Source organism: Salinivibrio sp. PR5, assembly GCF_001996085.1.
GTDB classification, from domain to species: Bacteria; Pseudomonadota; Gammaproteobacteria; order Enterobacterales; family Vibrionaceae; genus Salinivibrio; species Salinivibrio proteolyticus.
In genome coordinates, this window is record NZ_MUFK01000015.1 from 1 (window position 1) to 57,671 (window position 57,671).

General features: G+C 50.2%; 52 protein-coding genes, 1 tRNA gene and 1 pseudogene (1 of these 54 running past the window's edge). 18 read left to right on the top strand and 36 right to left on the bottom strand.

Annotated elements, in window-relative coordinates; genetic code table 11:
- Nucleotides 1-249: 249 nt before the first annotated feature.
- Nucleotides 250-708: a hypothetical protein gene (locus BZG82_RS07510; RefSeq protein ID WP_077765524.1), complete on the bottom strand. Its 459-nt coding sequence runs from the start codon at nucleotides 706-708 to the stop codon at nucleotides 250-252.
- Between the two features lie 76 nt (nucleotides 709-784).
- Nucleotides 785-1,204: a hypothetical protein gene (locus tag BZG82_RS07515; protein WP_077765525.1), complete on the bottom strand. Its 420-nt coding sequence runs from the start codon at nucleotides 1,202-1,204 to the stop codon at nucleotides 785-787.
- Between the two features lie 331 nt (nucleotides 1,205-1,535).
- Here BZG82_RS07515 and BZG82_RS07520 point away from each other — a divergent pair, with 331 nt between their 5' ends.
- Nucleotides 1,536-1,814 carry a site-specific integrase gene (locus BZG82_RS07520; RefSeq protein ID WP_077765526.1) on the top strand — a complete coding sequence of 93 codons (279 nt, stop codon included), beginning with the start codon at nucleotides 1,536-1,538 and terminating at the stop codon, nucleotides 1,812-1,814.
- A gap of 239 nt (nucleotides 1,815-2,053) precedes the next feature.
- Here the strand turns inward: BZG82_RS07520 and BZG82_RS07525 are convergent.
- The 6 genes from BZG82_RS07525 to BZG82_RS07550 form a co-directional block, all read right to left on the bottom strand.
- A tRNA-Ser gene (locus tag BZG82_RS07525) sits at nucleotides 2,054-2,144 on the bottom strand.
- Between the two features lie 139 nt (nucleotides 2,145-2,283).
- A complete protein-coding gene (gene fabV / locus BZG82_RS07530; RefSeq protein WP_077765527.1) occupies nucleotides 2,284-3,486 on the bottom strand; it encodes an enoyl-ACP reductase FabV in 1,203 nt (400 codons plus the stop codon).
- A gap of 167 nt (nucleotides 3,487-3,653) precedes the next feature.
- Complete coding sequence (locus BZG82_RS07535; RefSeq protein ID WP_077480426.1) at nucleotides 3,654-3,878, bottom strand: hypothetical protein; 225 nt, start codon at nucleotides 3,876-3,878, stop codon at nucleotides 3,654-3,656.
- Nucleotides 3,879-4,094: 216 nt separating this feature from the next.
- Nucleotides 4,095-6,395 carry an acyl-CoA dehydrogenase gene (locus BZG82_RS07540; RefSeq protein ID WP_077480427.1) on the bottom strand — a complete coding sequence of 767 codons (2,301 nt, stop codon included), beginning with the start codon at nucleotides 6,393-6,395 and terminating at the stop codon, nucleotides 4,095-4,097.
- 192 nt (nucleotides 6,396-6,587) lie between these two features.
- Nucleotides 6,588-7,259, bottom strand: coding sequence for a TetR/AcrR family transcriptional regulator (locus tag BZG82_RS07545; RefSeq protein ID WP_077480428.1), 672 nt, complete (start codon nucleotides 7,257-7,259; stop codon nucleotides 6,588-6,590).
- Nucleotides 7,260-8,159: 900 nt separating this feature from the next.
- Nucleotides 8,160-8,999, bottom strand: a complete 840-nt coding sequence (locus BZG82_RS07550; RefSeq protein ID WP_158075984.1) for an SDR family oxidoreductase — start codon at nucleotides 8,997-8,999, stop codon at nucleotides 8,160-8,162.
- 322 nt (nucleotides 9,000-9,321) lie between these two features.
- Between BZG82_RS07550 and BZG82_RS07555 the strand changes: the two genes are divergently transcribed.
- Nucleotides 9,322-10,176 (top strand): MurR/RpiR family transcriptional regulator, encoded by an 855-nt coding sequence (locus tag BZG82_RS07555; RefSeq protein WP_069588909.1) that lies wholly within the window; start codon nucleotides 9,322-9,324, stop codon nucleotides 10,174-10,176.
- Between the two features lie 178 nt (nucleotides 10,177-10,354).
- Nucleotides 10,355-11,800, top strand: coding sequence for a pyruvate kinase (gene pyk, locus BZG82_RS07560; protein WP_077480431.1), 1,446 nt, complete (start codon nucleotides 10,355-10,357; stop codon nucleotides 11,798-11,800).
- Between the two features lie 56 nt (nucleotides 11,801-11,856).
- Here pyk and BZG82_RS07565 read toward each other — a convergent pair whose 3' ends face one another.
- Nucleotides 11,857-12,471: a GNAT family N-acetyltransferase gene (locus tag BZG82_RS07565; RefSeq protein ID WP_069588905.1), complete on the bottom strand. Its 615-nt coding sequence runs from the start codon at nucleotides 12,469-12,471 to the stop codon at nucleotides 11,857-11,859.
- A 34-nt stretch (nucleotides 12,472-12,505) separates the two neighbouring features.
- Between BZG82_RS07565 and BZG82_RS07570 the strand changes: the two genes are divergently transcribed.
- Nucleotides 12,506-12,976 carry a methylated-DNA--[protein]-cysteine S-methyltransferase gene (locus BZG82_RS07570; RefSeq protein WP_241837353.1) on the top strand — a complete coding sequence of 157 codons (471 nt, stop codon included), beginning with the start codon at nucleotides 12,506-12,508 and terminating at the stop codon, nucleotides 12,974-12,976.
- Nucleotides 12,977-12,991: 15 nt separating this feature from the next.
- Here BZG82_RS07570 and tyrR read toward each other — a convergent pair whose 3' ends face one another.
- The 6 genes from tyrR to pspA form a co-directional block, all read right to left on the bottom strand.
- The gene (tyrR, locus tag BZG82_RS07575; RefSeq protein ID WP_077455161.1) at nucleotides 12,992-14,533 is read right to left on the bottom strand and encodes a transcriptional regulator TyrR; all 1,542 of its coding nucleotides are present in this window, start codon (nucleotides 14,531-14,533) and stop codon (nucleotides 12,992-12,994) included.
- A gap of 340 nt (nucleotides 14,534-14,873) precedes the next feature.
- The gene (locus BZG82_RS07580) at nucleotides 14,874-15,896 is read right to left on the bottom strand and encodes a YcjF family protein (protein ID WP_077765530.1); all 1,023 of its coding nucleotides are present in this window, start codon (nucleotides 15,894-15,896) and stop codon (nucleotides 14,874-14,876) included.
- An 11-nt stretch (nucleotides 15,897-15,907) separates the two neighbouring features.
- Nucleotides 15,908-17,299 (bottom strand): YcjX family protein, encoded by a 1,392-nt coding sequence (locus BZG82_RS07585; RefSeq protein ID WP_077661700.1) that lies wholly within the window; start codon nucleotides 17,297-17,299, stop codon nucleotides 15,908-15,910.
- A 95-nt stretch (nucleotides 17,300-17,394) separates the two neighbouring features.
- Nucleotides 17,395-17,787, bottom strand: coding sequence for an envelope stress response membrane protein PspC (pspC, locus tag BZG82_RS07590; RefSeq protein WP_077480436.1), 393 nt, complete (start codon nucleotides 17,785-17,787; stop codon nucleotides 17,395-17,397).
- On the bottom strand, nucleotides 17,784-18,014 hold the full coding sequence (pspB, locus tag BZG82_RS07595) for an envelope stress response membrane protein PspB (protein WP_069588893.1): 231 nt from the start codon (nucleotides 18,012-18,014) through the stop codon (nucleotides 17,784-17,786). Before pspB ends, pspC begins: the two co-directional genes overlap by 4 nt.
- Nucleotides 18,015-18,034: 20 nt before the next feature.
- A complete protein-coding gene (gene pspA, locus BZG82_RS07600) occupies nucleotides 18,035-18,700 on the bottom strand; it encodes a phage shock protein PspA (protein WP_069588891.1) in 666 nt (221 codons plus the stop codon).
- A gap of 214 nt (nucleotides 18,701-18,914) precedes the next feature.
- Between pspA and pspF the strand changes: the two genes are divergently transcribed.
- From pspF to BZG82_RS07630, 6 genes and pseudogenes are all read left to right on the top strand, one after another.
- Nucleotides 18,915-19,928 (top strand): phage shock protein operon transcriptional activator, encoded by a 1,014-nt coding sequence (gene pspF / locus BZG82_RS07605; RefSeq protein ID WP_077480437.1) that lies wholly within the window; start codon nucleotides 18,915-18,917, stop codon nucleotides 19,926-19,928.
- Nucleotides 19,929-20,051: 123 nt separating this feature from the next.
- A complete protein-coding gene (gene sapA, locus BZG82_RS07610) occupies nucleotides 20,052-21,671 on the top strand; it encodes an ABC transporter substrate-binding protein SapA (protein ID WP_077480438.1) in 1,620 nt (539 codons plus the stop codon).
- On the top strand, nucleotides 21,671-22,633 hold the full coding sequence (locus BZG82_RS07615) for an ABC transporter permease (RefSeq protein ID WP_077480439.1): 963 nt from the start codon (nucleotides 21,671-21,673) through the stop codon (nucleotides 22,631-22,633). Before sapA ends, BZG82_RS07615 begins: the two co-directional genes overlap by 1 nt.
- On the top strand, nucleotides 22,620-23,507 hold the full coding sequence (gene sapC, locus BZG82_RS07620; RefSeq protein WP_069588887.1) for a putrescine export ABC transporter permease SapC: 888 nt from the start codon (nucleotides 22,620-22,622) through the stop codon (nucleotides 23,505-23,507). The genes BZG82_RS07615 and sapC overlap by 14 nt, the downstream gene beginning before the upstream one ends.
- Nucleotides 23,507-24,514, top strand: a complete 1,008-nt coding sequence (locus tag BZG82_RS07625; protein WP_069588884.1) for a peptide ABC transporter ATP-binding protein — start codon at nucleotides 23,507-23,509, stop codon at nucleotides 24,512-24,514. The genes sapC and BZG82_RS07625 overlap by 1 nt, the downstream gene beginning before the upstream one ends.
- Nucleotides 24,515-24,611: 97 nt before the next feature.
- Nucleotides 24,612-25,313 (top strand): annotated as a pseudogene (locus tag BZG82_RS07630) (peptide ABC transporter ATP-binding protein); the annotation flags it as partial.
- Between the two features lie 74 nt (nucleotides 25,314-25,387).
- On the opposite strand, the gene pyrF reads toward BZG82_RS07630, so the two are convergent.
- The 9 genes from pyrF to gyrA all read right to left on the bottom strand — a co-directional run bounded on the left by pyrF (nucleotide 25,388) and on the right by gyrA (nucleotide 36,280).
- Nucleotides 25,388-26,083: an orotidine-5'-phosphate decarboxylase gene (pyrF, locus tag BZG82_RS07635; RefSeq protein WP_069588880.1), complete on the bottom strand. Its 696-nt coding sequence runs from the start codon at nucleotides 26,081-26,083 to the stop codon at nucleotides 25,388-25,390.
- A gap of 116 nt (nucleotides 26,084-26,199) precedes the next feature.
- Nucleotides 26,200-27,369: a lipopolysaccharide assembly protein LapB gene (lapB, locus tag BZG82_RS07640; protein WP_077765531.1), complete on the bottom strand. Its 1,170-nt coding sequence runs from the start codon at nucleotides 27,367-27,369 to the stop codon at nucleotides 26,200-26,202.
- A gap of 3 nt (nucleotides 27,370-27,372) precedes the next feature.
- The gene (locus tag BZG82_RS07645) at nucleotides 27,373-27,660 is read right to left on the bottom strand and encodes a LapA family protein (protein WP_069588877.1); all 288 of its coding nucleotides are present in this window, start codon (nucleotides 27,658-27,660) and stop codon (nucleotides 27,373-27,375) included.
- A 288-nt stretch (nucleotides 27,661-27,948) separates the two neighbouring features.
- A complete protein-coding gene (gene ihfB, locus BZG82_RS07650) occupies nucleotides 27,949-28,233 on the bottom strand; it encodes an integration host factor subunit beta (RefSeq protein WP_069588875.1) in 285 nt (94 codons plus the stop codon).
- A gap of 72 nt (nucleotides 28,234-28,305) precedes the next feature.
- Nucleotides 28,306-29,976, bottom strand: a complete 1,671-nt coding sequence (gene rpsA / locus BZG82_RS07655) for a 30S ribosomal protein S1 (protein ID WP_069588938.1) — start codon at nucleotides 29,974-29,976, stop codon at nucleotides 28,306-28,308.
- Nucleotides 29,977-30,078: 102 nt separating this feature from the next.
- Entirely contained in the window at nucleotides 30,079-30,762 is a 684-nt protein-coding gene (gene cmk / locus BZG82_RS07660) for a (d)CMP kinase (RefSeq protein WP_069588873.1), read from the bottom strand.
- 158 nt (nucleotides 30,763-30,920) lie between these two features.
- The gene (gene aroA, locus BZG82_RS07665; protein ID WP_077480728.1) at nucleotides 30,921-32,204 is read right to left on the bottom strand and encodes a 3-phosphoshikimate 1-carboxyvinyltransferase; all 1,284 of its coding nucleotides are present in this window, start codon (nucleotides 32,202-32,204) and stop codon (nucleotides 30,921-30,923) included.
- A gap of 141 nt (nucleotides 32,205-32,345) precedes the next feature.
- Nucleotides 32,346-33,428, bottom strand: a complete 1,083-nt coding sequence (serC, locus tag BZG82_RS07670) for a 3-phosphoserine/phosphohydroxythreonine transaminase (RefSeq protein WP_077641077.1) — start codon at nucleotides 33,426-33,428, stop codon at nucleotides 32,346-32,348.
- A gap of 182 nt (nucleotides 33,429-33,610) precedes the next feature.
- Nucleotides 33,611-36,280 (bottom strand): DNA topoisomerase (ATP-hydrolyzing) subunit A, encoded by a 2,670-nt coding sequence (gene gyrA, locus BZG82_RS07675; RefSeq protein ID WP_077661708.1) that lies wholly within the window; start codon nucleotides 36,278-36,280, stop codon nucleotides 33,611-33,613.
- A gap of 687 nt (nucleotides 36,281-36,967) precedes the next feature.
- Between gyrA and ubiG the strand changes: the two genes are divergently transcribed.
- From ubiG to yfaE, 5 genes are all read left to right on the top strand, one after another.
- On the top strand, nucleotides 36,968-37,681 hold the full coding sequence (gene ubiG / locus BZG82_RS07680; RefSeq protein WP_069588865.1) for a bifunctional 2-polyprenyl-6-hydroxyphenol methylase/3-demethylubiquinol 3-O-methyltransferase UbiG: 714 nt from the start codon (nucleotides 36,968-36,970) through the stop codon (nucleotides 37,679-37,681).
- Nucleotides 37,682-37,697: 16 nt separating this feature from the next.
- Nucleotides 37,698-38,357, top strand: coding sequence for a phosphoglycolate phosphatase (gene gph, locus BZG82_RS07685; protein ID WP_077641079.1), 660 nt, complete (start codon nucleotides 37,698-37,700; stop codon nucleotides 38,355-38,357).
- A gap of 397 nt (nucleotides 38,358-38,754) precedes the next feature.
- Nucleotides 38,755-41,040 carry a class 1a ribonucleoside-diphosphate reductase subunit alpha gene (gene nrdA, locus BZG82_RS07690; protein WP_069588856.1) on the top strand — a complete coding sequence of 762 codons (2,286 nt, stop codon included), beginning with the start codon at nucleotides 38,755-38,757 and terminating at the stop codon, nucleotides 41,038-41,040.
- 50 nt (nucleotides 41,041-41,090) lie between these two features.
- Entirely contained in the window at nucleotides 41,091-42,224 is a 1,134-nt protein-coding gene (gene nrdB / locus BZG82_RS07695; RefSeq protein WP_077765532.1) for a class Ia ribonucleoside-diphosphate reductase subunit beta, read from the top strand.
- Entirely contained in the window at nucleotides 42,221-42,508 is a 288-nt protein-coding gene (yfaE, locus tag BZG82_RS07700; RefSeq protein WP_077480740.1) for a class I ribonucleotide reductase maintenance protein YfaE, read from the top strand. Before nrdB ends, yfaE begins: the two co-directional genes overlap by 4 nt.
- Before the next feature lie 50 nt (nucleotides 42,509-42,558).
- Here the strand turns inward: yfaE and BZG82_RS07705 are convergent, their stop codons facing one another.
- Entirely contained in the window at nucleotides 42,559-43,812 is a 1,254-nt protein-coding gene (locus BZG82_RS07705) for a CinA family nicotinamide mononucleotide deamidase-related protein (RefSeq protein WP_241837354.1), read from the bottom strand.
- A 225-nt stretch (nucleotides 43,813-44,037) separates the two neighbouring features.
- Here BZG82_RS07705 and tyrP point away from each other — a divergent pair, with 225 nt between their 5' ends.
- Complete coding sequence (gene tyrP / locus BZG82_RS07710) at nucleotides 44,038-45,210, top strand: tyrosine transporter TyrP (RefSeq protein ID WP_077480742.1); 1,173 nt, start codon at nucleotides 44,038-44,040, stop codon at nucleotides 45,208-45,210.
- Nucleotides 45,211-45,296: 86 nt separating this feature from the next.
- On the opposite strand, the gene BZG82_RS07715 is transcribed toward tyrP, so the two are convergent.
- The 3 genes from BZG82_RS07715 to cysB form a co-directional block, all read right to left on the bottom strand.
- Nucleotides 45,297-46,022: a sulfite exporter TauE/SafE family protein gene (locus BZG82_RS07715; RefSeq protein ID WP_077675823.1), complete on the bottom strand. Its 726-nt coding sequence runs from the start codon at nucleotides 46,020-46,022 to the stop codon at nucleotides 45,297-45,299.
- Between the two features lie 142 nt (nucleotides 46,023-46,164).
- Nucleotides 46,165-47,364, bottom strand: a complete 1,200-nt coding sequence (locus BZG82_RS07720; RefSeq protein WP_077678149.1) for a methyltransferase — start codon at nucleotides 47,362-47,364, stop codon at nucleotides 46,165-46,167.
- Between the two features lie 88 nt (nucleotides 47,365-47,452).
- Nucleotides 47,453-48,427 carry an HTH-type transcriptional regulator CysB gene (gene cysB / locus BZG82_RS07725; RefSeq protein ID WP_069588842.1) on the bottom strand — a complete coding sequence of 325 codons (975 nt, stop codon included), beginning with the start codon at nucleotides 48,425-48,427 and terminating at the stop codon, nucleotides 47,453-47,455.
- 387 nt (nucleotides 48,428-48,814) lie between these two features.
- On the opposite strand from cysB, the gene BZG82_RS07730 reads away from it, so the two are divergent.
- Complete coding sequence (locus tag BZG82_RS07730) at nucleotides 48,815-49,573, top strand: DNA repair protein (protein WP_077765533.1); 759 nt, start codon at nucleotides 48,815-48,817, stop codon at nucleotides 49,571-49,573.
- Between the two features lie 78 nt (nucleotides 49,574-49,651).
- On the opposite strand, the gene BZG82_RS07735 is transcribed toward BZG82_RS07730, so the two are convergent.
- Genes BZG82_RS07735 through BZG82_RS07745 form a run of 3 tightly spaced genes read right to left on the bottom strand, consistent with a single transcriptional unit; the run spans nucleotide 49,652 to nucleotide 51,275 of the window.
- Complete coding sequence (locus BZG82_RS07735; protein WP_077661711.1) at nucleotides 49,652-50,137, bottom strand: low molecular weight protein-tyrosine-phosphatase; 486 nt, start codon at nucleotides 50,135-50,137, stop codon at nucleotides 49,652-49,654.
- A 58-nt stretch (nucleotides 50,138-50,195) separates the two neighbouring features.
- Complete coding sequence (locus BZG82_RS07740) at nucleotides 50,196-50,501, bottom strand: Dabb family protein (protein ID WP_077480163.1); 306 nt, start codon at nucleotides 50,499-50,501, stop codon at nucleotides 50,196-50,198.
- Between the two features lie 9 nt (nucleotides 50,502-50,510).
- The gene (locus BZG82_RS07745) at nucleotides 50,511-51,275 is read right to left on the bottom strand and encodes a dienelactone hydrolase family protein (protein ID WP_241837355.1); all 765 of its coding nucleotides are present in this window, start codon (nucleotides 51,273-51,275) and stop codon (nucleotides 50,511-50,513) included.
- 87 nt (nucleotides 51,276-51,362) lie between these two features.
- On the opposite strand from BZG82_RS07745, the gene cobO reads away from it, so the two are divergent.
- Nucleotides 51,363-51,953 (top strand): cob(I)yrinic acid a,c-diamide adenosyltransferase, encoded by a 591-nt coding sequence (gene cobO, locus BZG82_RS07750; RefSeq protein WP_077661713.1) that lies wholly within the window; start codon nucleotides 51,363-51,365, stop codon nucleotides 51,951-51,953.
- Between the two features lie 64 nt (nucleotides 51,954-52,017).
- Here cobO and BZG82_RS07755 read toward each other — a convergent pair whose 3' ends face one another.
- From BZG82_RS07755 to apbC, 5 genes are all read right to left on the bottom strand, one after another.
- Nucleotides 52,018-53,076: a metal-dependent hydrolase gene (locus tag BZG82_RS07755; RefSeq protein ID WP_077661714.1), complete on the bottom strand. Its 1,059-nt coding sequence runs from the start codon at nucleotides 53,074-53,076 to the stop codon at nucleotides 52,018-52,020.
- Between the two features lie 57 nt (nucleotides 53,077-53,133).
- Nucleotides 53,134-55,278, bottom strand: a complete 2,145-nt coding sequence (locus tag BZG82_RS07760; RefSeq protein ID WP_241837356.1) for an AsmA family protein — start codon at nucleotides 55,276-55,278, stop codon at nucleotides 53,134-53,136.
- 122 nt (nucleotides 55,279-55,400) lie between these two features.
- Complete coding sequence (dcd, locus tag BZG82_RS07765; RefSeq protein WP_069588830.1) at nucleotides 55,401-55,988, bottom strand: dCTP deaminase; 588 nt, start codon at nucleotides 55,986-55,988, stop codon at nucleotides 55,401-55,403.
- Between the two features lie 83 nt (nucleotides 55,989-56,071).
- Nucleotides 56,072-56,716, bottom strand: a complete 645-nt coding sequence (gene udk / locus BZG82_RS07770; RefSeq protein WP_069588827.1) for a uridine kinase — start codon at nucleotides 56,714-56,716, stop codon at nucleotides 56,072-56,074.
- Nucleotides 56,717-56,860: 144 nt separating this feature from the next.
- Nucleotides 56,861-57,671: the 3' portion of an iron-sulfur cluster carrier protein ApbC gene (gene apbC / locus BZG82_RS07775; RefSeq protein WP_077661716.1), read on the bottom strand. The gene runs 293 nt beyond the window's last position; only the last 811 of its 1,104 coding nucleotides appear in the window; its start codon lies off the right edge, out of view; its stop codon occupies nucleotides 56,861-56,863.

The window sequence follows — 57,671 nt, forward strand, 5'->3', positions numbered from 1 at the left end:
CAAACGTTTAGCCTTCTTTTTGAATAGCGCCTGCTTGGGTTAACCGAATAATGTCTAATGGCCCTGTCACATGATTGGCAGGCAGCGGTGAGACCGCAGTAAGAGACCTTCTATATGTGTTTGCCGTAAGCAATGACTTAATGGCGGAAATGACAGAGCGAAGTAGACGACTTTGTTGTTCGAGAGCATTGGCTGCTGGCGCAGCCAAAAAATGCTATTGCCTATTGACCGGAGAAGGGCTCATATGTGTTAAGCATCTTTTTTCCTTTGAGCCATGATTTTATCGGGGTTATTAGGAGTATTTCGGGCTTGGTAGATAGTGTCGCATGAGGCACAAATTCGCTGAACACCTTTTGAGTGAAGATGAATAAGCTTATTTTCCGATTCCCAACAATGTGAGCAATAAGGGGAGCCTGTTGCCTTTCCAGAGTCATTCAATGAATAGTAAGCATCGCCAAAACGAATGATCTTATCTTTTAGCATTAGCATGTTTTTCAGGTCTTGGATTTCCCTGTCTTTCTCTAGAACTAACTCTTGGATCTCGGCGGCCGATATTTTGGTATCAGCTAGAGCACTAATTAACTCTGCCATTTGTAGCTTAAGCTCGGCTCTTTCTATCGATACATCAATATCCTTTAAAGTCCTAGCGATCTCGGTCGCTGTTTTAATACCAGTTAATACTGTAGTTACCGAAGCCAAATCTGCCATATATCCTCCATATTTACGCCTTGATGCTTAAGCGGCAACAGAGCACAGCGTAGTTGGCGTCCCGTTGACCACCTTGTTATGCATTTCGGCGGTGCCAGATTCGCTCTGGCTTTTGCCCCAACTGCCAATCAATATAATCTTGAGGTGGGCGATCAATATCGATTACGTGCTCTGGACCGAAAGGAATTTCCGCACCAAAACATAGATACACATCTTCCTGACCCTTCTCGATGCAAAGAGGCTGAAAATCGAGGATTCCGATGTATTTCTCGCCAATTATTTCGGACACGATCAGGAATCCTCGTTCGCCCTCAACAAACACTTCGCCATCCTCATCCTCGCACTCAATTTCGAGGATTACCTTGGCAGCATCACCAACTTTGAGGCCCTTCCTCTCCTCAATAGGCGGAATCCAAAAGGTATCTGGATGCGCCCGATGAGATTCCTCTCCGTTACGCAACTGCCAGTAGTCATCTTCAAAGTTGGCAAACTGCATATTTCTCTCTTTGTGCATAACATTGTATTAGTGCGCGCGCTCGATTTTCCAAAACCGTTATACGCGCCTTTTTTCATCTAACTACTTATGATTAAACACATTTTTAACGCTTGAAGCAATCACCTTGTCTGCGAAAGTGTGCATGCCGCCTATCCCGGACAAGGCGTTCACACTATCCTCAAAGGCGAATTTTTAACTCATTGATTATATTTAACTAATATTTTGTCTTTCGGCGATAATGTGAATGTGTCTCGAAAAAGTGTGCACACTATTTGGCTTTCCTTACCGATAGGCTGTATGAATATACAGTCTTAGATGGAGGAAAAAGATCATGACCAAAAGTCCTTTTATGGCAAGCCTTCAGCATGAGATTAGGCGACGAGGCTATGCGATCAAAACCGAGAAAAATTACTTGTACTGGGTACGTCGATTTATCCTTTTCCATCATAAGCAGCATCCTACAGAGCTTAGTGACGAGGATGTAAAAACGTTTCTGTCTTATTTGGCGAATGCGCAGCAAGTGTCACCGAACACACAAAAGGTAGCTCTCAATGCATTAGCCTTTCTTTACAACCAGTTTTTAAACCAGCCGCTAGGTAAGATTGCCTAAAGCCTTAAATCGTGCGGTACAAAAGGCCCAATGGATTTGCTTTAACGTCCACGCTACCGCCCTTCGGTTGGCGGCATCCAAAAGACCATGTGCGGGAGATATTTAAGGAACGTAGACTACCAGAGCATGAGAAAGGTGTTTAGACAGAGGCGTCTAAAATGTTGGCAACGTCAGGGTTTGCATGATTGCAAAGCAGAAAACGAAAAAAGCCGCTGATTTCTCAGCGGCTTTTCGGTATGTGGCGGAGGGATAGGGATTTGAACCCTAGAAGGGCTATTAACCCTTGCCGGTTTTCAAGACCGGTGCTTTCAACCGCTCAGCCATCCCTCCGGAACGCGGCGTATAATATGGGTTTCCTGTTGGCTTGTAAAGTAAAAAACCAATATTAGCGGTGCGTTTGGTCAGCTTTCAGCCAATAAAAAAGAGGCCAGCGTTAGGCTGGCCTCTTTGGTGTGTTTTTTAAACCGTTTTAGATGTTTTCGACATCAAATTCAACCACGGGGCTGATGTCTGCCTCGTAGTCTACGCCTTCAACACCAAAACCAAACAGTTTTAGGAATTCAGCTTTGTATTCTTTGTAGTCAGTCAGCTCACTGAGGTTATCAGTGGTGATCTGTGGCCACAAGTCACGGCAGTACTGCTGAATATCGTCACGCAGTTCCCAGTCATCTAAACGCAGACGGTTTTCGCTGTCTACCTCTGGGGCGCTGTTATCGCCTTTATAGAGCCGTTGGGTGAACATGCGATGGATTTGCTCCATGCAACCTTCATGGACGCCCTCTTGACGCATTTTTTTGAATACCATGGCGATATATAGCGGCATAACTGGAATAGCCGAGCTCGCTTGAGTGACCACGCTTTTCAATACGGCGACGTTGGCACTACCGCCTTTTGCCGAGAGCGTATTGTTCAGTGCTTTTGCGGCGCGATCGAGGTCCATTTTCGCTTTACCCAGCGCACCTTCCCAGTAGATAGGCCAAGTGAGCTCGGTACCGATATAGCTGTACGCGACGGTTTTGCAGCCTTCGGCCAATACACCAGCGTCGTTCAGCGCGTTAATCCAAAGCTCCCAGTCTTCACCGCCCATAACGGTGACGGTATCTTGAATTTCTTGCTCGGTAGCCGGCTCGACACTGGCTTCGATGATTTCATCTTTGTTGGTGTCAACGGCGGTTGAGGTATAGGTCTCACCGATTGGTTTGAGTGATGAGCGCACCAGCTCGCCGCTGTCAGGTAGCTTACGCACTGGCGAGGCCAGCGAATAAACAACCATATCGATTTGACCCAAATCTTGTTTGATCAAATCAATGGTTTTTTGCTTGGCTTCATGCGAGAACGCATCGCCGTTCAGGCTTTTGGAATACAGGCCTTCTTGCTTGGCAAACTTGTCGAATGCGGCAGAGTTGTACCAGCCAGCGGTGCCAGGCTTTTTCTCGGTGCCTGGTTTTTCAAAGAACACACCAATGGTTGCCGCACCGCCACCGAAGGCAGCCGCAATGCGTGAGGACAAGCCATAACCGCTGGATGCCCCTACCACCAAGACACGCTTAGGCGCATTGGCAATCGGGCCTTGCGCTTTGGTGTAGTCAATTTGTTCTTTTACATTGGCTTCACAGCCGATCGGATGGGTGGTCGTACAGATAAATCCGCGAATTTTAGGTTTGATGATCATATTCAACGTCCCTCACAAAATTGAGGCTAAGGATAATTACTAACGTCGACCTATGCATCCCCTTTTGCGGAAAAATGACGAAAATATCCAGTGGTTGGAGGTGTTGCAGACAAGATTAGTGGACGAGATCGCGATCAGCGCCACCGAAATGGCGCAAAGACGTGCCCTTAACGACGGCGGTTAAGCGGCCAATACATAAACCAAGAGGCATAAGGATTCGGCGAGATGAATTTATCATTGTCTTGCGCGTTTTCTTTATTGCCACTTTGCTCCCACGCATTCGAGAAAATGTGTTGGCCCCAGTTAAACGCAATGTTACCGGTTAAGCCAAATTTAGGGCGTGTTGGGGTTGAGCTCGCGTCTGTATCTCGTGGTTGATGGGTTTTACTCACAGTGACTTACCTCTTTAGTTCGATACGCTTGATCGATGTTGGCGTCTTGCCATCACGACACTGCAAAGGACCATAATAAGTAAAAAAGAGCAGACTTGCACCATTTGTGTGACATTAATCACACTGGTTGGTGCGATCATGGTAAGTCGCTGTCTCATAAAAAAGCGCCTGCCGAAGCAAGCGCTTTTTGTTCTCATGGTGCGGTTTTCTTTGCAGTTACGCCGCTTTGTTTGGGTTCGGCTTTTTAATCGCACCACCTTCTAGCTGGCTAGAGGCAAACCACTCCGCTTTAAAATCATCAACTTGCACGGCATATGCACGTAGTGCATCAGCCTCAAGCAGTTTCTCTCGTGCTTGCGCGGTAATGATGTTTTGATCCACGGCCTGCTGTGAGCGATCAGCCAAGCTGGCTTTCCCGTCGATTTGTTTCGCTTTTGCGGCTTTGATCAACGCCTTGTCGGTATCGCGTGATTCCCACATAGCTACAAAGGCACGCTCCATCACGGCAACAGGATCTTCAGGCTTGTCACCCACATAGCAAATGTGTGTCCAGCGATCGCGGTCCGCACTTGGTGTCATCAGTTGCTCGGCAATTTGGTTGAGCAATTTGTCCGATGGCATTTTGTAGTGCATGCCCAACGGGAAGAGAAGTACACGTAAGCTGCGACCCACACCGTTACGTGGGAAGTTGTTAAATGCGCCATCAAAGGCTTTTGCACACTGAGCTAAACAGTATTGCAGCGCATAGTGCACCATTGGCAAATCAGCACGCGGACGTCCTTCATCTTCAAAGCGCTTCAGTACTGCAGAAGCCATATAAAGATGACTTAACACATCACCCAAACGGGCTGAGAGCATTTCACGGCGTTTCAGCTCACCGCCGAGGGCCAACATGGCAACATCGGTGGTCACGGCCAGTGCTCGGCTCATTCGTGTCAGATGACGGTAGTATTTTGCCGTTTCGCCACTCACTGGCGCGCGATTGGTCAGGGAGCCGGTTAGCGCGTTAACTAAGCCCAACACACTGTTTTTACTCGCGTGACCGATATGTTTGAACAGCAATTTATCGAACGCTTGCGCACCCGCTTCTTGGTCAGGGTTCGCCGCCGCTTCCATTTCTTTGAGTACGTATGGATGACAGCGAGTCGCCCCTTGACCAAAGATCATCAGGTTACGGGTCAAAATGTTGGCACCTTCTACCGTGATCGCGACCGGAATCCCAAAGTAGTGATGACCAATATAGTTAAGTGGCCCCAACTGGATTGCACGCCCAGCATGAATATCCATGGCATCATTTAAGATGGTGCGCGCCAGCTCTGTCATGTGGTATTTCGAGATCGCGGTGATAATCGCTGGCTTCTCACCTTTGTCGAGCGCCGTGGTGGTCAACGTGCGGGTCGATTCGAGCAAATAGGTCAATCCGCCCATCCGTCCTAATGCTTCGGCTACTCCTTCAAAGCGACCAATATGCATCCCGAACTGTTTACGCACATAGCTGTATGCACCCGTGGTTCGGCTAGCCAAATGGCCCACTGCCGTACCCAACGCCGGTAAGGAGATGCCGCGCCCTGCTGATAAGCACTCCACCAGCATCCGCCAGCCGCGGCCGACATAATCTTTGCCCCCGATCACCCAATCGATAGGGATAAAGACATCTTCGCCCTTGGTAGTACCGTTCATAAACGCCATGTTGAGCGGGTTATGGCGGTCACCAATTTCAACGCCGGGATGATCCGCAGGCACCAGCGCACAGGTGATCCCAAGCTCTTTTTTCTCGCCGAGCATGCCGTCAGGATCGTCCAGTTTAAATGCCAGACCAACCACAGTCGCCACCGGCGCGAGGGTGATGTAACGCTTGTTCCAGCTTAAGCGAATACCCAGCACTTCTTTGCCCTCGTATTCGCCCATGCACACCACGCCACGATCAGGAATGCTTCCCGCATCCGAACCTGCTTCTGGGCCTGTCAGGCCAAAACATGGCACTTCACGGCCATCCGCTAAGCGAGGCAACCAATAGTCACGCTGCTCCTGGGTACCATAGTGAGTCAGTAGTTCACCCGGCCCCAAAGAGTTTGGCACCATCACGGTTACCGCGGCACTTAAACTGCGTGTGGCAATGCGCGATACAATGGTCGAGTTGGCAAGTGCCGAGAACGCGAGACCGCCGTATTCTTTGGGGATGATCAGTGAAAAGAAGCGCTCTTTTTTGAGGTATTCCCACACTTCTTCCGGCAGGTCTTTTTGCTCTTGAACGATTTTAAAGTCGTCGAGCATCGCCAGCAGCGTTTCCAGCTGGTTATCGATAAAGGCTTGCTCGTCTGCGGTTAACGATGGCTTGCCGTACTGATGTAGGGTTTGCCAATCTGGCGAGCCGGAGAACAACTCGCCGTCCCACCATACGCTACCGGCTTCCATCGCCTCACGCTCGGTCGCTGATAGCGGCGGCAGTACCTTTTTGAAGAAAGAAAACGCTTTATCACTAATCAGTGATCGACGCATTGACGTTTGAGAGCTCATGATTCAGGTCCTTTTGTTGATCATGGTTGCACTCTTTTTGGTGTTATTGTGCGACCAGAACGGGTTTTCACTTGGCACTTAGGGTGCCGCTTACGGGTTGTTACAACAGCGCGATGCACGGCTTAAATCCCATCGCTGTTTGACTGTCCCTTGCGCTTATTTTTTCGCCATCAGCCCAAAGGTAATCGTGCGTTACTCTGCGGCAAATGCCACGATGTTATCTTGCGACGCTTGTCTTGGTTTGGCGTTCATCCCTGCAGCTAGATACGGAATAAGTCGGTCAACGATCGCTTCTGAATCTAACGTGCGTCCAAAATCGTTTTCGGCGATGTCGCGCAATGCCTCACTCGACGCCATAGTGAAAATCGCCGCGCCCAAGGTGAAATGTAAGTGCCAAAAAACCGCCTCTGACGTAAGGTCTGGATTGGCTTTGCGGACCGCTTGATTGAACAATGAGAGCACATGCTCATAGCGGGTGGTAATAAACCAACGCAGGTGGCCTTGCACATCACTATAACCACGTCCAATTAGCTGCATAAATGTCGCGGCGCCATGCGGGCGATACTTATCAAGGGCAAGCACAGGTTGTTTTACACAGGCAAATACTTGCTCCATCGTACAATGGGGCTCACTAAGCAGCGCTTGCAGTTGCTCTCCGAGTGCGGGCATAAAGGCCTCGAGATAACGGCTTAATACCGCCCGAACCAGTGATTTTTTATCCCCAAAATGGTAGTTCACCGACGCGAGATTAACGCCTGCTTTGCCGGTAATCGTTCGAAGTGAGGTTTCCTTGAACCCATGCTCGGCGAAGAGTTGCTCCGCGGCATCCAGAATTTTTGCTTTGGTTTCGCCTCGTCCTGCCATTTTCATTCACCTGTATTAAACGCTTGTTTAACTTTATAACGCAACGTCAGTTTTAACAAGATAGAAACACGCCATCATCACATGAGTAACATCACATTCCTGAATATCGAGCGCGGTAGGTTCAACGGTGTTATGAGCAAGACGCGTGGTAGGCACTGTTCCAAGCGACACTCGGCCATGTATTTGGGCGACTTACCGTGGTAAAGAGGAGCCACTCGAACCCGGCTAGAACAAGGGCACAAGTCGATAGCGTATGGTGGTTGGTAAAAAATAGGACGGTGATTTCTGCTGCTAGCCCTCGCTATGACACTGAATGTTGGGGGCAAAAGAGCAACGTCAATATACAATGAGGAGAAAAAGGCGACTTTTTGTGCAAAATTGGGAACCCTTTCGCATTGATGGCGGTCACACTCTGTGCCACTGCTTTTTCTAGAAGACTTTTCTTCTACGCCCACTCGCTCGTTGCTTGTGGGCTTTTTTATGTGCGTGCACTCAATCAGCGCCGCATCAACATGCTGACTCGCCACGCTAAGTCGGGACGAGACAAAAGAACTATTGCCATTCACCTCCTCTAATGCACGCTTTTTTGTGAGAAAAATCACAAACTAATCGCGTATTAATAAATAATTGCCACTTTTTCTCAACCTAAGGAACTTCTTCAATTTCGCCCAGTCCTAATGGGTGCATCGGTAAGAAATGCCTTATCTCCCTCAGCGATTGAGGGCGCATGATTTCTCTTTCTTTCCGACCTGCTGCTGCTTTTTCTACTCACTTTAGAGTTTGTTTGTCTCTACCTTTATTTTTTGCCCACCTTGTGTGGGCTTTTCTTTTTTTAGCGGCGCTAACCGCTTTGCATCTTTGTTCATTTATCTTGGGCTCACTTATCTTCGCTCACCGCGTTTAATCCGGGCTAACAGCACCATTGGCAATCATTTGATAGGGCGAGCCATATCGCAACTTCAGCCCCAGAGTCTTTAATGTCTGTGAGGCATCAATCCATTTTCCATCACCCGCACTGACGGTAAATTGCGGCGGCGTTAGGCCCATTTCCCGTGCGGCCCACGGATAATACGTCGCTTTGGGAGGATGAAGCTCTGCACACAAATGAAAGGTTTGTCCCCATTGTTGCTGATGAATAATCGCGGTAATGGTGCTAATTACATCCACTCGGTGCACTAAATTGACTGGCTCATTGGCACCCGCCAAGTCGCTCCGCCCTGCCAATGTTTTCGACGGATGACGGTCCCCACCAATCAATCCAGCCAGACGCAGCACCGTAGAGGTATCGCCATAATGGGCACGAAGGTGCGCTTCAATCGCATGGTGTGCCTGTCCAGATGCAGTCTGTGGTGCCGGCGTCGATTGTTCTGTCACCTGCCCTTTCAAATCACCATACACTGAGGTAGTGCTAATAAAGAGGACATGCTTAACCTCAGCGGCAAGCAATATATCGATAAATGCGGTCATAGCCCCTTGGTAGGCACCGAAGTCTGCATTCCGCCGTCCGGCAGCAATATTGATTACGACCATATCACAGCCAAGTAAGGATGCCGCGGAGGTGTAATCGGGTTTCATCACATCAAACGGCACCACGTCGCACCCAAGTGTCTCACTGAGCGCCCGTGCATCAGCCGCATCACGCTTTGTCCCTACAACTTGATGGCCCGCAGCCAGTAACTGTTTGGCCAAGGACGTGCCTAACCAACCACAGCCACAAATACCTATTTTAAAACCCGTCACAGTCACTCCTTTTGTTACGTAATTATTTTTCAATGTAATGGATAACAACGCCTTTATTTCGCCTATTCTGGTCTATTATTTATTTCACGCTGTAAATATATTCCGTGATCCTGAAAGGAAATAACCAAAAGCGTGAATGGCGACAAAGTTTTCATGCTCGAATGGTCATAATAATGTCATTAGCAGGCGCGAGAAGATAGACTAAATGCCACGAAACGGTAGTCAAAAACCGTGTTGATATACGTAGTTAACATCGAATTTGGATCGTGGATAACGTCACGATTGTTTTACATTCTGGTCACGAACTTAAGCGGTAACTCGAATGAATACTCTGGAAAAAATACAAAAAAATCTCGAAAACTTCAGCAAATCTGAAAGAAAAGTTGCTGAGGTGATTGTTGCCTCACCACAAACAGCGATCCACTCTAGTATTGCCACACTGGCTAAGATGGCGGATGTGAGTGAGCCAACCGTGAACCGCTTCTGTCGCCGACTCGACACCAAGGGTTTTCCTGATTTTAAATTGCACCTTGCGCAAAGCCTCGCGAACGGGACACCCTACGTCAATCGTAACGTAGAAGAAAACGATGGTGCTGACGCTTATACCGCTAAAATTTTTGAATCCACCATGGCCTGCTTGGATGTCGCGAAAAACAGTATCGATACCCACCAAATTAATCGCGCGGTGGATTTACTGACCCAAGCCAAGAAGATCGCCTTTTTTGGCCTTGGTGCATCGGCGTCGGTTGCGCATGACGCACAAAACAAATTTTTCCGCTTTAACATCCCCATTGTTTGCTTCAACGACATCGTAATGCAGCGTATGAGCTGTATTAACTGTAACGATGGGGATGTCGTGGTGGTGATCTCGCACACTGGCCGCACCAAAAGCTTGGTGGATGTGGCGAACTTAGCGCGCGAAAATGGCGCGACGGTTATCGGCATCACCCAGCGTGACTCACCACTGGATAAAGTGTGTTCACACACCATTCAGCTTGATGTCCCGGAAGATACCGACGTCTATATGCCCATGGCGAGTCGCGTCGTGCAAATGACCGTCATTGATGTGCTCGCGACTGGCTTCACGCTTCGCCGCGGTCCAGGGTTTAGAGAAAACCTAAAACGTGTGAAAGATGCGATTCGCGATTCACGCTTTCACAAAGAGTCGTTGACTTAATACGCAGGAGTGCCCACGGCACTCCTTTTTTGTGTCACACGATCGACGCTTTCCCTGCGCTACACTGGATGCAATGTGCTTGGTTGTACGTTGAGCTTCATGATGTTTTTGCTGTTGCACCTCACTATCCAGGTCTATGCGCGGTCTGGGCGTAGCCCAATGAAAACAGGAGTTAAACATGTCTGCAAAACTGAGAAGAACCAAGATAGTTACAACACTCGGCCCTGCCACTGATAAAGATGATGTGTTAGAAGCGGTGATTAAGGCAGGCGCAAACGTGGTTCGCCTCAACTTTTCTCACGGCAGCGCAGAAGATCATATTAAGCGTGCCGAACAGGTCCGTGCCATTGCGGCCAAATTGGGTCGTCATGTCGGTATTTTAGGCGACCTACAAGGGCCGAAAATCCGTGTATCGACCTTTAAAGACGGAGCAATCCAACTGGCCGTTGGTGATAAATTTACCCTAGACGGTGATTTATCACCGGGTATGGGGGATCAAGATGCAGTCGGCCTCGACTATAAAGCGCTCCCTCAGGATGTGACCAATGGCGATATCCTGTTGCTTGATGACGGCCGAGTTCAACTCAAAGTGTTGGCGGTAGACGGCGCGAAAGTGCATACCGAAGTGACGGTCGGTGGCAAGCTGTCGAACAACAAGGGCATCAATAAAAAAGGTGGGGGTCTATCGGCGCCGGCACTGACTGAAAAAGATAAACAAGACATTCATACCGCCGCCAAAATTGGCGTGGACTACTTAGCCATTTCGTTCCCGCGCAACGGTCAAGATATGAATTACGCGCGTACCTTGGCCCGCGACGCAGGTCTTGAGGCGCGATTGGTCGCCAAAGTTGAGCGTGCTGAAACCGTGGCAAGCGAAGCAAGCATTGATGACATCATCGAAGCATCAGATGTGGTGATGGTGGCACGTGGTGATTTAGGCGTTGAGATTGGCGACCCTGAATTGGTGGGGGTCCAAAAGCAATTGATTCGCCGCGCCCGTAGCATGAACCGTTTGGTGATCACCGCAACTCAGATGATGGAGTCGATGATTTCAGCGCCAATGCCAACGCGTGCGGAAGTGATGGATGTGGCGAACGCCGTCCTCGACGGAACCGATGCCGTCATGCTTTCTGCAGAAACCGCGGCGGGGCAATACCCCGTAGAAACCGTTCGATCAATGGCCGAAGTCTGTATGGGGGCGGAAAAAATGCCGTCCGTCAATGTGTCGAATCACCGTCTGGATCGTCAATTTGATAGCCAAGAAGAAACGGTTTCGATGGCGACCATGTATGCGGCGAACCATATGAAAGGGGTGAAAGCCATGGTCTCGTTGACCGAGTCGGGCCGAACCGCCTTGATGATGTCGCGTATTTCGTCAGGTAAACCTATCTTCGCGCTCTCACGTCACGAGCACACACTCAACCGTGCTGCGCTGTATCGGGGGGTCACACCGGTTTACTTTGATAGTGATAGCGGAGCAGGCCTGCAAGTTGCTGAGCGCGCACTGCAAACCCTCAAAGAAGGTGGCTTCTTGGATGAAGGGGATCAGGTCATTATGACCCAAGGTGACCAAATGGAAGTGATCGGCTCAACCAATACGATGCGTGTTCTGACCGTGAAATAATCAAGGCTATCAGACATGACCAAGGGCGCTGCGGCGCCCTTTTTCCTCACCAACCGTTAGCCAAGAGAGGTCGCGTTTTGCGTGCTCTCAGGACGAGGTGGCTGCCAACGCGGATTAATGTGGGCCATTAAGATATGATCTTCCCAGTGTCCGTTAATCAGCAAGTAATCGCGCGCACGCCCTTCACGCTCAAATCCAACCGCTTCTAACACCTTGGCGCTTTTTTCATTTTTCGGCATATAAGAGGCGCAGACGCGATGCATATTCACGTTATCAAACAGCCATTGGTTGGTGGCTGATAACGCGCGCCGCATAATCCCCTGTCCTTGAGCGAGCTCATCTAATGAGTAACCCACCGTGCATGAGTAAGACGGATACTGCATCATGCTGGTGTAGGAAATCACGCCTAACACCTGTGGTGACGTTGGCTTCGCGATTAAAAAGTAATAAGCCAGCTGGTGTTTTTGCAGCTCCATCAATTGCAACACGCGGCGTTTCCAGCCCTGCTCGGTATAAAAACCATCGGTGCGTGTCGGCTCCCACGGGGTCAAGAAAGTGCGATTACGTTGGAAGTATTGAACAATACGCGTCACGTCTTCGTGACAGATCGCATCAATCCGTAAATCATCGACAATGATACGTGGGAAACGGCTTATACTGGGATCAGACATTCTGTGGTTCCGAACGGTTATGTTTTTTGACTGCATGACAACACCGCTAGGGCAAATCAGCTTATTAGCGGACGAACACGGACTAAGACAGCTGACCTTGTCGGTGTATCACCCCTTTGAGCCCAGCCGTGAGTGGCAACATGACCCAAGAGCACTCCACCGCTACAAAACGCAGCTGTTCGAGTACCTCTCAGGGCAACGGACTGAATTTTCACTGCCCTTGTGCCCGGAAGGCAGCCCGTTTCAATGTCGTTTGTGGCAGCAAATACAGCAGATATCCTATGGTGATACCTGCACCTACCGAGAATTGGCCGCTGCACTGGGCGAGCCACATATGCTCAGTGCTGTATCGATGGCCTGCAACATGAATCCGATTCCCATCATCATTCCTTGCCATCGTGTCCTTAACGAGCACCACCAAGTGGGTGATTACCGTTATGGCGCTGAGCTCAAGCATGCCTTGTTAGCTCTTGAGCAAGGCGAGCCCCTAGAGGGGCCCGCTTAGTGCGCGTCGGGCTAACTACTTTTTGCCAATCCCGTAATCACGCAGCTTATTCGCAATCGCGGTATGCGACACGTCCAAGCGCTTGGCAAGTTTTCGGGTCGACGGATAACTCCGATAAAGATTATTTAAGATCCCCGATTCATATCGCTTCATGATCTCATCCAGCGAGCCATCCAATGACTCTTCACTGATGAATTGGGTATTTTCGATCTCTGGCAGCTGAACGTCGTCGATCGTCATCACTTCTGCGTCAATTTGGGTCATGGCATGAAGCAAAATATTGCGGAGCTGACGAATATTACCCGGCCACGCATAATGGGTCAGGTAATCAGCCAGCGCGCTATCAATCCGTGGCTTAGATTGGCCTAAATCGGCGGCGAACTGTTTGATAAATAGTTCAGCCAAAGGCATGACGTCCGCGGTACGCTCGCGCAAAGGAGGCACAGTCAACGACAAGACATTAAGCCTATAGAACAAGTCTTCACGGAATTGCTGCGCCGCGACCAGTTCAGGCAGATTCTTTTGTGTCGAGCAAATCACGCGCACATCAACGTGCATTTCACGCTCTTCGCCAACGCGACGGAAGGTGCCATCTTGCATAAAACGCAATAGTTTTACTTGTAGATGACGGCTCATTTCGCCGACTTCATACAAGAAAACCGTCCCGCCATCGGCTTGCTCAAGGATCCCTTTTTTGGCTGTGCCGCCGTTTTCCGCCGCCGCCATACCAAATAATTCAGTTTCGGCGGCGTTATCTGGCATAGACACACAGTTGACCAATAAGAACGGCTTATCCGCACGCAGCGAATGGCGATGACAAGCCCGAGCGATCATCTCCTTGCCGGTACCCGTTTCACCTTGGATTAATAATGGCGCGTCGAGCATGGCAAGCTTTTTCGCTTGACTAATCAGCTGTTTAAACTTGTTAGATTGGCCTACCAAATGCTCAAAACCGTGGTCGCTAGGGGTACGAAACACGGTTTGTGGCGTATTGTTCATTGCCACTTGCTTGAGCTGGACAACGGCGCTGACCAGCACGGGCTGGTCACTCTCATCGTTAATGTGAACCGGCATCACTTCCATCAGAAAGTCGAGCCCGGCCATCACAACCATGCGGCAACTTTGGCTTGCTTCTTCTTTTTCTAACCAGTGAGAAAATTGAAAATCAGGGAACACACTGTTGGCGTGCTCGCCCACTAATTGATGCTCGCTTGAGCTAATCAAATCCAGTGCCGCTTTATTGGCCATATCGATATAACCATCGAGGTTAATCGAGAACACAGGATCAGTCAGACTTTCGAGCAGAGCGCGCAGTTCACGGTGCTCGCGTTCGGCAGGCAGAAACTGGATTTTACGCACATCGGTCACGCCTGAAATCAAACGGATTTCAGACATCAGTTGGCTAAAGGCTTCGAATTCAATTTCAGGGCAATTGAGGTAGATAATGCCGACTTGGTCGATCTCGATACCACGCAGGTCGATTTCACGTCGTACCAAGATATCGAGTAGTTCGCGCGTTAGCCCGATTCTGTCTTCACAACAGACTTTCAGTCTCATAATGGATTCCTGTAACTTGACAGTGATACCCAATACCGGCTCGTCACATCGTTGGATGAGTGGGTTAAAAAAACGGCACTCATCAGTCAGTTAGGTAAGAGGTCAAACAGTTTATCTGTCGGAGCCGAATTAGCTGTCAGGATAAGTTGACACTGAAGCGGAGTTTGAGCGGGTTGGCGGAAACAGTCAAGCCCTGATGCGATTTTTGCCACCTGATATCACGTTTGTAGCACACTGTCCGTTTGGGTAAATTTTTGATTATAGGGTTGAATTACCTAACAGATCTGAGAGTCTGTCGCGCCCTTGGCGTCGCGACGAGTTCGCGGCCAAGGGCGACCCATTACGACGCTGAGCGTTCAGCTTTGCCCAAAAGCCGTTTAACTAACTCGCGACGAAGTTGTGACAAACTCGGAGCGGGCTGGCCATGCCAAGGCAGCGGACGCATCAAGGTCATGGTTTTAAGACCCAAACGTGCCGTCAGCAGCCCAATTCCCAACCCTTGCGCTACGCGTCCTGACACGCGACCGGCCATATTCACCGACAGGACATCAAATCCCACATCGGTCATCGCCTCACTGGCGCCTGCCAAGGCCATATTAGTTAGCACCATTTTTAGCAAGGTGAAGCGTGCTTTGACACCCAATTGAATACCGTAAATCTGCGCAATCCGAGTCATTAGGTGCAAGTTGCGCCAGGCCACCAGCAACATATCGGCAATCGCAAGTGGGCTGACCGCCACCATAAGTGCCGCTTCTTGCGCGTATTTGGTCACTAATAACCGCGCGGCTTTATCTTGGTCGGTTAACACATTTTGCTCATACAGGGCCAACACTTCACCGTCGTTATGCGTGGCCGAGATTTGGCTTTGCCAGTGGGCAAACCCTGCAGTATGGGTTTGCTGTGTGCGCTCAGCCAGCGTCCGACAAAAGGCCTCTCCCTGCCCAACCGACTCAGAAGCCAGTAATTGCTCGGCATATTGGCGGGTTTGTTCGCGCTGCACTAACTTACGCATGGCTCGCCACTCACGGCCCAGCACCGCAAGCCCAGTCGCGGCCAGCGCCACCAATAAGCTTTGCCACGCTAAGCTCAGCCAATCTTGTGACTGCCACGATTGGTATACACTTACACCGGATTGCACAACCGCCAAGAGTACGCCGAGTAACACCAAAAAAGGCCACACACGGCGACGCCTACGCGTAGGAGTCAGCGTCGTTTCCAGATCCGATTCGAGTGTCGACGTGGCTTCAGGCAAAAAGTCAGCCTGTGCATCAAATTCAGCACGGTGTTTCACATCATGAAAGGCACTCGCCCCATCATTATCGCCATGATGAGTAAACGTCTGCTTGGGTTTATATTGCGTCATCTCATCCTCTCTTATCGAAATTTATCGCCGAGCAAATAGTCGAGCGCTTTGTCCATGCGGATGTGTGGCAACGGCGCATCTAATGGCACGTGAGGCGGCCTAAATGACGGAAAATCAAAGCCTTGATGTTGCCAAAAATCCGCATCGGGAAGCTGGCTTGGCACATCGCCCGGATACAGTGTCACCCCCGAGCCGTCGTCCAATTCGCCTTTCAGTGCAGCGTGTTGGGTGCCTTTGACATCAACGAAACCGGGCGTCGTTGCCGCCACGGATGCGACACTTTGGCAGCGCATCTCTATGCCTTCGAAAGCCGCTTGTTGCCATGCTTGGTGGACAATTTGTTGCAGTAAGCTGACCATATTCGGATGTTGTTCGGGCGTAACGTGATCGGCTTTGGTTGCCGCAAACAAGACTTTATCGATCCGCGGGGAGAACAGCCGTTTGAGCAATCCAGATTTACCATATTTAAAGCTCTGCATTAATTGCTCAACCGCCAAACGCATATCGTGAAAGGCATCCGGCCCAACATTGAGCGGCTGCAACGTATCGACCAAGATCACTTGGCGATCGATCTTAGCGAAATGCTCGCGGTAGAACTGAGCGACCACGTGCTCACAATAATAGTCATAACGTGCCTTGAGTAAGCCATAGTTGGTGTGCTTGTCCGCTTTGGCTTTGATCTCGTCAGTTAATGCACCCATCCAAGGGAAGAACTGCACGACCGGCGCGCCGGCTAATTCACCGGGTAACACGAACCGTCCCGGCTGAACCCAATGTAAGCCACCATGCGCTTTGCAAGCATGCAAAAACTCAGTAAAGCTTGCTGCGACCTCTGCCAATTGTTTTTCATCTGCCGGCGCAAGCGGGTCCAATTGAGCCGCTTTCGCTTGCCACACCTTGGCAAGTTCCGCGCGTTTCCCCGTCAACATGCTGGTCTGCTTTTGCGACCATTGGGGGTAACTTTGGCTCAGCAAGGGTAAGTCCAACAACCATTCGCCCGGATAATCGACAATATCGACATACAAGGTTGCCATATCATTCAACGCGCGCATGGCGGCAGATTGAGGGCGATAGCGCACGGCCACTCTCACTTCACTGACATCTCGTGTTGGCGAGGGCCACGTCGGCGGTGTCATTTGCAGGGCATGCATGGCGTTTTCATAATCAAACGCGGGAAGATGCATGTGAGGGTGTGGCTCACGACGTGCGCCCAGCGCGCGCCCTTGCTGCACCAGTTGCAGTAACGGCAAATTTGGCTGGGTGCCTAAATGCGTCAGCTGATTAATGAGTGAGGTAATAAACGCGGTTTTACCCGCGCGAGATAAACCGGTTACGGCGAGACGCACATGACGGTCAGCCCCGCGGCTCACCCACTGCTTTACGCGCCTTTTCACTGATGGCATCGGTTAGATTGACTCCTTCATGACCACGCTGCCCCGAGAGAAATTCGATGGGACAGCGTGAATAGGTTCTGTGTAGCTGTTAGGCCATAAACGCTTTACAGCTTTTTAAAGGCTTGGTCGACATTGAATGCCGAGGAGGTGACATAAGCTTCCATCTGGCCAACTTTTGCTTCCATCGCGTTAAACTCGCGATCGAGATCCGCAATCAGTTGGCTCGCCGGCTTTCCCGATTGCCACGCCTTTTGTTTCACCTGGTGTTCAGGCTGCGGTGTCGCATCGGGTTGTGCATCAGGCTGGATCGGCTTTTTATCGAGGATCAACATCGCAGCGATATACGCGACAATCACAAAAAAGCCAAAACCAATCAGAAACGCAGAAACCGTCAAGATACGTACTAGCCAAGTTTCCATGCCAAAGTAATTGGCAATGCCAGCGCACACACCGCCAATGCGTCCATTTTCCGGGTCACGATACAGGGTTTGACTCATGCGCGTTGCCTCCATTGGGGTGCTTCAGCATCAAGCAAACGCTCGAGGTTATCGACACGGGTCTGCAGCTTTTCAGCGCGCTGCGCGAGTGATTGCAGCGTTTCATAATCTTGCCCACTCAAGCCTTGCCCAATTTGACGCTTACTACGATAGTGCAGCATCAGCCACAACGGGGCGACGAATAGCAAGAAAATCGCCAGTGGTATGCCTAAAAAGAATGATGACATGTTCGCTCCTATCGTGGTTGTTATTGCTTATCGTTCATTTTGGCTTTTAATGCAGCCAACTCTTTTTCAATTTCATCTTGAGCTTGCAGATCGGCAAACTCATCTTCAAGTCGCTTACCTTTGCCCATTTGATAGCTGTCTGCTTCCGCTTCTAGTTCGTCAATACGACGCTCATATTGTTCAAATTTTGCCATTGCCTCATCAGCACGGCCGCTTCCTAAGTGGCGACGCACGTCACGACGATTTCCAGCGGTTTCACGTCGAATAGCCAGTGACTGCTGACGCGCGCGGGTATCCGTCAGTTTGGTCTCAAGGGCAGCAATTTCACCACTCAGCTTATCGACACTTTCTTCGATTAAGCTTAACTCTTCTTCCAGCGCGACTTTGATATCATGCGCTTTTTGTTTTTCGATTAATGCCGCGCGCGCCAAATCTTCCCGATCTTTTTGCAGCGCCAAGGAGGCTTTATCTTGCCATTCTTGGAGCTGGCGATTGACGTTTTCAATCTTACGCGCCACTTCTTTTTTATCCGCCAGCGCTTTCGCGGACGATGTGCGTACTTCGACCAGCGTGTCTTCCATCTCTTGAATAATAAGACGGATCATTTTTTGTGGATCCTCTGCCTTATCTAACAGCGAATTGACGTTAGCATTTACGATGTCGGCGAAACGAGAAAAAATACCCATCATAGACTCCTTAATGATGCACCAAAGCAGTAGATTACATGCTCATTGTGCCTGATTCGTCTGAGCGCCATCGCTCAGCCATAGTTTGCTAGCCAATGTATAATCAACTAACGTGCCAACTTTTTAATCCTTATATTTCAGATACTTAAAATTTATTGCATCCTGCCATCAAACGCGCCATGATGAACAAAACCACTATTTGGTAAAAATCGCCATGCGTGAACAAGACAATTTAATCGGAGAATCCGATCGCTTTTTAGCCGTGTTGGACCACGTCTCGCGGCTCGCGCCATTAAATCGTCCCGTGCTGATCCTTGGCGAACGCGGGACTGGCAAGGAGCTGATTGCTCAACGCTTGCACTACTTATCACACCGCTGGTCTCAGCCCCTCGTCAGTTTAAATTGCGCCGCATTAAGTGAAGGCCTGATCGATTCTGAGCTGTTTGGTCACGAAGCGGGAGCCTTCACTAGCGCCAAAGGGCGTCATGCGGGTCGCTTTGAGCGGGCCGAAGGTGGCACCTTATTTTTAGATGAAGTCGGCACCGCCCCCTTGGGCGTGCAAGAAAAGCTCCTTCGCGTGATTGAGTATGGCGAATATGAGCGTGTGGGAGGATCTCAGCCCAAGCAGGCGGACGTGCGCTTGATTTGTGCCACCAATGAAGATCTTCCCGCGATGGCTACCCGTGGGGACTTCCGGCCTGATCTGTTAGACCGCCTCGCATTTGATGTGGTCCATTTGCCGCCACTGCGTGAGCGGCGACAAGATATCTTATTACTCGCCGAGCATTTTGCTCTAAAAATGGCGGTTGAGTTAGGCTATAGCTACTTCGCCGGTTTTTCTGCCCAAGCCCAAGCGCAACTACTTGCCCACCCTTGGCCTGGTAATGTACGCGAGCTTAAAAACAGTGTAGAGCGCGCCTTATATCGCCACAATGATCCCGATACGCCGGTTGAATCACTGTGTCTGGACCCGTTCACGCCACCTTGGCAAGCCGAGATAACATCACCACTTCAGACCAATTCGGCGGCCGACAATCAAGGCGGGACGCTCCCTGCGTTACCGGTAGATTTGCGGGAGTGGCAAACCGAGATGGAAAAGGCCATGCTGATGGCGGCGATGACACAGGCCAAATATCATCAAAGAAACGCCGCGCAGTTACTCGGCCTCAGCTACCATCAACTCAGGGGGCTGTTACGGAAACACAATGTGGGCAACAACGAACAATGATGTAAGCCAATACGTACATCACTGGGAAAATGATACGCGACATTGCCCTTACTTTGCTTGGTGGTAAGGCCGTTTCGGTGGTAGATTACGGGGTTTACTTTGATAGCTGATTTCACTTGGTTTATGCGCGTTTTCATCCAATTTTTGATCCTTGGGGTCAGCGGCTTGATCCTCGCAGGCTGTGATGCCTCCACGGACCAACGTGCGGCCGACAATCGTGGCTTTGTTTTTTGTGGCCCGGGCCAGCCCACCACGTTTAACCCTCAATTGACCGACGGCGGCCTCACGGCCGATACCTTATCGAGCCAGCTTTACGATCGCCTTTTGCGTCTAAACCCTAAGACGTATCAGCCCGAACCCATGTTGGCGAAAAGCTGGGAAGTCAGCGAGGACGGTAAAACCTACACGTTCTCTCTGCGACGGGGCGTTGCGTTTCATCGCAGTGTGCAGTTTACGCCGTCACGCTACCTCAACGCTGATGATGTGGTCTTTTCATTTCGCCGTCTCATCGACAACAATCATCCTTACCATCCTGTCTCCGGTGGCCAGTACCCTTGGTTTGATAGCATGGACTTCTCGGGGTTATTAACAGACGTAAAAGCCTTGGATACTTATCAAGTTCAATTTACGCTCTCACGCCCTGATGTGTCTTTTTTATCCACTTTGGCAACCAACTTTTCGGTGATCCTCTCGAAAGAGTATGCGGATCAACTTCTTACTGCTGGCACCCCAGAAAAGCTAGATACCTATCCGGTCGGTACTGGCCCATTTGCACTGGCAGAGTTTCAACCACGCGAGTTTATTCGCTTGCGTCGCCATTGGCAGTATTGGCAGGGCCCAGCACCCATGGAGCAAGTGGTATTTGACGTCTCAACGCGTGGCACAGGCACCTTAGCAAAAATGCTGACTGGTGAGTGCGATGTGCTCGCCTCGCCGGTTGCTAGTCAATTGCCTGTGGTCGTCGATGACAAGCGTTTTCATTTGTCATCTCAAACCGGCATGAACGTCGCCTTTATCTCCTTGAATACGCGCCATCCAGCCTTGTCTGAAGTGGAAGTGCGTCAAGCGATTAACCTTGCCATTGATCGCAATGCCCTACTCAGCTCGGTGTATTACGGCACTGGCGCTCCGGCTACCAGTTTGCTGCCGCCCATGTCGTGGGCTTACGATCCCAACAGTCAAACCGAATACAACCCGAAATTGGCCGCCGCACTCCTTGCTAAAGCGGGCTATCGCCAAGGTTTTAGCGTTGATTTGACCGTGCCAATGAAACCCACCGCTTTTAACCCGAGCCCGCGAAAAACGGCGGAGCTGATTCAAGCCGATTTAGGGGCGATTGGTATTCGCGTCAATATTATTCCGGAGAAAACAGTCAACCGTGTGGCTATTCGCGAAGGCGATGATGCGCATGACATGGTGCTGACCGGCTGGGTGGCAGACAATGGCGATCCGGACACCTTTTTACGTCCACTACTGACATGCAATGCAAAGTTTACTGGCTGGAATATGTCAAACTGGTGCAACCGCTACTTTGATCAAAAACTCAATGAAGCGATTGCGACGGAAGATACCGAGGCGCGCAAAGCCTTGTATATCGAAGCACAAACCATTTTAAATCGTCGTATGCCCGTCGTGCCTTTGGCGCATGGCATTCAACATCAAGTGCGTGACGCGAGCCTAAAAGGCTTAACCATGACGCCGTTTGGCACCGACAGCTTTGCTGACGTATCTCGGGGGCGCTAATGCTGATTTATACCTTACGACGCCTCAACCTGTTCCTAATCACCTTGGTGATCCTCACCTTGGTTGGCTACAACATTATGCTGTTGGCGCCTGACTCAGTGTGGCATGGCTTTGATTACTGGGTTGGCTGGTTATATTACCTACGCCAATTAGTGGAGGGACATTTAGGCATGGCCGCTAACGGCGAGCCGGTAATGGTCACCCTCGCGCATGTCGCCCCAGCTACTTTGGAGCTATGCTTTGCCGCATTGGTGATAAGCTTTGTGGTTGGCGTGCCGCTCGGCACCTTAGCGGGCCTGCGCAGTCAAGGGCCAACAGATAAGCTGATCTCATCGCTCGCGGTGGTGGTTTTCTCAATTCCCACCTTCTGGCTGGCTATTTTGTTTATCATGCTGTTTTCGCTCGACTTACAGTGGTTTCCTGTTTCTGGGCGCTATAACCTGTTGTATGAGATCCCTCATATTACCGGTTTTGCGTTGGTGGATTTATGGCTGTCGGATTTACCGCTTCAGGGCAAAGTCGCCACTGACATCATGCGCCATCTCGCCTTGCCCACGCTGACGCTAGCGGTGGTGCCCACCACGGAAATCATCAAAATGGTGCGCAACTCCATGGCACATGTGATGAGCCAAAATTACATCAAAGCCGCCGCGACTAAGGGCCTGTCTAAAACCGAGATCGTGTTGCGTCATGGCATGAAAAACGCCATTCCACCCATTATTCCTAATTTTGGTTTATTGGTATCAACCATGGTCACCTTCGTGATCATTGTGGAGTCGGTATTTAACTGGCCGGGCATTGGTCGTTGGCTATTAGATGCCCTGATCGCAAAAGACTACGCGTCTGTTCAAGCCGGTGTCCTCGTGATTGGTGGCTTTGTGTTACTGATAAATATCATTTCAGATGTTGTGGGTGCGTTTATGAACCCTCTGGTAAGGAAGGAATGGTATGCCCTCAAATAATGTCTATGTCGAGCAGCATATTCCCACCCAGCTCGAGCGATCGTGGGCGGCATTTCGTCGTAACAAGCTGGCCGTGATTGGTTTTTGGTGCCTGGTCGGCTTGATCTTGGTGACGATATTCGCTCCTTTATTAGCGCCTTGGAGCCCACAGCATCAAACCGGTCATCTGTTGATGGCGCCGTCTTGGGTGCAATCGGGTCAAATCGAATACTTCTTGGGCACAGACGATCTAACCCGCGATATGCTTTCTCGCCTGATTGCCGGCTCACGCTTAACCTTTGGCTATGCACTGATGGTGGCAATTGGCGCGGGCATTGTCGGTGTGGGCATTGGGGTGCTAGCCGGCATGACGAAGGGGCTAAAGTCGAGCTTTTTGAACCATATTCTCGACAGCATCCTCTCGATTCCTTCGCTGTTGCTTGCCATCATTGTGGTCGCCTTTTTAGGGGTGGGAGAAATGCAGGTGCTACTTGCAGTCTGGCTCTCTTTGATCCCTCGTATTATTCGTGCGGTGTATACCGCCGTACACAATGAGATAGAGAAAGACTACATCATTGCCGCGCGCCTTGATGGTGCCAACGATTTTTATCTGCTCTATCACTCCATTTTCCCGAATATGGCGGTGGTGCTGAGCACTGAAATGACCCGAGCGATTTCCGTCGCCATTCTTGATATTGCAGCATTGGGCTTTTTGGGCCTCGGCGCCCAGCCACCCGCACCGGAATGGGGTGCGATGCTGGGCGATTCAGTCGAACTCATTTTTACCGCGCCTTGGACAGTCACACTCCCGGGAATGGCCATTGCGTTTAGCGTTTTGGTTGTTAACCTTGTTGGTGAAGGGGTCAGCCAAGCTATCAACGCAGGAACAGAATAATGCCGTTATTAGATATTCGTCACCTGACCATTGAAATCGACACGCCGCAAGGGATGGTGAAAGCGGTTGACCGTATGAGCCTAACCATCAATGACGGCGAGATCCGCGGCTTAGTGGGTGAATCTGGCTCAGGAAAAAGCTTGGTCGCCAAAGCCATTTGTGGGGTTACCAAAGATAGCTGGCATGTGAGCGCCGACCGGTTACGATTAGGTAATATCGATTTACTTGAGCTTCCAGCACGAGAACGTCGTCATGTAGTCGGTAAAGACATTGCGATGATCTTTCAAGAGCCCTCGACCTGTTTAGACCCCTCTGAGGTCGTCGGGCATCAGCTGGAAGAGGCCATTCCGCCTGCCTCGTTTTCAGGTAGCTGGTGGCAACGTTTAAACTGGCGCAAACAGCACTCGATTGCCTTATTGCACAAAGTGGGCATCAAAGATCATAAACGGGTGATGGACAGCTATCCGTATGAACTCACCGATGGGGAATGCCAGAAAGTGATGATTGCGATGGCGATTGCCAACCGCCCTCGCCTGTTGATCGCTGATGAGCCAACTAACGACCTCGATCCTATCACTCAATCGCAGATTTTCCGGTTACTCAGTCGCACCAATCAGCTTTCTAACACCACCATTTTGCTGATCAGTCACGACTTAACCTTAGTAACACAGTGGGCGGATCGTATTACCGTGATGTATTGCGGCCAATCGGTTGAATCAGGTAACCGTGAGCAAATACTTACCACGCCGCATCATCCCTACACGGATGCTTTGCTGCGTGCGATGCCTGATTTTAGTCAAGATATTCCCCATAAAAGTAAATTGGAAACATTACCGGGCTCGATTCCTCCGTTGCAGCACTTACCGATTGGTTGTCGCTTGGGCCCTCGGTGCCCTTACGCGCAACGTAAATGTGTTGAAGTGCCGCATACACAGAAAATCAAAAACCATAAGTTTGCCTGCCACTTCCCATTAAATATGGAGAATAAAAATGACCGCTCTTCTTGAAGTCGACGGGTTAAGCAAAGATTATTACCACCGCACTGGCTGGCTAAGAAAACGCGTCACCCATGCGGTGAAGCCCGTTTCTTTCCAGTTAGAAGTCGGCGAAACCATCGCTTTTGTGGGGGAAAATGGCTCGGGAAAATCGACCCTAGCACGTATGATTGCAGGCGTGATCGAACCAACATCGGGGCAGATTCGGGTCAATGGTGAAGAGCTGACGTTCAAAGATTACCAAACCCGCTGCAAGCTCATTCGCATGATCTTTCAAGACCCCAATACCTCGCTCAATCCAAGAAACCAAATTGGGCAAATTCTTGAAGGACCGCTGAAACGAAATACCAATATGACGCCGCAAGAGCGAGGCAAGCGCGTTAAAGACACCCTTCTGCGAGTGGGTTTGTTACCCGAGCATGCCTACTTTTACCCGCAAATGCTCGCCACGGGGCAAAAGCAGCGGGTGTCACTGGCACGTGCGTTAATCTTGCAACCGAGTGTGATTGTAGCCGATGAAGCCTTGAACGGGTTGGATATGTCAATGCGCTCACAGATCATCAACTTGCTGCTCGAGCTCCAAGAAGAGATGGGACTGTCGTATGTTTACGTGTCTCAACACATGGGCGTAATTAAGCATGTCACCGATAAGGTGATGGTGATGCAAAAAGGGGAAGTGGTCGAGTCAGGCAGCACAGAGTCCTTATTCGCCAATCCTCAGCATACATTGACCCAGCGTCTGATCGATAGTCACTTTACTGCGCCCATCCTCGATAGACGCTCGCGTAAATCTGCGTCGACGCGTACCTAGCTTTATCGCAGAGCCAGTCAACATAAAGGCCACACATGTGGCCTTTATTATCTCAAGCAGTTTTGCGCCTGATGTTACGCTAAACTTTGATTGATTTGTGCAAGGACGGCCGCCGGGTCATCGGCTTGTGTAATCGGACGCCCAATCACTAAGTAGTCGGAACCCGCGGCAACAGCTTGTTCTGGGGTCATAATTCGGCGCTGATCACCAGCCGCACTCCCCACCGGTCGGATCCCGGGCGTCACCAACTTAAAGGCATCGCCACACTGGGCTTTCAGCAAACTAGCTTCTTGCGCTGAACACACCACACCATCCAATCCCGACTGTTGCGTCAGCTTGGCAAGGTGCTGTACCTGAGCTTGTGGTGAGCGTTGTACCCCACTTTGGCGCAAATCCGCGTCCGTCATGCTGGTCAATACGGTAACGCCGATAAGCAATGGACGGTTGCCGCCATATGGCTCAAGCGCCTCACGTGCTGCACTCATCATCCGCTCGCCGCCTGAGGCATGAACGTTCACCATCCATACCCCTAGCTCTGCCGCGGCCGCAACCGCTTTCGCACACGTGTTCGGAATATCGTGAAACTTCAGGTCAAGAAAGACATCATGACCGTATGCGTGTAATTGTTTAACCAATGCAGGCCCAAATAAGGTGAACATTTCTTTGCCCACTTTTAAACGACACGAGCCCGGCTCAATTTTATCCACAAAGGCCAATGCTTGATTCATGTCTGCATAATCTAAGGCGACGATGACTTTCGGGTCTTGCATTATTGCTCCTGATTCCTTCACAAGGTTGTTATTCTCGCACTCCGCGTGCTCCCCAGCTGTCGCCGCCATTCGCGGTGACAGCAAGATAAAAAAACGGCGATGCCACTGCATCGCCATTATTCCCCATCCAAGCCCCGAATTGGCTTAATCGCTCCCCAGTTTTTACACGAGGGGCATTGCCAATAAAGCGCATGGGTGGAAAAGCCACACTTACGACAACGGTAATGCGGCTTAACTTTAATCTGTTCTGCAACAAGGTCTTTAAGGGTATTGAGGCTGGCTTTCGCGCGCCCCTCTTCCGCCTGTTCCACATGGTATTCCATCAGCTTGTGGAAACCACGCATGGTCGGGTTACGGGTTAGTTGGCGGGTCAGGAAGCTTTGTGCCATCGCGAGGTTCTCATTGGCGCCGATCACCTCTGAGAGCATCAGTTCAGCACTGACGCCGGCTTTTTTCTCAATGCATTCTTTCAAGAAACGGACGAGCTGCATTTCACGTCCCAAAGCGCGATAGCTTTGCGCGAGAAGCGGTAAAGCCTCACTGACAAAATCGGCATCTTGCTCGAGAATGTTTTCCAGCTGCTTAATCGCCCCTTTATAGTCCTCGTGCTGAATATCAAGTTTGGCTAACATCAGGCTCGCTCTGACACAGCCTTTGTCGTAAGACAGGGCGCGACGTAGCAGTTGCCGTGCTTTGTGCTCATTCCCATCACCCATCTGCTGCATCGCTAACTCACAGTGAAAATGAGCAATGTCTTTGCGCAGTTTGCTCTTGCCCAATTTAACCAGTTTGGCCGCGGTGTCTATCGCTTGTTCCCACTCACGTGTTTGCTGGAAAATCGCCAAAAGCTGTTGCAGCGCAAACTCTTTGTAGTCAGGCTCGTCCACCAATTTGACAAAGATTTTCTCTGCGCGGTCGAAAAAGCCCGCCACCATGTAGTCTTTCGCCAACTGTTGCATGGCGAGATTACGTTGGTCGAGGGTCAGGTTAGGACGAGCAATGAGGTTTTGGTGAATGCGGATCGCTCTGTCGACTTCGCCGCGAGAGCGAAACAGGTTACCCAAGGCGAGGTGAGTATCAATCGTTTCATTATCGACTTGGAGCAGTTCAATAAAGAGATCGACCGCTTTATCCGACTGCTCAGACAGCAGTAGATTGAGTCCCGTGACATACTGGCGAGACAGATGATGTGACTGTTCTTGCCGTCGATGACGAGCATTCCTGTTACCCATATACCAGCCGTAACCGGCCGCTATTGGCAATAACAGAAACAACAGCTCTAGCATGAATTAATGTTCCTTAAGCGGGTCCGTACGCAATTTATCAAGTTCTTTGCGTTGTTTCTCTACCTGCTTACGCAATCCTCGCGCCGTTAAGCGTGCTTTGAGGTATAGCGCTCCACATACCAGCCAGCCTATGCCAAAGCCAATGACAAAGACAATGCCCAAGATGACTGACAGCTTAAATTCACCTTGCGCGATAAGATAGTTAAAGTTAATCACTTCTTGGTTTTGCGCTCCCAGCGCCAAGGTGATCAAAAAGCATAACACCAGAAACAGAATGCCGAGTATTTTCACAAGTATTCCCTCATTGCGAAAGGCCTAGCGCCCCATCAATCATGATAAACCTGCCAGATGCGAGGCATCTGTCACTGTGATAGTTCCTGTGAGTTAAGCCAAGCTGCGCACCGCATTAAAGGTGTGCTTGTATCAAGGCGTAATATCCGGCGCCTGGCCTTGTGATGACTGGTACTAGATCTTACACAGGAGGTATGATTATGCAGGAAATTCATCACGCAAGCTATGATCGATAGACATAAAAAAACGGCACACCTACAGCATGCCGTTTTTTTCAGCGCACATCGCTTAACTGTAAATGTTAACGCGATCGCGAAGTTCCTTACCCGGTTTAAAATGCGGAACGTACTTACCGTCCAATTCCACTTTTTCGCCCGTTTTAGGATTACGCCCCACACGAGGCGCACGATAATGCAGTGAGAAACTACCAAAACCACGGATCTCGATGCGGTCACCGCTCTCGAGTGTGGTCGCCATGTGCTCAAGGATTTCCTTGATGGCATCCTCTACCTGCTTTGCAGATAGATGGGTTTGCTGACTACAGAGCCTTTCAATCAACTCAGATTTGGTCATAAACACCCCGCTTTAGTATGTTTCTCAACAGTATAAATGCAGAGAGGGAAAATTTCCCCCTCTTATTGTGCATTATTCGCTCTTCGCTGCTTTGAACGCGTCAGCCATAGCGTTACCGAACGCGCCTTCTTCGGCTTTGTTCAGGCTAGCCATTGCTTCTTGCTCGTCAGCTTCGTCTTTCAGACGTACAGACAGGTTCAGAACGCGGTTCTTACGGTCAACACCGGTGAACTTCGCTTCAACACTGTCACCAACAGCAAGTACTTGAGTCGCGTCTTCAACACGATCACGAGCCGCTTCAGAAGCGCGCAGGTAACCTTCAACACCTTCTGCTAGCTCAACAGTTGCGCCTTTCGCGTCAACAGCAGTCACTGTACCGTTAACGATAGCACCTTTTTTGTTGGCTGCCAGATAGTTGTTGAATGGGTCTTCTTCCATTTGCTTGATGCCCAGTGAGATACGCTCACGCTCAGCATCAACCTGAAGAACTACTGCAGAGATCTCGTCACCTTTCTTGTATTCGCGAACGGCTTCTTCGCCAGCCACGTTCCAAGAGATGTCAGACAGGTGAACCAGACCGTCGATGCCGCCGTCTAGACCGATGAAGATACCGAAGTCAGTGATTGACTTGATCTTACCAGTTACACGATCGCCTTTGTTCTGAGTTTCAGCGAATTGCTGCCATGGGTTGGCTTTACACTGTTTCAGACCTAGGCTGATGCGACGACGCTCTTCGTCGATGTCCAGAACCATAACTTCAACTTCGTCACCCACGTTAACCACTTTAGATGGGTGGATGTTTTTGTTGGTCCAGTCCATTTCAGACACGTGTACCAGACCTTCAACGCCTTCTTCGATTTCAACGAAGCAGCCGTAGTCAGTTAGGTTGGTTACGCGACCAGTCAGCTTGTGACCTTCTGGGTAACGGTTAGCGATTGCTACCCATGGATCTTCACCCAGTTGTTTCAGGCCTAGTGATACGCGAGTACGCTCACGGTCAAACTTCAGAACTTTAACGTTGATTTCGTCACCAACATTAACGATTTCTGATGGGTGCTTAACGCGCTTCCACGCCATGTCAGTGATGTGAAGCAGGCCGTCAACGCCGCCCAGATCAACGAACGCACCGTAGTCAGTCAGGTTCTTAACGATACCTTTAACTTCCATGCCTTCTTGCAGAGAAGCTAGCAGCTCGTCACGCTCAACGCTGTTTTCTGACTCGATAACCGCACGACGAGAAACAACAACGTTGTTGCGCTTCTGGTCAAGCTTGATTACTTTGAACTCGAGCTCTTTGCCTTCCAGGTGAGAAGTGTCACGTACTGGACGAACGTCAACCAGTGAACCCGGTAGGAACGCACGGATGCCGTTCAGTTCTACGGTGAAACCACCTTTCACTTTACCGTTGATGATACCCATCACGGTTTCAGCTTCTTCGTACGCTTTCTCTAGCTGGATCCAAGCTTCGTGACGCTTAGCTTTCTCACGAGAAAGCTGAGTTTCACCGAAACCGTCTTCCACTGCGTCCAGGGCTACGTCTACTTGACCGCCAACTTCGATTTCAAGTTCGCCAGCAGCGTTCTTGAATTGGTCAGCTGGGATAGCAGATTCAGATTTCAGGCCAGCGTCAACCAGAACGAAACCGTTCTCGATAGCAACAACAGTACCCTTAACAATAGAACCTGGGCGAGTTTCGATTTCTTTTAGAGACTCTTCAAAGAGTTGAGCAAAAGATTCAGTCATTATATTTAAATCTTCAATTTGATAAACGTCCACGGGTATCCTACCGCATGGGGTTGTTAAATATGTTAGCCATCATCCTTGCAGCTAACGGTTATAGACTGCTTATGCAGCCGATAATTTGCTTTCAATAAACGCCAGCGCTTGCTCGATCACCTCGTCGATTGACAATGAGGTTGAATCCAGCACCAATGCATCTGGCGCGGGGCGCAATGGTGCCACCGCTCGGTTGCGGTCACGGTCATCACGCTCTTGAATTTCACTTAAAAGGCGGTCAAAGGTAACATTAACCCCCTTTTCTTGCAACTGCTGCTGACGGCGGCGGGCACGCTCTTGTGCACTGGCATCTAAGAATATTTTCACTTCGGCCTGCGGAAAGACCACGGTGCCCATATCACGGCCATCAGCAATCAATCCCGGCTCGCCGGCAAACGCGCGTTGACGACGCAACAATGCTTCACGCACACGCGGTAACGCGGCAACTTTTGACGCCTGATTGCCGACTTGTTCGGTACGTAGCGTCGCGGAAACGTCTTCGCCTTCCAGAATCACTTTTACCAGCTCACCTTCAGCGATGAACTGTACATCTAGGTTAGCAGCCAATGGCACTAATGCATCTTCTGAGGTGGTGTCCACATCATGGTGAATCGCAGCCAATGCCAATACACGGTATATCGCGCCAGAATCTAACAAATGCCACTGCAGTTTTTCTGCTAGTCGCATACATAAGGTTCCTTTTCCAGCACCACTCGGGCCATCTACTGTAATAACAGGCGCCTGTGTCGGCATAAATCTCTCCACATTTGGTTGAGTGCGTCGACGTTGCGCTATCCAAGCGCCCTCATATAAAGGGAAGCAACGCCGATAAATCGGCGCTTATTATAGAAGAAAGCGAGGAGGAAATCACCGCCACCGTCAGTTTATCCGTACGTATGGCGGTGGGATATTCAAGACCGGCTAATGGCGGCGAGTTTTTCAAAGTAGTCTGGGAACGTTTTTGAAGTACAACCCGGGTCATTAATGGTGACTGGCGTGTCGCTCAACGCCACCAGCGAGAAGCACATCGCCATCCGGTGATCGTCATAGGTATCAATCGCCGCATGAGTCAGCTGCTGAGGCGGTTCAATGTAAAGGTAATCATCTCCCTCTTCGACCACCGCCCCCACTTTTTTCAACTCGGTTGCCATCGCATGTAAGCGGTCGGTTTCTTTTACTCGCCAATTATAAACGTTACGAATACGCGTGGGGCCTTTGGCAAACAGCGCCGCTACCCCAATGGTCATGGCAGCGTCAGGGATGTGGTTGAAGTCCATGTCCACACCATGAAGCTCGCCTTTGCGTGCAATGACGTAATCATCGCCCCACTCGATGTCAGCGCCCATTGCCGCCAACGCATCGGCAAATTGGATATCACCTTGCACACTATGACGACCAATACCGGTGACCTTCACGGCACCGCCTTTAATGGCCGCGGCCGCGAGGAAGTAAGAGGCCGATGACGCATCGCCTTCTACCATCAGATGGCCTGGCGATTGATAACGTTGCCCCGCCGGAACCACAAACCGCTGATAGTTATCGTTATGTACCTCGACGCCAAACTGAGCCATGATCGCCAAGGTAATATCAATATAGGGTTTAGATACCAAGTCGCCTTTAATGGTGATCCGTGTTTCTTCACGCGCTAACGGCGCAGCCATCAACAGGGCGGTTAAGAATTGGCTAGAAATACTGCCATCGATACTGACATCGCCGCCAGCGAGCCCCGTGCCTTTAATATGTAATGGTGGGTAGCCCTCGCTCTCTAAATAGCGAACCTCTGCCCCTATGGCATTGAGTGCCTCGACAAGGTGGCCAATGGGACGCTCTTTCATGCGCGGCTCACCGGTTAGAGTGATCTCGCCTTCACCCAAACACAGCGCGGCCGTTAATGGACGCATGGCCGTACCGGCATTACCTAAAAACAGTTCCAGTGGCGCTTGGGTATGAAAGGCGTGTCCCAAACCTTCCACAACACACTCAGTGCGATCGTCAGACAGCTGATAAGACACGCCTAAGTCAGTAAATGCATTGAGCATATGACGCACATCATCACTGTTGAGCAGGTTGGTTAAGCGCGTCGTACCGGATGCTAGCGCGGCCAGCAGTAAAGCGCGATTAGATACACTCTTTGAGCCGGGAAGGTTAATGTGACCATCGATATGAGAGATCGGGGAAAGTGTCAGTTGCTCCATTCTGGTTTAATTTCCGTGATGCTTTGTGCAACCAGAGTAACCAAAATACAAGCCATCTCACAATTATTATTTTTATCAAAGTAGAAACAAAAACGTCCCAGACGCAAAAAGCGGCTGGGACGCAAACCGTTTTACACCGCGTTAGGCGTATTTTTTCTCAAACTTCACCATGAAGTCGACTAATGCCTGAACCCCTTCAAGGGACATTGCATTATAGATTGACGCGCGCATTCCTCCGACATCTCGATGCCCTTTCAGCGCGTGCAATCCATGCTCCATCGCTTCGGCGAGGAAGGTGTCGTCCAGCTCACTGTTAGCGAGTTGGAAGGGCACATTCATCAGTGAGCGATTATCTGGGTGAACATCATTGCGATAGAAAGAAGAGTTATCGATGCAATCGTACAACAGCGCCGCTTTCTGCTGATTGTGCGCATAAATAGCCTCAACGCCCCCTCTCTTTTTCAGCCATTTAAAGACTTCTGCTGCCAGATACCAAGCAAAGGTGGGTGGTGTATTGAACATGGATTCTTTCTCGGCCAAGACTTTGTAGTTCAACACACTCGGCAACACATCTTTAGCAAGGTGTAATAAATCATCACGCACAATCACCAAGGTCAGCCCCGCCGGACCGATATTCTTCTGCGCCCCCGCATAGATCACGCCATACTTGGACACATCTATCGGGCGAGAGAGAATGTTCGATGACATATCTGCCACGATGGGTTTGTTGGTTTCCGGCAGATCCGTGATTTCAATCCCATCAATGGTTTCATTGGGGCAAAAATGCACATATGCGGCATCATCACTTAACAACCACTCGTTTGCCGGCAAGATAGCGCGTTTACCATCACGCTCACGAGTCACATTGATCACATTGGGAGTGCAGTAGCGCTTGGCCTCTTTGACGGCACTCGTCGCCCAGTAACCGCCATCGACATAGTCAGCAATGGTGTTGTTACCCAGTAAGTTCATAGGTACCGCCGCAAACTGAGCGCGTGCACCACCTTGGCAAAAGAGAATGTGATAATTGTCTGGGATCACCAGTAGTTCACGTAAATCTTGCTCTGATTGACGAGCAATGGCTAAAAACTCTTTACTGCGATGAGAGATTTCCATCACCGAGGTGCCAAGACCGTTCCAATTGGTGAATTCTTTTTGTGCTTTTAGCATTACCTCGCGGGGAAGCATCGCGGGTCCGGCAGAAAAATTGTATACCTTGTCCATGTTGTGGAGGGGCTCCTGCTGTTTTTTATCTGCAAGACGTATCTCACGTTATGACGAAGATACATCGTTAAAAGGCGTAGCTACTGATTTAACACGTTTGCATGGGCTTTGGAAATATAGCGCGTAAAAAAGGGCGCAGATCACTGCACCCTTTTCTTGTTTTATGATTGCAACACGAGGACTTAAGCGTCTTGATCGCTATCCGTCTCACTCGGTGTGTCATCATTGTCCTCAGAGCTGGTCTCAGAGGCTGGTGCGTCACTGGTTGCATTGGCATTTGCCGCCGCTTCGTTAGCCAGTGCTTCCATTTCCTCTTCATCCGGCTCTTCGATACGCTGAAGACCAACCACTTTTTCATCATCACTGACGCGGATCAGTCGTACCCCTTGGGTATTACGGCCCACTTGGCTAACTTCTTCCGCGCGGGTACGTACCAGCGTACCGGCATTGGTGATTAACATCAGTTCATCACCGGTGCAGACCTGGATGGCACCGACAACGTCACCATTCCGCTCAGAGACTTTAATCGAGACCACACCCTTGGTCGCACGGCTCTTCGTTGGATATTCTTCCAGCGCCGTGCGTTTACCAAAGCCGTTCTCCGTCACCGTCAGGATGTCACCATCCGACTGCGGCACAATCAGGGAAACAACTTGGTCTTTCTCTGCGAGCTGAATCCCGCGGACACCTGCCGCGGTACGGCCCATTGCCCGTACTGTCTCGTTAGACGCCACAAAGCGCACTACTTTACCGAATTGCGAGAACAGCATGACTTCGCTGTTATCATCGGTCAGCTGTGCTCCGATAAGGCTATCACCTTCACGCAGGTTCACAGCGATAATGCCCGCGCTACGTGGACGGCTAAAGTCAGTCAGCGGCGTTTTCTTCACAGTGCCGTGCGCAGTGGCCATGAAGACGTATTTGTCTTCTGCATATTCACGAACCGGCAGAATAGTGGTGATCCGCTCGTCGTCTTCCAATGGCAGCAAGTTGACGATCGGTTTACCGCGTGCGTTACGCGACGCATGTGGCAGTTGATACACTTTCAACCAGTACATGCGCCCACGTGTTGAGAAGCACAAGATGGTGTCGTGCGTATTTGCGACCAACAGACGCTCAATGAAATCTTCATCTTTCATGCGCGTGGCTGATTTACCTTTACCACCGCGACGCTGCGCTTCATAGTCACTCAAGGCTTGATATTTCACATATCCCTCGTGTGACCATGTCACGATGACATCTTCTTCGTTGATCAGATCTTCGATATCAATGTCAGCGCTTGCCGCAGTGATCTCGGTCAGGCGCTTATCGCCATAACTATCACGAATCGCCTCAAGCTCTTCGCGGATCACTTCCATCAAACGCTCGGTGCTGGCCAAGATATGCATTAATTCAGCAATTTGTTCCAGCAGCGATTTGTATTCATCAAGGATCTTGTCGTGCTCGAGCCCAGTCAGCTTATGCAGACGCAAATCCAGAATCGCTTGCGCTTGTTGCTCAGTCAGATAGTAGGAACCGTCATCACGTGCACCAAACTCAGGCGCTAACCACTCAGGGCGTGCGGAGTCAACACCCGCCGCTTCCAACATGGCAGACACCCCACCTAAGCTCCAGCCTTGCGCTTGTAGCTCTTGTTTGGCAACTGCTGGGGTCGGCGCTCGGCGAATAAGCTCGATCACTTCATCGATGTTAGCCAGCGCAACCGCTAGACCTTCAAGGATGTGTGCACGCTCACGCGCTTTGCGTAATTCATATACGGTACGACGAGTGACCACTTCACGGCGGTGATTGACAAAACACTCCAACATCCCTTTGAGGTTGAAGAGTTTTGGCTGGTTGTTATCCAGCGCCACCATGTTGATACCAAACGACGTTTGCAACTGAGTCTGGGCATACAGGTTGTTGAGAACGACTTCTGCCACCGCGTCGCGGCGACATTCGATCACAATCCGCATCCCGTCTTTATCTGACTCGTCACGCAGTGCTGAAATGCCCTCAATTTTCTTATCTTTGACAAGCTCAGCAATCTTTTCAATCAGGCGCGCTTTGTTAACTTGATACGGGATCTCATTGACAACAATGGTTTCTTTACCATGTTTATCCGCTTCGATCTCCGCCTTCGCACGTAAATAGATTTTGCCTCGGCCGGTCTTATAAGCATCTTCGATGCCTTTACGGCCGTTGATCATCGCCGCGGTCGGGAAATCAGGACCCGGAATGTGCTCCATCAGCTCATCAATGGTGATATCTTCGTTATCGATATACGCCAGACAGCCGTTGATCACTTCGGTGATGTTATGAGGTGGGATGTTGGTTGCCATCCCCACCGCGATACCAGAGGCGCCATTCACTAACAAGTTAGGCACGCGCGTCGGTAATACATCAGGGATTTGCTCCGTACCGTCATAGTTAGGTACGTAGTCCACTGTTTCTTTATCTAGATCCGCGAGGAGTTCATGGGCAATTTTTGCCATGCGCACTTCGGTGTAACGCATCGCCGCGGCCGAGTCACCATCAATGGAGCCAAAGTTACCTTGGCCATCCACCAGCATATAACGCAGTGAGAAAGGCTGCGCCATACGAACAATAGTGTCGTAAACCGCGCTATCACCGTGTGGGTGATATTTACCGATTACGTCACCGACCACACGGGCCGATTTTTTATATGGCTTGTTCCAGTCGTTGCCAAGTACATTCATCGCGAATAAAACGCGGCGGTGTACTGGCTTTAGGCCATCACGCACGTCAGGAAGAGCTCGACCAACAATGACAGACATTGCATAGTCGAGATACGAGCTTTTCAGCTCCTCTTCGATATTGACTGGCGTGATCTCTTTAGCAAGATCGCTCATGGAGCCAACATCCCTCAAATAATGTTTGCGTATTCAAATACGTGACCACGGAGGATAACACAAACCCACTCGCTAGACACGTGAATATGGCTAAGATGTATCATAGATCTCGTTAGAAAAGCCTCTCAACGCGTCTATGCGGGTAAAAACCCATCACTTCCGTGTCTGGCTATCAAGAATTAAAAATAAAAGCCCAGAAACGTCCTCAGCGCTTATTTACTTTTTCTATTTACCGTATTGCAGCGTCATCTTCACCTTTTATCGCCTCCTGTTTGCTGTCATTTCAGCCATCTTGGCCCATACTTAAATCGTGAGAATGCGTGACATACGACGCGTAGAAAGGATTGTTGTCGACACGTTCGACTAAGGAGTAAGCAGCATGCTGACTCGTATCGTGAATGCTATCGGAATGTGCTTGATTGCCGGTAAATACATGTTAGCGTGCATCATTGCTGTCAGTGCAATGATGACTGCAACCTTGTAACCACTATATCACGCGGCCGGGCTGGCGAGCCGCGTTTATCGCTCACCGACACTCGGCGGGACCACTAAGCTCGCTTATCCTGCAGCGCCCTTTTGCGTGCCCAATACCACCAATTACACTTCCTTTGTTCCACGCGTTCCCGAGCTGCAACTACACAGCATTTGGGTATATAATGCAGCAAAACCAATAAGGAAGCTGTATTTATGAGCCACGTAGCTAACGTTGACCCGGCAGAAATTCAAAAGTTTGAAGACATGGCATCACGCTGGTGGGATTTGGAAGGTGAGTTTAAACCCCTCCACCAAATCAACCCGCTACGCTTGCAGTACGTGATAGAAAAAGCCGGCGGCCTGTTTGGTAAAAAGGTGTTAGACGTTGGCTGCGGCGGAGGCATTCTTGCCGAAAGCATGGCTCGCGAAGGCGCCGAGGTCACGGGACTAGATATGGGCAAAGAGCCACTGACCGTTGCACGCTTGCATGCGCTTGAATCCGGTATTGACGTACAATACATTCAGTCGACCGCCGAAGAACACGCTGACAGCTACGCCGGCCAGTACGATGTGGTGACCTGCATGGAGATGCTAGAACACGTGCCAGAACCTGCCTCAGTGATCCAGGCGTGTGCGAACATGGTCAAACCTGGCGGTCATGTTTTCTTTTCGACGCTCAACCGCAATACCAAGTCGTGGCTATTTGCCATCGTGGGCGCCGAGCACCTGCTCAAACTGGTACCGAAAGGCACTCACGACCATCATAAGTTTATTCGTCCCTCTGAACTGATGGCGATGGTCGATACCACAGCCCTCCAAGCGCGTGGTATGACCGGCTTACACTACAACCCATTAACCGGCATCTATAAGTTATCCAACGCCAATGTCGACGTGAATTATTTGCTCCACACTGTCAACCCCGCTTAAAGAGTTGAGGCATTGTATGACCACTCCCGCAACGGTTTTGTTTGATCTCGATGGCACGCTGCTAGATACCGCGCCGGATATGGGCATGGCGGCGAACCGCGTGCTCGCAGAGTACAACTTACCACCTCTTAGCCAAGAGCAAATCTACCGCCATACCAGTCATGGAGCTCGCGGCTTACTGACCGCTGGGTTTGGTGATAAAGCCAAAGAGCAAGATCCCATCGCCTTGCGGGCCCGTTTTCTGCACCATTACGGCCAAGCGATTTGTTCGGGGACGACTTTGTACGAAGGTATCGAAACGCTCCTCGACCTGTTAGAGCATCAGGCCATTCCGTGGGGCATTGTCACCAATAAACCTGAAGGGCTCACCCATCAGCTGTTAACCTTTTTTCCACGCCTGCAGCAGGCACAGGTTATTGTCGGGGCTGACACTTACGCGCACGCCAAGCCTCACCCATTGCCGCTTCTCGAGGCAGCGAAAACGCTTAATTGTGCACCAGAGCACTGCTTCTATGTCGGAGATATTGAAAATGACATGTTAGCCGCGCGTGCGGCCAATATGGGTGCCGCGGTCGCCGCGTGGGGATACACAGGTGGTGATGATGTAATCAGTAAATGGGAAGCAGATCATATTTTCGCCACCCCACACCATCTCAGTGCCTTTATTGGATCCTAATCACACCCCACAAACCGTGGGGTTTGTTGCCTTTTCAATCAGTTAAATCGGATCACTGTTCGAGCCCAAGATCAATCAAAATAAATTTTTTTTCTTGGCCTTTTTACTGTTTCAACGATTGAAATTCTCGCTAATCTTGGCGCACTTGGAACGCTAGGTTGGTGATTACTAACTTGCGTTATAACATCCCCAAGATATCCACACCTCATCAGCGTGTCGCTCTCTTGCAATATCGCGGTTATATCACTATCTTGTAACGCATCGACAAGCCGACCCCTATATATAGTGTATGAGCGACGCAACGTCCGCATAGAGGCCGACCAAAAAATCATCAGGCATTTTATAAAATCTTGCGAAAATAGCAGTTTGGCAAGGAAATATTGGGAAAGCACACAAAATGAACCAAGAAATAACCGTACTTAAGCGTGATGGACGCAAAGAAAATTTAAACCTCGATAAAATCCATCGCGTTGTTACTTGGGCTGCAGAAGGCCTCACCAACGTCTCCGTTTCTCTCGTCGAGATGCGCTCTCACATCCAGTTTTACGATGGCATGCGTACTGAAGACATTCATGAGACGATCATCAAAGCTGCAGCGGACCTGATTTCAGAAGAAAGCCCAGATTATCAATACCTTGCTGCTCGCCTAGCGGTGTTCCACCTACGTAAAAAAGCGTACGGACAGTTCGAGCCGCCCACGCTCGTGAAGCATGTGAAAAACATGGTTGAGAAGGGTAAATATGATGCCCACATTCTCGAAGACTACAGCGAAGACGAGCTCGACACCCTAGACAGCTATATCGACCACTGGCGCGATATGAACTTCTCATACGCAGCCGTTAAACAGCTGGAAGGCAAGTACTTGGTTCAAAACCGTGTGACCGGTGAAATCTACGAGAGCGCCCAGTTCCTGTATATGATGGTTGCTGCGTGCTTGTTCGCTGCCTATCCAAAAGAAACGCGCCTTGATTATATCCGTCGTTTCTATGATGCGGTTTCTCAGTTCAAGATCTCATTGCCTACGCCAATTATGTCTGGGGTACGCACACCAACGCGCCAGTTTAGCTCGTGTGTACTGATCGAGTGCGACGATAGCCTAGACTCGATCAACGCGACCTCTAGCGCCATTGTTCGCTACGTATCTCAGCGCGCGGGGATTGGTATCAATGCCGGTCGTATCCGCGCGTTAGGCAGCCCAATTCGTGGAGGTGAAGCTTTCCACACGGGTTGTATTCCGTTTTATAAATATTTCCAAACTGCTGTTAAATGCTGTTCGCAAGGCGGTGTGCGCGGTGGTGCAGCCACCTTGTTCTACCCTATTTGGCACCGTGAAGTTGAATCCCTGCTGGTATTGAAAAATAACCGTGGTGTCGAAGAAAACCGTGTGCGTCACATGGATTACGGTGTGCAGATCAACAAACTGATGTACACCCGCCTACTCAAAGGTGGCAACATCTCCTTGTTCTCGCCGTCTGATGTACCAGGACTGTATGATGCTTTCTTCGAAGACCAAGAGAAGTTTGAGCGTCTGTACACCCAGTATGAAGCGGATGCCTCTATTCAGCGTGAAACGGTCAAAGCTGTCGATCTTTTCTCTCTAATGATGCAAGAGCGCGCATCAACCGGTCGTATCTATATCCAAAACGTGGATCACTGTAATACGCACAGCCCGTTCGATGCGTCTGTGGCGCCAATTCGTCAGTCCAACCTGTGTTTGGAAATTGCACTGCCGACCAAGCCACTCAACAATGTTGAAGACGAAAACGGTGAAATTGCGCTGTGTACCCTCTCGGCATTTAACTTGGGTGCGCTGGAATCACTGGACGAGCTTAGCGAGTTGGCCGATCTGACCATCCGTGCGCTGGATGCCCTGCTTGATTACCAAGACTACCCACTACCGGCAGCACGTAAAGCGACCATGAACCGTCGTACCTTGGGTGTCGGTGTGATCAACTTTGCTTACTACCTAGCGAAACATGGTGTACGTTATTCCGATGGCAGTGCAAACGGTCTAACTCACCGTACCTTTGAAGCCATTCAGTATCACTTGCTTCGCGCCTCTGTTGAGCTTGCAAAAGAGAAAGGCGCGTGCCCTGCGTTTAACGAGACCACCTATTCGCAAGGTATTCTGCCAATTGATACCTACAAGAAAGATCTGGATGGTATCTGTGACGAGCCTCTGCACTTAGATTGGGAGACGCTGCGTAAAGACATTCAAACGCATGGCTTACGTAACTCAACATTGACCGCCTTGATGCCATCAGAGACGTCATCACAAATCTCAAATGCCACCAATGGCATTGAGCCACCTCGTGGTTACGTATCGGTAAAAGCATCGAAGGACGGTATCCTCAAGCAGGTCGTGCCGGAATTCCATAAATACAAGAATAACTACGAGCTGCTCTGGAACATTGGTAGTAATGATGGCTACTTACAGTTAGTCGGTATCATGCAAAAATTCGTCGATCAGGCGATTTCCGCCAACACCAATTATGATCCGAGCCGTCATCAAAGTGGTAAAGTTCCAATGAACCAACTACTCAAAGACCTGCTCACCGCTTATAAACTCGGGGTTAAAACCCTGTACTATCACAACACCCGTGATGGTGCGAGCGATGGTCAATCGGATCTGAGTGCTGCGCAAGCAGAAGATGATTGCGCCGGCGGTGCATGTAAGATCTAACAAATTGGGGTAAGGGCCTGCGGGCCCTTTTCTAGAGGTTAATAGGATTCATGACTTACAGTACGTTTTCTAAAGTCAACAACGACCCATTGAAAGAGCCAATGTTCTTTGGCCAATCGGTCAACGTGGCGCGTTACGACCAACAAAAATATGAAATTTTTGAAAAGCTGATCGAAAAACAGCTTTCTTTCTTTTGGCGCCCAGAAGAAGTTGACGTGTCAAGTGACCGCATTGATTACAACAAGTTGCCTGAGCATGAAAAGCATATTTTCATCAGTAACTTGAAGTATCAAACGCTACTCGATTCTATCCAAGGCCGTAGCCCGAATGTCGCCTTGCTGCCTCTGGTGTCAATTCCTGAGCTGGAAACTTGGATTGAGACGTGGAGTTTCTCAGAAACCATCCACTCACGCTCATACACCCACATTATCCGTAATATCGTTGCTGATCCGGCGATTGTATTCGATGATATTGTGATGAATGAGCACATCCAGAAGCGCGCCAACGATATTGCGCAATACTATGACGACCTCATTCAAACCACTAACTACTACCACCAGTTAGGGGAAGGCACCCATACTATTAATGGCAAAACCATCAGCTTAAGCCTGCGTGAGTTAAAACGTAAGCTGTACCTGTGCCTGATGTCAGTGAATGCACTCGAAGCGATTCGTTTCTACGTCAGCTTTGCTTGTTCATTCGCCTTTGCGGAGCGTGAACTGATGGAAGGCAACGCCAAAATCATCAAGTTTATTGCCCGTGATGAGGCGCTTCACCTTACAGGCACCCAGCACATGCTGAATATTCTGCGTAGCGGGCAGGACGATCCAGAAATGGCTGAGATTGCCAAAGAGTGCGAGCAAGAGTGTTTTGATCTCTTCAAAGACGCCGCCGAGCAAGAGAAAGACTGGGCAGAATACCTGTTCCGTGATGGTTCTATGATTGGCTTGAACAAAGACATTCTTTGCCAGTACGTTGAATACATCACCAACTTGCGTATGTCGGCAGTCGGCCTTGCCCCTGCATACGATAACGCCACCCAAAACCCGATTCCGTGGATCAATGCGTGGCTATCTTCCGACAATGTGCAGGTTGCACCGCAAGAAGCCGAAATTAGCTCATACCTCGTGGGTCAAATCGATAACGAAGTGAGCGTTGAAGACTTTGGTGACTTCGAGCTATGACCCGAATCACGATTGAAGTGAACGGTATCAAGGTGGGTGGCAACACCCACCAAAGTTTGCTTGAACAACTTGAGCAAGCCGGTATTCAACCCGAATATCAATGCCGCAATGGCATGTGCGGTGCGTGCCGTTGTCAATTGCAACAAGGTTCGGTCAAACAAGAAGACGCGATGGCATTTGTTCGTCCCGGCGAAATTCTTACTTGCCAAAGTGCGCCACAGACCGATGTGTCAATTGAATTTGAATACCAGCCAGCAGCTAAAGCAAAAGTCGTTAATGAGTAGTGAGCCTACGCCCACTACTCCTCTCACCTTAGCGCCCAACAGGCACCGATTTAAGCAATCGTCTCAGCATCAATAAAAATGTCATCATGACGCGCTAATGATGCGTAATCGGCAATCACCGGCTGCCCATGAAGATAACGCCTTAACATGTCCAGCAATACCGTCGCCATATAACAGCGGGCGTTGTCATGGGAGAAATGGCGTTTAAAGCTTAGTCGCTGTCCCCACTCTCCCTCGGGGGTGGAAATCGCCACGCAAATTTGTCCATGAAGCTCAGGACCACATGCTAAACCAATTTGATGCTGGCCTTGTGCAATGGCCGCGCTGGCCATGGCTAATGAGGCAGCGAGCGGGTTGGCAACGGCTTGTTCGGGCACATGCGCATTTGACATGACCCAGCCTTGCTCGACCAAGTGTGCAGCTTGACCGTTTAACATGCTGGCTAACCATCCGCCCGTAAATTGCTCCACCACCTTTAATACCGCACCTTGACGATTGAGATCGGCGGCCAGCGCTTGCACCATCGCTTGGTTGCAACTGACAACATGATCGCCAAGGCATGATTGCACCGCATCAATGAGCTGCTCTTTATCGGGATGATCGTCAGCCATGAAGAGTTTCACTTCAATAAACGGCAGACTCGAGCGATAACCCAGCGTCACATCGTCAGGCAACGAAACAGATGCCATGGCATCGCTGATCCCCGATTCGGACAAGCCAAATGTGAACAAACGGTAACAAGAACGCGCACTGGGTGCATAGTTGTGGATTAATTCAGGCAGAATCTGCTGCTCTACCATGCAGAAAAATTCTGAAGGCACCCCAGGTGTAAAATAGAAATGACAGCCATTTAACTGGCAATAAAAGCCACAGGCAGTGCCATTAGGGTTGTCAATGAGGCGAGCGCCATCGGGGAGCATGGCTTGTTTTAGGTTGCTTTGCGCCATAGGACGGCCATGACGCTCGTAACGCTGCTTTAATTCATCCAGCCAGGTTTCATTGAGTGTCAGCTCTACGCCCATCGCCGACGCCATCGCTGCCGTGGTTAAATCATCAGTGGTTGGCCCTAACCCACCATTCACAATCACCACATCCTCGGTTTGAGATAGCCGAACAAGCTCAACCGCCATCTCATCAAGCTCATCCCCGACAGTGACCCGCCGAGACATCGCAAATCCATTTTCGTACAGCATGCGGGACAGCCAAGCCGCATTGGTATCTGTGATATCGCCAAGCAAAACTTCTTCACCCGTCGACAGCATCGCGATACGTGGCATGGGTGTTTTATGTTGTTGATTGTCCACCTAGCCGCTCCTTTTGATTAGTATCCTAGAGCATTGATTATGACATCACACGCCATCACGCACTAGCCCAAGCCAATCGTACACTTTATTTTACGGTGTCGTACCTGTATCATTACACTCATCAGTTTTTTAATCTGCATAAGCAGTGCACAATACGCATAAATTCACGTTATCTTTTGTGCGAACACAAAAATTAACTTTTTATTTACACTGGTTAAACATTATATGAACAAGGTACTAGGAAGTTCGCTAATCATTGCAGGTACGACCATTGGCGCAGGCATGCTCGCGTTACCGCTTGCCTCTGCAGGAATCGGGTTTGGCGCATCGATGGCGCTAATGGGTGTGATGTGGGCCTTGATGACCTACACCGCATTGTTGATGCTAGAAGTGCACCAATACGCCGACGCTGACGCCACCCTACACAGTCTCGCAAAACAATTTTTAGGGGATAAAGGCAAATGGCTGGCATCGTTCGCGATGCTGTTTCTTTTCTACTCACTTTGCGCTGCTTACATTGCGGGCGGTGGTAGCCAGTTGAATGAGAAACTTGCACAGTGGTCCTCGATTCAACTCCCACCCGCAGCGGGCGCGGTGCTGTTTACCTTAGTGTTTGGATTGGTGGTAACACTAGGAACCAGCAAGGTAGATTTAATCAATCGTGGGCTATTCACGCTAAAAGTGGTGTTCTTGATCTTGGCTCTAACACTACTCACTCCCCATGTATCGAGCATTAATTTGGTCGAAATGCCGGTGGAGAAAGGCTTGATGGTTGCCGCACTCCCGGTCATCTTCACCTCGTTTGGCTTCCATGGCAGCATCCCTTCGATTGTACGTTATGTGGGGATTGATTTGCCCTCCTTGCGCAAGGTGATGATTATTGGTTCAACCTTACCCCTCGCCTTGTACATTTTTTGGCAGGTCGCGAGCTTGGGGAGCGTGGCGCAGTCAATCTTGCTACAAAATGGTGAGTTGTCACAATTTGTGAAAGTCATTCAGGCAGTGGTACAACAAGACTATATTGCCTCGAGCATTTCGCTGTTCGCAGACTTGGCACTCGCCACCTCATTCTTAGGCGTGAGTTTAGGGTTGTTTGACTTTATTTCAGACAGCTTTAAGCGTCAGGACACAGTCAGTGGTCGACTGCAAACAGCAGCAATCACTTACTTACCACCGCTTGTTTTTGCGCTTTTCTATCCACAAGGCTTTATCACTGCCCTTGGCTATGCTGCCATCGCACTGGTTATTCTTGCGGTCGTATTGCCTGTGCTAATGGTACGTAAGGCTCGCCAGACCGTCTCTACCGACAACCATTATCAGGTCATTGGCGGTAATTTAGGCCTGAGTTTGGCGATGGTCGGCGGTATCGCTGTGGTAGTTGCGCAATTTATGGCGTAACCCTCCCGCTAACCGTACACTATCAAAACGCCCAGCTTTGGCTGGGCGTTGCTTATGGGCAATGACACGCCTATCGCTATGTGCCACTAACCACCTAAAAGTCCTCTGACCAAGGTACTCACCCCAGCTAACGTACACAGCACCAACATAGCGCGCCGAACCAGTACAGGCTTCACCTTCGGCGCGACACGATAGGCTAACCACGTCGCGAGTAAAACCGCGGGCACCGCGAATGCGGCTTGCTGAACATGCCACCAGGTAAGATAGTCCGTCGCGCCCAGCGCAATCAAAGACAAGATACAGCTAATCACAAAGTAGCCGGCCAAGCAGGCACGCATCTTATTCACTTCCGCATGCTGTAATACCAGTGCCATCGGCGGTCCACCGATGCTGGTTGTGGTGCCCATGATCCCCGATGTAAACCCAGCAATAAAGAAGTTGAGGCGATTCGGTGCGATGTTGAGACGTGCAATACTGGCAAACACTGCCAGCAAGACCGCCGTGCCAATGATGATTTCTAGCATTTGCGTGGTGACCACCAACATAATGGCACCTGCTAGCATGGTGCCAGGCACACGCCCCAAGTATGCCCAGCTCAAATCACGAAAGGACAGTTGGTGGCGATACTGCCACGCATTAATACTCGCAAGGGTCAGCCCCACCATTGAAATAGTGGTGGGGACCAATTTCGGGTCAATCATAAGTAGCAGTGGCGCAGCGACAATCGCCATGCCAAAACCAATTAAACTTTGCACAAAACAGCCCAAGCCTAGGATCACGGCCACGGCAAATGACACACTTAAATCTGCCATAGTAAAGCTTCTTTATATTAAGTTATTTGCGCGAAATTTTAGCGGCTAAGCGCACGCGACACTATCACTCATTAACAGATTGATTACTCTGGCGTGTCAATTCTACGTAACACGTAAGCAACGTGCTGGCGAAGCGCCGCTCTTAGCGACGCGTGGCATGAATAAGCAGATTGCGCGGCGTTAAGCTCGGCGCACAAAATTGGACGAGATCGACGTGATAGTTATGTTGCTCAAGATACAGCACCCGATCGAGCGCTAGCCAAAGCTCTAAGGCTCGGCGGAACGCAGACTTCACGACATTGATTTGCTCCAGAATCACAAATCGCGCCTCTCCCCGAGCCAAATACGGCGTAAAGTCGGTATTGCTAGATACGGTTAAGCCTTTTTGCGTCGCTCCCCAATGACAAAACGCCTCAAAGCCATCATTCAGTTGCGACTTTTGAAGCGCCGGCAGCGGTAAATACTGGTCAGACTGAAAAGCGTCACGCTGCCACTCATCAAACCCTAACCGGTACGTGACTTCTTGATAGCGCTGACGACGGACACGCTCACCACCGGTTGCCGCTTCTTGAACCGCAATTTTGAGATCGGTTTTGCTCAGGACCAATCCTGCTTGCTGCCCCGCATTCGACAGAGGTTGATACGTCTTACCCGTAATCAATTGATAACAACACGGTGATACACTAATCGCGTTAAGATCGGCCGCAACCGCTTGGCGCAATAGGTGCACATGCAGATCGCCACAAGCATGCAGCGCCAAGGCATGATCGCAGCGATGAATCACGGATAATGCCGCCTCACTAAAGGCATCTAGATGATGAAATTGTATCGGCAACTGGTGCTGTTCAGCATAGGCTTGGCCTTGTTCACAAAGCGCCTGCTGCCACTCTAAACTGTCCACTCGCGCGGGTGTACTTGCCGCCACAGCACGGCCTAAATATCCTTTTCCTGCACACCACTCTAGATATCGTTGCGTGGATGGTTGTGTGGGGACGGCGCTCAAGTAAGCGCGAATTTGCGCCCACTTCCGCCCGGGGACTCCCACGCCAAGCCGCTCATCCATAGCCACTGCTGCCATCTTAGCCTCTGGGACATCCGTTAAGCGTGGAATCGCGGCCAACGCCGGCCACCACTTCGCCAATTGCTCTGCCACTTGGTTTGGCGCCGCCTTCCATTGCGCGGCCTGTGAAATGTCGAGCGTTGAAAGCCATTCACACAGTTCAGGACACGATGACCAAGGCAGACGCGCATGTGCCATCGGCATGGGCCGCCATAACCACTGATACTCCACCAGCAATTCGGTCAGTTGCTTAAATTGAACAAGATATAACGAGTTAGGCATCGGGCTGGCACCTTGATTGCTCGACAAATAGCGGCGTCACTGGGATCAAAAAGGGCTGCCGAAGCAGCCCTAATGGCAATCTATTATTTTATCGAATTGGTAGTGGAATGTCCTTAAACATTGCCTCGATTTCGTCGTTAGAGCGCAGTGCGACGGCTTGGTCAACAACGTTGCGCGTTAAATGAGGTGCGAAACGTTCGATAAAGTCGTACATATAGCTTCGTAAGAAGGTTCCTTTACGAAAGCCAATCTTGGTGGTGCTGGCACCAAAGATATGGCTCGCATCAATCGCTACCAAATCGGTATCTGTATGACTGTCCATCGCCATACTGGCAATCACCCCGACTCCGAGCCCCAATTTCACGTAAGTTTTTATCACATCGGCATCGGTCGCGGTGAAGACAATTTTGGGGGTGAGATGAGCGCGATGAAAGGCTTCATCGAGCTCTGAGCGACCAGTAAAGCCAAACACATAGGTCACCAGTGAATAAGCCGCTAAATCTTCGATGGTGATCTGCTTTTTCTGCGCCAGTGGGTGATCTGGGGTAACGATGATTGAGCGATTCCAGTGGTAACAAGGTAGCATCACCAGATCTTCATAGAGGTGAAAGGCTTCCGTTGCAATCGCAAAGTCCGACGTCCCTTTAGCGACCGAGTCTGAGATTTGCGTGGGTGTGCCTTGGTGCATATGCAACGACACTTTCGGGAAACGTGCAGTGAAGGTTTTGATCACCTCAGGCAGTGCATAGCGCGCTTGGGTGTGCGTGGTTGAAATATTTAGGTTCCCCATCTCTGGGTGGGTATGCTCGCTTGCCACCGCCTTAATGCTTTCAACCCGTGAGAGAATATCTTGCGAAATCGAGACAATCGCCTCACCTGCCGGTGTCACTTTGGTTAAGTGCTTACCGCTCCGCTCAAAAATCTGCACGCCCAGCTCATCTTCTAATAACCTGACTTGTTTACTGATCCCAGGCTGAGAGGTATATAAACTCTCTGCCGTTGCAGACACATTCAAGTTATGATTGACGACTTCAACGATGTATCTAAGCTGTTGTAGTTTCATAGTGCAGACGCATGAGCCTCGTAATAAAAGTGACCGCCTTGGGATTTCTCTTCTTCATTTATATACCCAAATTCGATTATTTAATAGGCTTTGGTTATATAAACGTTAGTGATTGCACATTCACTAATCGATCCTGTGCCTATGGTGTGAGAATGATGGAATATTCCTGCGAGGAAAACCCAGAATCAAGCAATTAGAGTCGCGAATTCCACCAACATGGGCCACACTCAAACAAACTGACGCGAGATCGAACGTAAGTGAGGTTGAAACTCAGGTTAGAGACGGATCACTGAACCGTGTTAACACCTGTATTCATGCTATCTCTGACCTTAGAGATCGTGTATCTTAATCAGTTGAGTTTATTACAAGGAACATCGACGCTGAATTATGAATATTGCCTTGATAGCTGGCCTTTGTGWCATATTGCTCGGCCTGATTGTCGGCTACAACATTTTGGCTCAACAGCGCAAACAGATTGAATCGCATAAGCGTCAAGAAATGGCCAAACACATTGCGGTAATCGACGCCACCGAAGAGCTAATTGGTAACGCTCACAACCTGCCTTATAGCGGGACTTTGTTAGTTTGCTTGAACAAGAAGATCCTTGATTCACTTAAAGCAATGCATGAAATCGATAACTCAGATAAATCTATTCCGCAGCGTATCAGCGCCACGCAAGCGCAAATTGACCAAATTAAACAGAGTTTCTCGAACAAAGAATCGACATCATTTCGTGTCCCAGATAGCGACCGCCAAGCCATTTCTATGCTGAAACTGGTAAAGCGCCTTCGCTCGGTGATTAAGGCAGAGCACTCAAAAGGCCGTTTACAAACCCAAGCCTTTGTGGCTGAAAATGCGCGCCTTGAGCAGATGCAGCTCAAAATCAATATTGAGAACGTGGTGAAGCGCGCTAACGAAGCGAAGCGCAAAGGCCAGTTAGGAACGGCACAACAATTGTTGAAGAAAGCGATCGATGTATTGGGCACCAAAAACGACAATTACTCAGCGCAAATGAAAGAACGCCTTCAGCAAATGCACACTGAAGTGACACAAACACTCAATACCGGTCACGAAAAGAGCAAGTCCGATCAAGAGCAAGAGAAAAGCGAACTCGACGAACTCTTCGCACCAAAGAAAAAATGGTGATGGGCTCAAAGCGAATAATAGACTCAAAAAAGGCGCTTATCGCGCCTTTTTTATTGGCTTAACGCCGACATCTCCGGCTTAAGCGCTAAATCGCATTTTGATATGGTCAAGCACCCCATCCGCCGCTTCTTCCAGCAAATCCAACACTTTTTCAAACCCCTGCGCGCCACCGTAGTAGGGATCGGGGATTTCCTGTTCTTCTCCCTCACTCCAACTTAAAAACAAAGAGAGCTTGGATTGATGCGCATCCGGACACATCATTTGTAAGTCGGATAAGTTGCTCTGATCCGCCGCCAATATCATATCGTGTTTTGCAAAATCATCGGGCTGGATCTGTCGAGCACGAATACCTGCGAAGGAATACCCTCTCGCTTCCCCCGCTTTTTGACTACGTGGGTCGGGCGGATTACCTTGATGGTATCCCGCCGTCCCTGCCGAGTCGATACGAACCGCCAGTCCTCTTGTCTCAGCACGTGCTCTCAGCACGGCTTCAGCTGTCGGCGAGCGACAGATATTGCCTAAACATACCACCAATACACTGGGTGTCGTTGTCGCTTCCTTCATTCACTATTACTCCGTTTGCCTGCGAGCTCACAGTGTATCAGGCCGTCCATTTGCGCGACTAGCTTAGTGCCACCGTATAATCAATCACAATTAAATCCTCAATCACGGGACGAAACACGTCTTTTAACGCTTCGTGTGCAGGATGGGGTAAGTAGGTTTGTCGCGCCGCCTCATCACGAAAGGTCATTAAAATCACATGGCTATAACCTTGGTTTTTCCCCTCTGGGCTATTGTTTTCGCCCCACTCTACCGACTCCACCCCTTCAATGGTTGAGGGCATCGCCTCGAACGCATCACGGACAGCTTGAATCTGTGCATCGCGCGCATTGGGCACAAACCGTACTACCAGTACATGACGTATCATTTTAAATCCTTATTGGTTTGCCAAATCGACGCTCAGTTGTTCGGAAAGGAACTGGGTGAATGCTTGCCAAGACTGCTTGTCGGCTTGTTCGCGATAACGCTCCGAGCCAAAGACAGTAAAGGCATGGGGCGCCCCAGCATATACTTGCGACCAGTAATCAAGGTTGGCGGCTTCAAGTTCGTTAATCAGCTGCGCAAATTCACTCATGGGAACGGCTTTATCCGCACCACCGTGAGCAATAAAAAGTGGCGCAATATCTTGTGAATATGCCTGTCCACTTGGGGTTTCCAAACCACCGTGAAAACTGGCATAACCACTGACTGGCATCTGCTGCGGATTGCGTGCAAGTTCGAGTGTCACTGTTCCGCCAAAGCAATATCCTGCCACCACGGGCGCCTCAATTCCTTGCGACTGTGCCGCTGCCATGCCCGCTTGAATTAAGGTTTGCATCCGTGCTCTATCTTTATAAAGCGCGCCTGTCGCTGCTCGCTTCGCCTCTAGTGTTTGAGGCCGATTTCCTTTACCGAACATATCGAGCGCAAAAACACGATACCCCATTTCCGCCAACATGTCTGCTCGTTGCTGTTCATACTCGGTTAGGCCGTCCCAGTCATGGATAATCACCACACTGCCTTTTTCAATCGAGCTAGGGGTCGCTAAATACCCGGAAAACATCTCATTGCCCAATTGATACTCTATCTTCTCTCCCGCCAATACCGGAAGTGAGAATAGACATGTTACTGCCGCTAGACATCGCATTGTTTGTTTCATCATTTCATCCTTGATTGGCCTAGGTATGGGTGGTGTTCAGTGCATGGTCTCTTTACTATAGACACAGGTTCATCGTTTATTGGAAATCAAATGTCTGAACAGGGTCATAAAAAACGCCAACAAAAACTCAAAGAAATGGTTGATGCCCGCGTAGAAGCGGCTCAGCAAGAAAAAGGATTACTACTGATAATGACGGGGAATGGAAAAGGCAAATCAACCTCTGCCTTCGGTACAGTAGCACGAGCAACGGGCCACGGGCTCAAATGCGGGGTGGCGCAGTTTATAAAGGGAACGTGGGCATGTGGCGAGCGCGATCTGCTATCGCAGCATGGCGTTGACTTTCACGTGATGGGCACCGGATTTACATGGGACACCCAAGATAAAACCGCCGATACGGAAGCCGCGCAGCAAATCTGGCAACACTGCCAAGCCATGCTGGCTGATCCAAACTACGACTTGGTCGTCCTTGACGAGATCACCTATATGATCACCTATGGTTATATTGAACTAGAAAGCGTGGTCGCCGCATTGCAGGCAAGGCCCGCCGACCAATCAGTGATTATCACAGGCCGAGGTGCCCACCGCCAGTTGGTAGATATGGCCGATACGGTCTCAGAAGTCCGTAACGTGAAGCATGCGTTTGATGCTGGGATCAAAGCGCGCCAAGGTATCGACTGGTAGTACTGGTTTTAACCATAAAAAAATGGGCGAATACGCCCATTTTTAGTGATGCTGATGTTCAACCTCAGGAGGCTGAACGGACCTTTGCCTGTTGTTCCTCATTCGGATAGCAATCTTTTTGATTACACAACAACGCATCAATCGACTGGTCGCCGAGTAAGCGCCGCCAGAGGGCAGGGATAGTGCGTGGCAAGACCGGCCCTGGCTCTAGCTGACGCGGGGGAACAGGGCGCCATTCTCCTTGGTCACTTTGCTCGGCAAGCAAAAACTGGAACGGCCGATAGTTCGCCATACCTAATCGCAAGTCTGTGACAACTTGCTGCCCCCCACGATTTTCATAGCGTAAAAAGTCTCGTGCAAAAAAGCGCAAGGCAGTCAATGATTCTGACTCCGCCAGTGGCCATCCTTGCTGCTCAAACGCCATCCAATCGATATCTGGTGTTTTATCCAATCGCGAGGCAAGCCCTTCCCAATAGGTCTGCTCCCCTCTTACCACAATACGCCAAAGCACCGTATTAAAGGGCGTAGGAGTAATAAACATGGGCTTTCCCGCCAGCTCGGTACCTTGGGTTTGTTGTGCCACGCGCGCTTTTATTTGCTCAAGCTGATACACAGAGCTCAATAAATAAAGACTCGAGGCGATCAGTCCAATCACGCAGAGCCTTGCTGCGTTGGCTCTCCAAACTAGCGCCGCAAGCACACCGATCAGCAATGGCAGCGTATACAAGGGGTCGATGATAAAGATACTGGCGACCGCAACAGGCGGCTTATCCAGCGGCCAAAAAAGTTGCGTGCCATACGCCGTCATAGAATCAAGCAATGGATGGGTAACCAACACACTGATCACCAGCACCATCAGCTGCCATAAAGGCCATGTTTTATTACTCAAGCGCCACCAGAGTGCCGCTATCGCGACACCCAAGGGTGGTAACACAAACAGTGAATGGCTAAAGCCACGGTGGTTGACGGTATTCGCTACCGGATCGCCGTAATCAATCACGACGTCGAGATCCGGTAAGGTTCCTAACAGTGCCCCCGCCAAGAGCACCTTAGGGCTACAGCGTCGGCCTGCGACCATACCCGCGACAGCCGCGCCCAAGGCAGCTTGTGTTACAGAATCCATATCCGATATCTGTCCTTTTCCTGTTTGTATTAGATAGCTTGGTGCCGCATAAAGCGATCATTGAAACAGGTTGAGTAACTTGTCAGCCGCCTCTTTCACTTTCTCGTCATCCGCTTTATCCCCGAGCAATTTTTTAATGCCGCGTTGCGCTTCTTTGCGCGCTTTCTCTTCCAGCACTTTATTGCTACTCAATAGCTTTTTAATGTCGAGTTTGTAACTTGGCGCCTGCCATGTTCCCGCAACATCGACCGGAATGGTCACATCCCGCAACTCATCGATGTCTTTGCCGCCTTGGCCTTTGCTGGTCTCGACCACAGAGGTATACACCGCAAAATCGAGCGTCTCTTTCAATAAATCTGTTTGCCCTTCACTGCGTACACGCAGCGCAGGCGCTTCCAGCAATAAATCGTTGGTCCGCGCCATCCCATTTCCAAGCACAAAGCTCGCGGTCAGCGCACTGAAGTCTGTTTTACGGACTTCGTCAACATATTCTGACTTCTTACCTTTGAGCGTTGCCTTGGCTTCACGCAGCATCTGGGCCAGATTGATCCCATTGATTGCACCGTCTTCAAAGAAGATCGCAACACGGCCATTGATGGCTTTACGCAATGCATAAGGAGATAGCCCCTTACCTTGTACATTGACGTCAACGTTTCCTTTACCTGCTAATAGATCAACTTCGGCAGCGTCTTGAAGTAGCGGCAGCACCTCGATACCACGCGCCCGCTTGCTGACCTCGTACCGTGCCGGCGAGACCGACGCATCCAATACCGCACTTGCCGATACCGTGCCTTGATAGGCCTCTGTCACAAAGCGCGATAAGGTGACTTTACCCCGGTTAATGGCCACTTCGGCTTCAGTTTGACCGAGTTCGACATTAGCGACTTTGAGTCCTTGAAGTGCAAGGGTTCCCGCTACATCCAATTGTTGTAGCGCGGATAGATCAGGCTCTTCTCGACTCAATGCTGGCGTGGTTTGCTCTTGTGGGGCAGCCGATGATGAAGACGCCGAAGCGGCATTGCCTTTATCTTGTTGCGGCGCCTCTGTCGTCGTGGGCAGCAATGCATCCACATCAATGCGGTTAGTGTTCAGCGCAAAACGAACTTGGGGAATAGCAGTGAGCTTGACGGCTACTTGGCCATCCACGATCACTTGGTCGGTGTTTAAACGGCCGACAAGATCCGTCACCGTGACCGCATTCGCGTCCATATCATAATCAATATCCGCTGCCAGCTGCTGCGTGATTGACTGATTGGGCACCGCCTCACCCGAGACCTTAGTCAACATATCCAGCCCTTGAATCGCAAACTGCCTCAAAGACGACGCAACCGTGACTTGCGCTTTACCCGACGTTTCCACGTCCATATCTGCGGTCTTTAACTTGGCGTTAAACCCAAGCGCTGAAGCTTCACCCAGCGCAAAACTTTCTAAGGTAAGATTCGCTTCGCTCAGTGTCACATCTCCCGACTGCGCAGATAACGTCATCGCAAACTGACGTAACTGACTTTGCATGGGATCCGTCATCAGTTTCACATCACCTTGGCCTTGTAGGGAAAAGGTATCTGCATTTTGGCTTCCCACCAGCGAAACGCTTACCGGCGTCCACACCGCCGGTGCCAAATTGCCAATCTCTACATTCACCTCATCAAGGCGTGTCTGTGTACTCGCTTGATCATCTTTGAGCACCACACTGGCATTACTGATACGCAACCCTTGTAGCCTTATATCCCAGCCAGCAGCCGGTGTTTCGGCTGGTGATGCTGAGTTGCTCGGTGTCACAGGTGTGCTTTCCGTGGTGGTTTCAGACTCGGCTTGCTGTGGGGTAAGGTTAGTTTCACCATTGGCAAGCGTTTGGACAAAAATACGCGGGTCTTGCAGTAAAATTTCACCCACATGGAGCTGCTGAGACAGTAAAGGCAACACATCAATAGACATTTGCGCGCGAGACAGCGCGAGCAAGTTTGGCTCATCAAACCCAGGGCGGTTTTTCACCGCAACATCCGCCACTGAGAAGCCCAAGCTCGGCCAAAACTGCCAATCGATATCACCATCAATGACCAAATCAAAGCCAGTTTGCTGCTTTACTTGTTCAACCAACATCGGCTTAAATTGATTCGGGTTAATGGTGGCGACAACGGCGGCCAGACCGCCGATAAGGATGACCAGTAACCCAGCCACTATCGCCGCAATTTTCTTTACCATCACTGTATGCTCCTTGTTCGCGTGGCGAAAATAACGCGTTATATTTGATAGCGTTATCGACCACAGTTCGACAATCTGGTTCCATTTCATCAAAAAATGCGCCCTTAGGCGCATTTTGATAGTTAAGCCTTATCTTGGCTAATTCGCGAGGCGACCGCCCCTTGTTGGTTCTTATATTTGGCGTTATCACGCTTATTATAGGGTTGCTCTGCCGGACCTGACATAGGCTCAAAACTAAGCGCGCCAATGGGCATGCCTGGGCGCAGCGCAAGCGGCAAGCGGCCATTATTATAAAACTCTAACACAATGCGGCCCGACCAACCCGGATCGATACGATGCGCGGTCACATGCACCATCAGTCCCAAACGCGCCAATGATGAACGGCCATCAAGCCAGCCAACAATATCATCGGGTAGAGTCACGGATTCATGAGTGACGGCCAGAGCCAGCTGCCCGGGGTGCAAATAAAATGCCTCCCCTTCAGCAACCTCGATTTCATCGCTCATCACCTTTTCGAGTTGCGCATTGACCTCTTCTTTTGGGCCAGACAAATCGATGTATGGGGCGCCATGATCATTAAAGACACGAAATTGGTTACCTAGGGTCACATCAGCCGTGACACCTGAAATCGATGCATCAGCCGGACGCGGATCAATTTTGATGCGGCCATCATCGAGGTGCTCTTTGATATGCCTGTCGCACAGTCGCATCGGGGTTCCTCACTGTAGATGGTTTTAGAACACGGCACCACGTAAGGTCGCATGTGCCGCTATTCGCTAGATTATCGGTTGGTTTACGCCTTTAGCAAACGGGCAATATGCGCTTTTAGCACATCAATGGCAATCCGGTTTTTACCCCCGCGAGGCACAATGATGTCTGCATATTGTTTTGACGGCTCAATAAACTGCATAAACATAGGGCGGACCGTCTTTTGATATTGCTCCATGACAGAATCCATGGTGCGGCCACGCTCGGCAACATCACGTTTCATGCGGCGTAGCAAACAGATATCAAGTGGGGTGTCCATAAAGACGCTAGCGTGGATCAAATTGCGAAGACGAGGATCGGTGAGCAGCAGAATACCTTCGAGGATAATGACTTTTTTCGGGGTCATCGTCGTGGTTTCCGCCATTCGGGTGTGCTCAGAATAACTATATACCGGCACATCAACCGACTGACCGGCGACCAATGCTTCCAAATGCTCACACAACAGATCGTGATCCAGTGCCTGTGGGTGGTCATAATTCGTTTTTACGCGCTCTTCCATGCTGAGGTGGCTTTGATCGCGGTAGTATCTATCTTCCGTGATCACGCCGATTTGATGATCGCCGACTTTTTCCTTTAATTCCTTATAAATGGTGCTGGCGATAAGGCTTTTACCGGATGCAGAGGCGCCTGCGATGCCGATAATAACGCAGTGGTGGTTGTTATCACTCATAATATGAATACCCAGAGGAAACTTGGCGGAATCAACATAAACCGCCTGATTATAGGGAGTTGAACCGGCTGGCGCCAGCGAAAATCTTGCTTGATCGCCACATCAGCCGGCATTCGCGTCTCAACAGCGGTCCGTGCTCAACCTCTAGGACAAGGTTTGTATAGCTATCTGTTCAGGGCGCGTTTCACCTTGCCAATATAGTTTACTCGCCACGGTGCTCGCCATATCACGATACGCATTGGTGTGCTCGCTCTCAGGACGTGCTACCACACTTGGCTTTCCGCTATCAATATCTTCACGAATGGATACATGCAATGGCACCTGCGCCAAAACTGGCGTGCCTTGCTGCTTCGCCATTTTTTCCGCGCCACCCGTACCAAAAATTGCCTCATGATGCCCACAGTTCGAACAAATGTGATAGCTCATGTTCTCCACCACCCCTAATACAGGGACCGAGACTTTTTCAAACATCGCTACGCCTTTTATCGCATCGGCGAGTGCGAGGTCTTGCGGCGTCGTCACGACCACCGCGCCGTTTACCGGAAACTGTTGTGCCAAACTTAATTGGATGTCCCCCGTCCCCGGTGGCATATCTACCACCAAATAATCCACGTCAGGCCAGCGGGTTTCATTGATTAATTGAGCGAACGCTTTCGACGCCATCGGACCACGCCAGACTGTCGCGTTGTCGGCCGGTACAAGATAGCCAATCGAATTCGAGACAATGCCATAGCGCGACACAGGCTCCATCAGTTTGCCATCGTGGGTTTGCGGTTCGCTATGCTGTGCACCGAGCATGAGAGGCACCGACGGTCCGTAGATATCTGCATCCAACAGCCCCACACTTGCCCCTTCTGCGTGCAAGGCGAGCGCTAAGTTCACTGCTGTGGTGGACTTACCAACGCCCCCTTTTGCCGAACTGACCACAATCAGATTTTTCACCCCTTTTACCGGC

Bases quoted from the DNA above. Each gene is read 5' to 3' on its own strand.
- BZG82_RS07585 (WP_077661700.1), bottom strand. From the start codon at position 17,299: ATGCCATCAGTGAAAAGGCGCGTAAAGCAGTGGGTGAGCCGCGGGGCT.
- ihfB (WP_069588875.1), bottom strand. From the start codon at position 28,233: ATGACCAAATCTGAGTTGATTGAAAGGCTCTGTAGTCAGCAAACCCAT.
- nrdA (WP_069588856.1), top strand. From the start codon at position 38,755: ATGAACCAAGAAATAACCGTACTTAAGCGTGATGGACGCAAAGAAAAT.
- sapC (WP_069588887.1), top strand. From the start codon at position 22,620: ATGCCCTCAAATAATGTCTATGTCGAGCAGCATATTCCCACCCAGCTC.
- BZG82_RS07565 (WP_069588905.1), bottom strand. From the start codon at position 12,471: ATGTCTGATCCCAGTATAAGCCGTTTCCCACGTATCATTGTCGATGAT.
- BZG82_RS07715 (WP_077675823.1), bottom strand. From the start codon at position 46,022: ATGGCAGATTTAAGTGTGTCATTTGCCGTGGCCGTGATCCTAGGCTTG.
- BZG82_RS07745 (WP_241837355.1), bottom strand. From the start codon at position 51,275: ATGATGAAACAAACAATGCGATGTCTAGCGGCAGTAACATGTCTATTC.
- cysB (WP_069588842.1), bottom strand. From the start codon at position 48,427: ATGAAACTACAACAGCTTAGATACATCGTTGAAGTCGTCAATCATAAC.
- BZG82_RS07515 (WP_077765525.1), bottom strand. From the start codon at position 1,204: ATGCAGTTTGCCAACTTTGAAGATGACTACTGGCAGTTGCGTAACGGA.
- aroA (WP_077480728.1), bottom strand. From the start codon at position 32,204: ATGGAGCAACTGACACTTTCCCCGATCTCTCATATCGATGGTCACATT.
- udk (WP_069588827.1), bottom strand. From the start codon at position 56,716: ATGAGTGATAACAACCACCACTGCGTTATTATCGGCATCGCAGGCGCC.
- BZG82_RS07625 (WP_069588884.1), top strand. From the start codon at position 23,507: ATGCCGTTATTAGATATTCGTCACCTGACCATTGAAATCGACACGCCG.
- cobO (WP_077661713.1), top strand. From the start codon at position 51,363: ATGTCTGAACAGGGTCATAAAAAACGCCAACAAAAACTCAAAGAAATG.
- yfaE (WP_077480740.1), top strand. From the start codon at position 42,221: ATGACCCGAATCACGATTGAAGTGAACGGTATCAAGGTGGGTGGCAAC.
- tyrR (WP_077455161.1), bottom strand. From the start codon at position 14,533: ATGAGACTGAAAGTCTGTTGTGAAGACAGAATCGGGCTAACGCGCGAA.
- BZG82_RS07545 (WP_077480428.1), bottom strand. From the start codon at position 7,259: ATGGCAGGACGAGGCGAAACCAAAGCAAAAATTCTGGATGCCGCGGAG.
- tyrP (WP_077480742.1), top strand. From the start codon at position 44,038: ATGAACAAGGTACTAGGAAGTTCGCTAATCATTGCAGGTACGACCATT.
- gph (WP_077641079.1), top strand. From the start codon at position 37,698: ATGACCACTCCCGCAACGGTTTTGTTTGATCTCGATGGCACGCTGCTA.
- dcd (WP_069588830.1), bottom strand. From the start codon at position 55,988: ATGCGACTGTGCGACAGGCATATCAAAGAGCACCTCGATGATGGCCGC.
- BZG82_RS07580 (WP_077765530.1), bottom strand. From the start codon at position 15,896: ATGACGCAATATAAACCCAAGCAGACGTTTACTCATCATGGCGATAAT.
- serC (WP_077641077.1), bottom strand. From the start codon at position 33,428: ATGGACAAGGTATACAATTTTTCTGCCGGACCCGCGATGCTTCCCCGC.
- rpsA (WP_069588938.1), bottom strand. From the start codon at position 29,976: ATGACTGAATCTTTTGCTCAACTCTTTGAAGAGTCTCTAAAAGAAATC.
- fabV (WP_077765527.1), bottom strand. From the start codon at position 3,486: ATGATCATCAAACCTAAAATTCGCGGATTTATCTGTACGACCACCCAT.
- BZG82_RS07540 (WP_077480427.1), bottom strand. From the start codon at position 6,395: ATGAGCTCTCAAACGTCAATGCGTCGATCACTGATTAGTGATAAAGCG.
- sapA (WP_077480438.1), top strand. From the start codon at position 20,052: ATGCGCGTTTTCATCCAATTTTTGATCCTTGGGGTCAGCGGCTTGATC.
- BZG82_RS07760 (WP_241837356.1), bottom strand. From the start codon at position 55,278: ATGGTAAAGAAAATTGCGGCGATAGTGGCTGGGTTACTGGTCATCCTT.
- BZG82_RS07555 (WP_069588909.1), top strand. From the start codon at position 9,322: ATGAATACTCTGGAAAAAATACAAAAAAATCTCGAAAACTTCAGCAAA.
- BZG82_RS07720 (WP_077678149.1), bottom strand. From the start codon at position 47,364: ATGCCTAACTCGTTATATCTTGTTCAATTTAAGCAACTGACCGAATTG.
- pspA (WP_069588891.1), bottom strand. From the start codon at position 18,700: ATGGGTATTTTTTCTCGTTTCGCCGACATCGTAAATGCTAACGTCAAT.
- BZG82_RS07570 (WP_241837353.1), top strand. From the start codon at position 12,506: ATGACAACACCGCTAGGGCAAATCAGCTTATTAGCGGACGAACACGGA.
- pyrF (WP_069588880.1), bottom strand. From the start codon at position 26,083: ATGCAAGACCCGAAAGTCATCGTCGCCTTAGATTATGCAGACATGAAT.
- BZG82_RS07520 (WP_077765526.1), top strand. From the start codon at position 1,536: ATGACCAAAAGTCCTTTTATGGCAAGCCTTCAGCATGAGATTAGGCGA.
- nrdB (WP_077765532.1), top strand. From the start codon at position 41,091: ATGACTTACAGTACGTTTTCTAAAGTCAACAACGACCCATTGAAAGAG.
- pspC (WP_077480436.1), bottom strand. From the start codon at position 17,787: ATGAGTCAAACCCTGTATCGTGACCCGGAAAATGGACGCATTGGCGGT.
- cmk (WP_069588873.1), bottom strand. From the start codon at position 30,762: ATGCCGACACAGGCGCCTGTTATTACAGTAGATGGCCCGAGTGGTGCT.
- gyrA (WP_077661708.1), bottom strand. From the start codon at position 36,280: ATGAGCGATCTTGCTAAAGAGATCACGCCAGTCAATATCGAAGAGGAG.
- BZG82_RS07735 (WP_077661711.1), bottom strand. From the start codon at position 50,137: ATGAAGGAAGCGACAACGACACCCAGTGTATTGGTGGTATGTTTAGGC.
- BZG82_RS07740 (WP_077480163.1), bottom strand. From the start codon at position 50,501: ATGATACGTCATGTACTGGTAGTACGGTTTGTGCCCAATGCGCGCGAT.
- BZG82_RS07615 (WP_077480439.1), top strand. From the start codon at position 21,671: ATGCTGATTTATACCTTACGACGCCTCAACCTGTTCCTAATCACCTTG.
- lapB (WP_077765531.1), bottom strand. From the start codon at position 27,369: ATGCTAGAGCTGTTGTTTCTGTTATTGCCAATAGCGGCCGGTTACGGC.
- pspB (WP_069588893.1), bottom strand. From the start codon at position 18,014: ATGTCATCATTCTTTTTAGGCATACCACTGGCGATTTTCTTGCTATTC.
- pspF (WP_077480437.1), top strand. From the start codon at position 18,915: ATGCGTGAACAAGACAATTTAATCGGAGAATCCGATCGCTTTTTAGCC.
- pyk (WP_077480431.1), top strand. From the start codon at position 10,355: ATGTCTGCAAAACTGAGAAGAACCAAGATAGTTACAACACTCGGCCCT.
- BZG82_RS07510 (WP_077765524.1), bottom strand. From the start codon at position 708: ATGGCAGATTTGGCTTCGGTAACTACAGTATTAACTGGTATTAAAACA.
- BZG82_RS07755 (WP_077661714.1), bottom strand. From the start codon at position 53,076: ATGGATTCTGTAACACAAGCTGCCTTGGGCGCGGCTGTCGCGGGTATG.
- ubiG (WP_069588865.1), top strand. From the start codon at position 36,968: ATGAGCCACGTAGCTAACGTTGACCCGGCAGAAATTCAAAAGTTTGAA.